The 55,844-nt window shown below is 72.2% G+C and carries 54 protein-coding genes; 28 read left to right on the top strand and 26 right to left on the bottom strand.

The window, feature by feature from the left end; genetic code table 11:
* Positions 1-77: 77 nt before the first annotated feature.
* A complete protein-coding gene (locus ACZ404_RS22510) occupies positions 78-872 on the bottom strand; it encodes an enoyl-CoA hydratase/isomerase family protein (RefSeq protein WP_468442538.1) in 795 nt (264 codons plus the stop codon).
* A 747-nt stretch (positions 873-1,619) separates the two neighbouring features.
* Here ACZ404_RS22510 and ACZ404_RS22505 point away from each other — a divergent pair.
* Positions 1,620-2,108 (top strand): hypothetical protein, encoded by a 489-nt coding sequence (locus tag ACZ404_RS22505; RefSeq protein ID WP_468442536.1) that lies wholly within the window; start codon positions 1,620-1,622, stop codon positions 2,106-2,108.
* Between the two features lie 9 nt (positions 2,109-2,117).
* Here the strand turns inward: ACZ404_RS22505 and ACZ404_RS22500 are convergent, their stop codons facing one another.
* Together ACZ404_RS22500 and ACZ404_RS22495 are read right to left on the bottom strand one after the other, a co-directional pair.
* A complete protein-coding gene (locus tag ACZ404_RS22500) occupies positions 2,118-3,236 on the bottom strand; it encodes an adenylate/guanylate cyclase domain-containing protein (protein ID WP_468442533.1) in 1,119 nt (372 codons plus the stop codon).
* A gap of 489 nt (positions 3,237-3,725) precedes the next feature.
* Positions 3,726-4,586: a biotin--[acetyl-CoA-carboxylase] ligase gene (locus ACZ404_RS22495; RefSeq protein ID WP_468442531.1), complete on the bottom strand. Its 861-nt coding sequence runs from the start codon at positions 4,584-4,586 to the stop codon at positions 3,726-3,728.
* A 111-nt stretch (positions 4,587-4,697) separates the two neighbouring features.
* On the opposite strand from ACZ404_RS22495, the gene ACZ404_RS22490 reads away from it, so the two are divergent.
* The 4 genes from ACZ404_RS22490 (at position 4,698) to ACZ404_RS22475 (ending at position 7,393) form a co-directional block, all read left to right on the top strand.
* Positions 4,698-6,302 (top strand): acyl-CoA carboxylase subunit beta, encoded by a 1,605-nt coding sequence (locus ACZ404_RS22490; RefSeq protein ID WP_468442529.1) that lies wholly within the window; start codon positions 4,698-4,700, stop codon positions 6,300-6,302.
* A gap of 24 nt (positions 6,303-6,326) precedes the next feature.
* The gene (locus ACZ404_RS22485) at positions 6,327-6,536 is read left to right on the top strand and encodes an acyl-CoA carboxylase epsilon subunit (RefSeq protein WP_468442527.1); all 210 of its coding nucleotides are present in this window, start codon (positions 6,327-6,329) and stop codon (positions 6,534-6,536) included.
* A 72-nt stretch (positions 6,537-6,608) separates the two neighbouring features.
* A complete protein-coding gene (gene mmpB, locus ACZ404_RS22480) occupies positions 6,609-6,737 on the top strand; it encodes a morphogenic membrane protein MmpB (RefSeq protein ID WP_468442525.1) in 129 nt (42 codons plus the stop codon).
* A 38-nt stretch (positions 6,738-6,775) separates the two neighbouring features.
* The gene (locus tag ACZ404_RS22475; RefSeq protein WP_468442523.1) at positions 6,776-7,393 is read left to right on the top strand and encodes a Maf family protein; all 618 of its coding nucleotides are present in this window, start codon (positions 6,776-6,778) and stop codon (positions 7,391-7,393) included.
* On the opposite strand, the gene ACZ404_RS22470 is transcribed toward ACZ404_RS22475, so the two are convergent.
* On the bottom strand, positions 7,365-7,961 hold the full coding sequence (locus tag ACZ404_RS22470; RefSeq protein ID WP_468442521.1) for a hypothetical protein: 597 nt from the start codon (positions 7,959-7,961) through the stop codon (positions 7,365-7,367). The genes ACZ404_RS22475 and ACZ404_RS22470 overlap by 29 nt on opposite strands.
* 374 nt (positions 7,962-8,335) lie before the next feature.
* On the opposite strand from ACZ404_RS22470, the gene ACZ404_RS22465 reads away from it, so the two are divergent.
* A complete protein-coding gene (locus ACZ404_RS22465; protein ID WP_468442519.1) occupies positions 8,336-10,108 on the top strand; it encodes an acetyl/propionyl/methylcrotonyl-CoA carboxylase subunit alpha in 1,773 nt (590 codons plus the stop codon).
* A gap of 214 nt (positions 10,109-10,322) precedes the next feature.
* On the opposite strand, the gene ACZ404_RS22460 is transcribed toward ACZ404_RS22465, so the two are convergent.
* Both ACZ404_RS22460 and ACZ404_RS22455 read right to left on the bottom strand, forming a co-directional pair.
* Entirely contained in the window at positions 10,323-11,255 is a 933-nt protein-coding gene (locus ACZ404_RS22460; RefSeq protein WP_468442517.1) for a DeoR/GlpR family DNA-binding transcription regulator, read from the bottom strand.
* 166 nt (positions 11,256-11,421) lie between these two features.
* Positions 11,422-12,870: an NAD(P)H-quinone dehydrogenase gene (locus tag ACZ404_RS22455; protein ID WP_468442515.1), complete on the bottom strand. Its 1,449-nt coding sequence runs from the start codon at positions 12,868-12,870 to the stop codon at positions 11,422-11,424.
* 96 nt (positions 12,871-12,966) lie between these two features.
* Here ACZ404_RS22455 and ACZ404_RS22450 point away from each other — a divergent pair, with 96 nt between their 5' ends.
* The 4 genes from ACZ404_RS22450 to ACZ404_RS22435 all read left to right on the top strand — a co-directional run bounded on the left by ACZ404_RS22450 (position 12,967) and on the right by ACZ404_RS22435 (position 16,448).
* On the top strand, positions 12,967-13,404 hold the full coding sequence (locus ACZ404_RS22450; RefSeq protein WP_468442514.1) for a gamma-glutamylcyclotransferase family protein: 438 nt from the start codon (positions 12,967-12,969) through the stop codon (positions 13,402-13,404).
* 51 nt (positions 13,405-13,455) lie between these two features.
* Entirely contained in the window at positions 13,456-13,734 is a 279-nt protein-coding gene (locus ACZ404_RS22445) for a type II toxin-antitoxin system RelE family toxin (RefSeq protein WP_468442512.1), read from the top strand.
* 98 nt (positions 13,735-13,832) lie between these two features.
* Positions 13,833-14,657: a purine-nucleoside phosphorylase gene (locus ACZ404_RS22440; protein ID WP_468442510.1), complete on the top strand. Its 825-nt coding sequence runs from the start codon at positions 13,833-13,835 to the stop codon at positions 14,655-14,657.
* A gap of 144 nt (positions 14,658-14,801) precedes the next feature.
* Positions 14,802-16,448 carry a phospho-sugar mutase gene (locus ACZ404_RS22435; protein WP_468442508.1) on the top strand — a complete coding sequence of 549 codons (1,647 nt, stop codon included), beginning with the start codon at positions 14,802-14,804 and terminating at the stop codon, positions 16,446-16,448.
* A gap of 165 nt (positions 16,449-16,613) precedes the next feature.
* Here ACZ404_RS22435 and ACZ404_RS22430 read toward each other — a convergent pair whose 3' ends face one another.
* Positions 16,614-17,312, bottom strand: coding sequence for a PH domain-containing protein (locus ACZ404_RS22430; protein WP_468442506.1), 699 nt, complete (start codon positions 17,310-17,312; stop codon positions 16,614-16,616).
* 148 nt (positions 17,313-17,460) lie between these two features.
* Here ACZ404_RS22430 and deoC point away from each other — a divergent pair, with 148 nt between their 5' ends.
* Genes deoC through ACZ404_RS22415 form a run of 3 tightly spaced genes read left to right on the top strand, consistent with a single transcriptional unit; the run spans position 17,461 to position 20,748 of the window.
* Entirely contained in the window at positions 17,461-18,426 is a 966-nt protein-coding gene (deoC, locus tag ACZ404_RS22425) for a deoxyribose-phosphate aldolase (protein WP_468442504.1), read from the top strand.
* A 5-nt stretch (positions 18,427-18,431) separates the two neighbouring features.
* Positions 18,432-19,868, top strand: a complete 1,437-nt coding sequence (locus tag ACZ404_RS22420; RefSeq protein ID WP_468442502.1) for an aldehyde dehydrogenase family protein — start codon at positions 18,432-18,434, stop codon at positions 19,866-19,868.
* Positions 19,861-20,748 (top strand): aldehyde dehydrogenase family protein, encoded by an 888-nt coding sequence (locus ACZ404_RS22415; protein ID WP_468442500.1) that lies wholly within the window; start codon positions 19,861-19,863, stop codon positions 20,746-20,748. Before ACZ404_RS22420 ends, ACZ404_RS22415 begins: the two co-directional genes overlap by 8 nt.
* Positions 20,749-20,847: 99 nt before the next feature.
* Here the strand turns inward: ACZ404_RS22415 and ACZ404_RS22410 are convergent, their stop codons facing one another.
* Complete coding sequence (locus ACZ404_RS22410) at positions 20,848-21,132, bottom strand: hypothetical protein (protein WP_468442498.1); 285 nt, start codon at positions 21,130-21,132, stop codon at positions 20,848-20,850.
* A gap of 174 nt (positions 21,133-21,306) precedes the next feature.
* Here ACZ404_RS22410 and ACZ404_RS22405 point away from each other — a divergent pair, with 174 nt between their 5' ends.
* Positions 21,307-21,909 carry a uridine kinase family protein gene (locus tag ACZ404_RS22405; RefSeq protein WP_468442655.1) on the top strand — a complete coding sequence of 201 codons (603 nt, stop codon included), beginning with the start codon at positions 21,307-21,309 and terminating at the stop codon, positions 21,907-21,909.
* Positions 21,910-22,116: 207 nt separating this feature from the next.
* On the opposite strand, the gene ACZ404_RS22400 is transcribed toward ACZ404_RS22405, so the two are convergent.
* Positions 22,117-22,890 (bottom strand): SigE family RNA polymerase sigma factor, encoded by a 774-nt coding sequence (locus tag ACZ404_RS22400; RefSeq protein WP_468442496.1) that lies wholly within the window; start codon positions 22,888-22,890, stop codon positions 22,117-22,119.
* A gap of 252 nt (positions 22,891-23,142) precedes the next feature.
* Here ACZ404_RS22400 and afsQ1 point away from each other — a divergent pair, with 252 nt between their 5' ends.
* From afsQ1 to ACZ404_RS22375, 5 genes are all read left to right on the top strand, one after another.
* Positions 23,143-23,820, top strand: a complete 678-nt coding sequence (gene afsQ1, locus ACZ404_RS22395; RefSeq protein ID WP_031024517.1) for a two-component system response regulator AfsQ1 — start codon at positions 23,143-23,145, stop codon at positions 23,818-23,820.
* Positions 23,817-25,478: an ATP-binding protein gene (locus tag ACZ404_RS22390; RefSeq protein ID WP_468442493.1), complete on the top strand. Its 1,662-nt coding sequence runs from the start codon at positions 23,817-23,819 to the stop codon at positions 25,476-25,478. Before afsQ1 ends, ACZ404_RS22390 begins: the two co-directional genes overlap by 4 nt.
* On the top strand, positions 25,475-26,083 hold the full coding sequence (locus ACZ404_RS22385) for a hypothetical protein (RefSeq protein ID WP_468442491.1): 609 nt from the start codon (positions 25,475-25,477) through the stop codon (positions 26,081-26,083). The genes ACZ404_RS22390 and ACZ404_RS22385 overlap by 4 nt, the downstream gene beginning before the upstream one ends.
* A 699-nt stretch (positions 26,084-26,782) precedes the next feature.
* On the top strand, positions 26,783-27,343 hold the full coding sequence (locus ACZ404_RS22380) for a VanZ family protein (RefSeq protein ID WP_468442489.1): 561 nt from the start codon (positions 26,783-26,785) through the stop codon (positions 27,341-27,343).
* Between the two features lie 110 nt (positions 27,344-27,453).
* The gene (locus ACZ404_RS22375) at positions 27,454-27,654 is read left to right on the top strand and encodes a PspC domain-containing protein (protein WP_468442487.1); all 201 of its coding nucleotides are present in this window, start codon (positions 27,454-27,456) and stop codon (positions 27,652-27,654) included.
* 80 nt (positions 27,655-27,734) lie between these two features.
* On the opposite strand, the gene ACZ404_RS22370 is transcribed toward ACZ404_RS22375, so the two are convergent.
* The gene (locus ACZ404_RS22370; protein ID WP_468442485.1) at positions 27,735-28,085 is read right to left on the bottom strand and encodes an ATP-binding protein; all 351 of its coding nucleotides are present in this window, start codon (positions 28,083-28,085) and stop codon (positions 27,735-27,737) included.
* A gap of 147 nt (positions 28,086-28,232) precedes the next feature.
* A complete protein-coding gene (locus ACZ404_RS22365) occupies positions 28,233-29,396 on the bottom strand; it encodes an adenosine deaminase (RefSeq protein ID WP_468442483.1) in 1,164 nt (387 codons plus the stop codon).
* Between the two features lie 141 nt (positions 29,397-29,537).
* Here ACZ404_RS22365 and ACZ404_RS22360 point away from each other — a divergent pair, with 141 nt between their 5' ends.
* Positions 29,538-30,296, top strand: coding sequence for a dienelactone hydrolase family protein (locus tag ACZ404_RS22360; protein WP_468442481.1), 759 nt, complete (start codon positions 29,538-29,540; stop codon positions 30,294-30,296).
* 43 nt (positions 30,297-30,339) lie between these two features.
* On the opposite strand, the gene ACZ404_RS22355 is transcribed toward ACZ404_RS22360, so the two are convergent.
* Positions 30,340-31,302 carry a LysR family transcriptional regulator gene (locus tag ACZ404_RS22355; protein WP_468442479.1) on the bottom strand — a complete coding sequence of 321 codons (963 nt, stop codon included), beginning with the start codon at positions 31,300-31,302 and terminating at the stop codon, positions 30,340-30,342.
* Positions 31,303-31,365: 63 nt separating this feature from the next.
* On the opposite strand from ACZ404_RS22355, the gene ACZ404_RS22350 reads away from it, so the two are divergent.
* Together ACZ404_RS22350 and ACZ404_RS22345 are read left to right on the top strand one after the other, a co-directional pair.
* A complete protein-coding gene (locus ACZ404_RS22350; protein WP_468442477.1) occupies positions 31,366-32,655 on the top strand; it encodes an MFS transporter in 1,290 nt (429 codons plus the stop codon).
* A 184-nt stretch (positions 32,656-32,839) separates the two neighbouring features.
* Positions 32,840-33,853: a sigma-70 family RNA polymerase sigma factor gene (locus ACZ404_RS22345; protein WP_468442475.1), complete on the top strand. Its 1,014-nt coding sequence runs from the start codon at positions 32,840-32,842 to the stop codon at positions 33,851-33,853.
* On the opposite strand, the gene ACZ404_RS22340 is transcribed toward ACZ404_RS22345, so the two are convergent.
* Positions 33,737-34,126 carry an STAS domain-containing protein gene (locus ACZ404_RS22340; RefSeq protein ID WP_468442473.1) on the bottom strand — a complete coding sequence of 130 codons (390 nt, stop codon included), beginning with the start codon at positions 34,124-34,126 and terminating at the stop codon, positions 33,737-33,739. The genes ACZ404_RS22345 and ACZ404_RS22340 overlap by 117 nt on opposite strands.
* A 101-nt stretch (positions 34,127-34,227) precedes the next feature.
* Between ACZ404_RS22340 and ACZ404_RS22335 the strand changes: the two genes are divergently transcribed.
* Positions 34,228-35,148, top strand: a complete 921-nt coding sequence (locus ACZ404_RS22335) for an AEC family transporter (protein WP_468442471.1) — start codon at positions 34,228-34,230, stop codon at positions 35,146-35,148.
* A 3-nt stretch (positions 35,149-35,151) separates the two neighbouring features.
* On the opposite strand, the gene ACZ404_RS22330 is transcribed toward ACZ404_RS22335, so the two are convergent.
* The 8 genes from ACZ404_RS22330 to ACZ404_RS22295 all read right to left on the bottom strand — a co-directional run bounded on the left by ACZ404_RS22330 (position 35,152) and on the right by ACZ404_RS22295 (position 44,363).
* Positions 35,152-35,736, bottom strand: coding sequence for a Uma2 family endonuclease (locus ACZ404_RS22330; RefSeq protein ID WP_468442469.1), 585 nt, complete (start codon positions 35,734-35,736; stop codon positions 35,152-35,154).
* Between the two features lie 95 nt (positions 35,737-35,831).
* On the bottom strand, positions 35,832-37,109 hold the full coding sequence (locus ACZ404_RS22325; protein ID WP_468442653.1) for a thymidine phosphorylase: 1,278 nt from the start codon (positions 37,107-37,109) through the stop codon (positions 35,832-35,834).
* 84 nt (positions 37,110-37,193) lie between these two features.
* A complete protein-coding gene (locus ACZ404_RS22320; RefSeq protein ID WP_468442467.1) occupies positions 37,194-37,598 on the bottom strand; it encodes a cytidine deaminase in 405 nt (134 codons plus the stop codon).
* Entirely contained in the window at positions 37,595-38,881 is a 1,287-nt protein-coding gene (locus ACZ404_RS22315) for an ABC transporter permease (RefSeq protein ID WP_468442465.1), read from the bottom strand. The genes ACZ404_RS22320 and ACZ404_RS22315 overlap by 4 nt, the downstream gene beginning before the upstream one ends.
* Positions 38,881-40,008: an ABC transporter permease gene (locus ACZ404_RS22310; RefSeq protein ID WP_468442463.1), complete on the bottom strand. Its 1,128-nt coding sequence runs from the start codon at positions 40,006-40,008 to the stop codon at positions 38,881-38,883. Before ACZ404_RS22310 ends, ACZ404_RS22315 begins: the two co-directional genes overlap by 1 nt.
* Positions 40,005-41,531, bottom strand: coding sequence for an ABC transporter ATP-binding protein (locus ACZ404_RS22305; RefSeq protein WP_468442651.1), 1,527 nt, complete (start codon positions 41,529-41,531; stop codon positions 40,005-40,007). Before ACZ404_RS22305 ends, ACZ404_RS22310 begins: the two co-directional genes overlap by 4 nt.
* 240 nt (positions 41,532-41,771) lie before the next feature.
* The gene (locus ACZ404_RS22300; RefSeq protein WP_468442461.1) at positions 41,772-42,827 is read right to left on the bottom strand and encodes a BMP family lipoprotein; all 1,056 of its coding nucleotides are present in this window, start codon (positions 42,825-42,827) and stop codon (positions 41,772-41,774) included.
* Between the two features lie 300 nt (positions 42,828-43,127).
* Positions 43,128-44,363, bottom strand: coding sequence for an amidohydrolase (locus ACZ404_RS22295; RefSeq protein WP_468442649.1), 1,236 nt, complete (start codon positions 44,361-44,363; stop codon positions 43,128-43,130).
* 225 nt (positions 44,364-44,588) lie between these two features.
* On the opposite strand from ACZ404_RS22295, the gene ACZ404_RS22290 reads away from it, so the two are divergent.
* Entirely contained in the window at positions 44,589-45,254 is a 666-nt protein-coding gene (locus ACZ404_RS22290; protein ID WP_468442459.1) for a class I SAM-dependent DNA methyltransferase, read from the top strand.
* A 153-nt stretch (positions 45,255-45,407) separates the two neighbouring features.
* Here the strand turns inward: ACZ404_RS22290 and ACZ404_RS22285 are convergent, their stop codons facing one another.
* The 4 genes from ACZ404_RS22285 to ACZ404_RS22270 are packed head-to-tail and all read right to left on the bottom strand — an operon-like array spanning position 45,408 to position 50,323.
* A complete protein-coding gene (locus ACZ404_RS22285; protein ID WP_468442457.1) occupies positions 45,408-46,646 on the bottom strand; it encodes a hypothetical protein in 1,239 nt (412 codons plus the stop codon).
* 44 nt (positions 46,647-46,690) lie between these two features.
* Entirely contained in the window at positions 46,691-47,629 is a 939-nt protein-coding gene (locus ACZ404_RS22280) for an N-acetylneuraminate synthase family protein (RefSeq protein WP_468442455.1), read from the bottom strand.
* 13 nt (positions 47,630-47,642) lie between these two features.
* Positions 47,643-48,962 carry a cytidylyltransferase domain-containing protein gene (locus tag ACZ404_RS22275; RefSeq protein WP_468442453.1) on the bottom strand — a complete coding sequence of 440 codons (1,320 nt, stop codon included), beginning with the start codon at positions 48,960-48,962 and terminating at the stop codon, positions 47,643-47,645.
* A gap of 23 nt (positions 48,963-48,985) precedes the next feature.
* A complete protein-coding gene (locus tag ACZ404_RS22270) occupies positions 48,986-50,323 on the bottom strand; it encodes a DUF6716 putative glycosyltransferase (RefSeq protein ID WP_468442451.1) in 1,338 nt (445 codons plus the stop codon).
* Positions 50,324-50,521: 198 nt separating this feature from the next.
* Here ACZ404_RS22270 and ACZ404_RS22265 point away from each other — a divergent pair, with 198 nt between their 5' ends.
* The 3 genes from ACZ404_RS22265 to ACZ404_RS22255 all read left to right on the top strand — a co-directional run bounded on the left by ACZ404_RS22265 (position 50,522) and on the right by ACZ404_RS22255 (position 53,156).
* On the top strand, positions 50,522-51,499 hold the full coding sequence (locus ACZ404_RS22265) for a glycosyltransferase family 2 protein (protein WP_468442449.1): 978 nt from the start codon (positions 50,522-50,524) through the stop codon (positions 51,497-51,499).
* A complete protein-coding gene (locus ACZ404_RS22260; protein WP_468442447.1) occupies positions 51,496-52,830 on the top strand; it encodes an alpha-2,8-polysialyltransferase family protein in 1,335 nt (444 codons plus the stop codon). The genes ACZ404_RS22265 and ACZ404_RS22260 overlap by 4 nt, the downstream gene beginning before the upstream one ends.
* Before the next feature lie 116 nt (positions 52,831-52,946).
* Entirely contained in the window at positions 52,947-53,156 is a 210-nt protein-coding gene (locus tag ACZ404_RS22255; RefSeq protein WP_468442445.1) for a hypothetical protein, read from the top strand.
* A gap of 12 nt (positions 53,157-53,168) precedes the next feature.
* On the opposite strand, the gene ACZ404_RS22250 is transcribed toward ACZ404_RS22255, so the two are convergent.
* Positions 53,169-54,749 carry an acyl-CoA mutase large subunit family protein gene (locus ACZ404_RS22250; protein ID WP_468442443.1) on the bottom strand — a complete coding sequence of 527 codons (1,581 nt, stop codon included), beginning with the start codon at positions 54,747-54,749 and terminating at the stop codon, positions 53,169-53,171.
* A gap of 80 nt (positions 54,750-54,829) precedes the next feature.
* Here ACZ404_RS22250 and ACZ404_RS22245 point away from each other — a divergent pair, with 80 nt between their 5' ends.
* A complete protein-coding gene (locus tag ACZ404_RS22245) occupies positions 54,830-55,678 on the top strand; it encodes a L,D-transpeptidase family protein (RefSeq protein ID WP_468442441.1) in 849 nt (282 codons plus the stop codon).
* The last annotated feature ends 166 nt before the right edge of the window (positions 55,679-55,844 follow it).

Genomic DNA, 55,844 nt, shown 5'->3' with positions numbered 1-55,844 from the left:
ACCCCGGCGGGATACGCACGGTCAGCGGCCGGCCGTCGGCCCGGTGGCCTGTCCGCGTGGTGGCCGGCCGGGGGAGGTCACTCTCCCGGCCAGTCCGGCTTGCGCTTCTCGTTGAAGGCCGCGACGCCCTCCGCCCGGTCCGCCGAGAACGCCACCGACCTCCAGGCCGCGTCCTCGACCTCCAGGCCGGCCCGCAGGTCCAGCCCGTGCCCCAGCCGCAGCGCCCGCTTGGCGGCGCGCAGCCCCACGGGTGAGTTCCCGGCGATCCGGGCAGCGAGCGCCAGCGCCTCCTCGCGGTCCCGCCCCTCCTCCACCAGCAGATCGACGAGGCCCAGCTCAGCGGCCTCCGGGCCCTCCACCCGGCGAGCCGAGAAGATCAGCTCGGCGGCCCGCGCCGCCCCGACCCGCCGCGGCAGCAGCTGCGTACCGCCACCGCCCGGGATCACGCCCACGGACACCTCCGGCAGCCCCACCACCGCCGTACGGTCCGCCACGATCAGGTCGCAGGACAGCGCCAGCTCGAACCCACCGCCCAGCGCGAAGCCGTGCACCGCCGCGACGGTCGGCATCGGCAGCTCCAGCACACCCGTGTACGCCGCGCGCGCCACCGGCCGCTGCCGTACCAAATCGGCGTCGCTGAAGGAGTTCCGCTCCTTCAGGTCGGCGCCGACACAGAACGCCCTCTCATGGGAGGAGGTCAGCACGACCACGCGCGCTTCCCGGTCGGCGGCGAGCGCGGCGCAGGCCCCCGCGAGGGAGCGGGCCATCTCCGTCGAGACGGCGTTCATGGCCTTGGGCCGGTCCAGCACCAGCTCCGCCACATGCCCGTGCCGCCGCACCAGCACGAACTCCCCGAACCGCTCCTCACTCATGACACCCTCCGGTTAACGCGGGTTAACTACTGCCGCCCCGATCATCGCAGCCGTACCCCGCCCCGGGAAAGAGCCGCCACCGCCGCCTGTTCTACCCCCGTTCGAGTGACATCCCGACCGTCCCGACCCACACCCCCCACAGCACCGCATACCGTGCGCGCGACGGGAGGGGACCCGATGACACCGATACGTGGAGAGTCCGGTACGGCAGGGGCGGAGGGGGAAGTTGCGGCGGTGCGTGACGCTGCGGGAGAAGGCGGCTCCGCGGCGCAGCCGGAAGCGGCGGAGGCCGCCCCCGGCGCGGACGGGGCGGAAGAAGCCGGTGACGCCGAAGCACGAGGAGCCGGTGACGCCGAAGCACGAGGAGCCGGGGAGGCCGAAGCGGGAGAAGCCGGGGAGGCCGAAGCGGGAGAAGCCGGGGAGGCGGAGGCGGACGACGATCCCTCCGGTGCTGCCGACGCTCGGCAAACCGCCCGGGACACAGACGACGACGCCGGCGCGGAGAAAGGCGCGGAGGAAGCGGCCCAGGCCAGGGACGCCTGTGACGCGAGCGCCACGAAAGCCGTTGCAGAGCCGGGCCATGCCGCCGGCGCGGCCGGACCGGTGGCACCGCTCGCCGCGCGCAGCGCCGGGCAACCCGCCCCGCCTCCGGCACACTCCGAGCCGGAAACGGAAGCCTGCACCCCCGCCCCCGAAGCCCCCGCCCTCCGCCGGGGCAGGCACCGTAAGCCGCGGCACCGGAAGGTGATGCTCGCCGCCGGAGGGCTGGCCCTGGCGGCCGGAGTGCTCAGCCTGGTCCGGGTGGCGCCGGAGTCCGGGCTGGGCAGCCCCGGAACGGCGGAGGCCGAGCCCCGGCAGGACCTGGGCGGCGCCCCGAGCGGGCGGTCGGCCGACGTGTCCGCGAGCCGCGCCGCCGACCCGACCGCGCTGCCCTCCGCCACCTCCGTCATGGGCGCGGTGAGCACCGCGCCGACGACGGCCGGGGGAACGACGCCCCCCTCGGCGCCACCCACCCGGCATCCCGGCAGCCCCGACACCCCGACCACCGTCCCGGCCGGAGCGCCGCAGCAGCCGACGAGCACCGCGTCCCGTCCCGCACCGACGCCCACGAAAACGGCACCCGCACCGGCGCCGAGCCCGAGCCACAGCGCGACGGCGCCCGCGCCGGGCCGCGGTCTGTGCCTGCCGGTGATCAGCCTCTGCGTGGGCGACCTGCTGGGCGGCGGACGGACCTAGCCACCGGGCTCAGGACTGGCCCTGGCGGTGGCTGAGCAGCCACGGCTCGACCACGCCGAGCCCGCGAACCGGCCGCTGCCACATCGGCTGGAGCGCGAAGCGGTACGTCGGCGGCTCCTCGCCCTCCTTCTCCGCCGCGGCAGCCGCCTCGGCGGCCTCCGCCTCCGAGGCCGGCGCCTCCCCGGTACGGATCAGCTCCTCGGCGAAGGCGCTGTCCACCAGCACGGCGTCACGCGGAGCTATCGACGTCAGCCGGGAGGCGAGGTTGACGGTCGTACCGAAGACATCACCCATCCGCGTGGTCACCGTGCCGAACGCCATGCCGACGCGCAGCTCGGGCATCGTCTCGTCGTTCGCCATCGTCTCGACCAGGCGCAGGGCGATGTCCGCGGCCGTACCGCCGTCGTCGGCGACGTACAGCACCTCGTCCCCGAGGGTCTTGATGAGCCGGCCGCCCCGGGCGGCCACCAGGTCGGCGGCGGTCGTCTCGAACGCCTCGACCAGCTCGCCCAGCTCCTCCTCCTCCATCCGGCGGGTCAGCCGCGTGAACCCCACGAGGTCGGCGAAGCCGACGGCGAGCCGCCGGTCGACCATCTCCTCGTCGTCGGCGGTCTGCACGACCCGCCCGGCCGAGGCGGCGAGCTGGCGGCGCCAGACGTAGACGAGGAACTCCTCCAGCTCGGGCAGGAGCAGCTCGACGATCGGGTACGTCACCTCGGTCCGGGTCATGCCCGGCTCGGGGGGCTCGGTCAGCCCCTCCAGGAAGGAATCGATCTGCCATTCGGCCAAACGGGCGGTCGTCTGCCCCGTCGACCGGGCCACCTGCACCGCCATGGCCTCGCTCAGCAGCCCCGCCTCCACCAGACCGGCGAGGCGGCGCAGCGCCAGTACGTCGGCCTCGGTGAGCGCCTTGGCCTGCCCGATGTCGGCGAAGCCCATCGCCCGCCAGAACCGCGAGGCCAGCTCCATGGAGACACCGGCGCTGCGGGCCGCCTGGAACGGGGTGTAGCGCCGCTCGGCGCCCAGGATGAGCTGTTCGAGACGCAGCGCGAGCGGGTCCTCGCCGGAGTCGGCGGCCTGCGGGTCCACCCGGTCGTGCGCACCGGAGCCCGTGTCGTCGACGGTCACGCCTGCTGCCCTTCCGATCTGCCACGGTCAGGTATCGACCGGCCTCAACTCTACGGCAGGTGTGCGCCAGCTCACTCCGTCGGGTTCAGCCGAGGCCACGCACCACTCACGTGCCACCGTGCCCCTCCGCGAACCCTCGCGCCTCCGGGGAGGCACGCCCCCGTCGGCCGTCGTGCGGACGTGCCCGCGGGCGCCCGCGGCGGGAAGGGGACGTGCCGGGGGGTGTCCGCCCGCAGCGGTCGGCGCGTCGACACCAGCACCTGGACGACCGACCGATTCCGCGCCGTTCCGGGGACGGACACCCCCCGTCGCGGCCCCGACCCACACTGCGCGACGGGCGCTACGCGCACCTCCACGCCCCGCACGGGCGCCGCAGGCATCGCACCCCCCCAACCCGCAGGTGGACCCGCCGCCACAGCCCCGAGCCGCAGCCGGAGGACGCCACGCACTCCCGTAAGAACACCCACCCCCAAGGCGCCGCAGGCACCCTCACGCGGGGCGCAGGTGCACGATGTCCCCCGCCCCCACAGGCTCCCGCACGCCCTCCTCCGTGGCGATGACGAGCCGCCCGTCCCCGTCGACGGCCACCGCCTCCCCCACCACCGACCGCTCCCCCGGCAACTCCGCCCGCACCAGGCGCCCCAACGTCGCGCACCCCGCCGCATACGTCTCCTGCAGCCCGCTGACGCCCGGATCGCCCCCCGCCGCCCGCCACCGCCCGTACCAGTCCTCCAGCGACCGCAGCACCGCCCGCAGCAGCGGGTCCCGGTCCGTGCTCACGGCGCCGGCCAGCGCCAGCGACCCCGCCTGGGGCACCGGCAGCTCCTCCGCCCGCAGCGTGACGTTGATCCCGACGCCGACGACGACGCCCCCCTCGCCCGCCCGCTCCGCGAGGATGCCCCCGGCCTTGCGCTCCTCACCCCCGACACGCACGAGCAGGTCGTTGGGCCACTTGAGCGCCGTGTCCACGCCGGCGGCCCGGGACAGCCCGGTGGCCACGGCCACCCCGGTGAGCAGCGGCAGCCACCCCCAGCGGGCGATGGGCACCTCGGTGGGCCGCAGCAGCACGGAGAAGAACAGCCCGGACCGCGCCGGAGCACTCCACTGCCGCTCCAGCCGCCCCCGCCCGGCCGTCTGCTCCTCGGCGACGAGCACCGCGCCCTCGCCCGCCGTACCGGCCACGGCCTGCTCCACCAGGTCGGAGTTGGTCGAGCCGGTGCGCCGGACCAGCTCCACCCGCGACCACAGGCCACCCTCGCGCACCAACCCGCGCCGCAGCGCCGCCGCGTTCAGAGGCGGACGGTCGAGATCGGACCAACGGCTGTCGTCTGATGCATTGTGCGGTGTCATGCAAGTCACCCTAGGTGTGGGAAACGCCGCACTGCCGACCCGGAGGCCCGCCACTACTCTACGGATGAGTAACCGTCCCCCCTTTTGAGCAGGCAGGGAGCCGCGATCCCGATGTCCGAGCCGGAAGAGCGCCACGAGATCGACATCCACACGACCGCGGGCAAACTCGCGGATCTGCAGCGCCGCATCCACGAGGCGACGCATGCCGGCTCGGAGCGCGCCGTCGAGAAGCAGCACGCCAAGGGCAAGCTGACGGCCCGTGAGCGAATCGAACTCCTCCTCGACGAGGGGTCCTTCGTCGAGCTGGACGAGTTCGCCCGCCACCGCTCCACCAACTTCGGCCTGGAGAAGAACCGCCCGTACGGCGACGGCGTGGTCACCGGCTACGGCACGGTCGACGGCCGCCCCGTAGCGGTCTTCTCCCAGGACTTCACCGTCTTCGGCGGCGCCCTCGGCGAGGTCTACGGCCAGAAGATCGTCAAGGTGATGGACTTCGCGCTCAAGACCGGCTGCCCGGTCATCGGCATCAACGACTCCGGCGGCGCCCGCATCCAGGAAGGCGTCGCCTCCCTCGGCGCATACGGCGAGATCTTCCGCCGCAACACCCACGCCTCCGGCGTCATCCCGCAGATCAGCCTGATCGTCGGCCCCTGCGCGGGCGGCGCGGTCTACTCCCCGGCGATCACCGACTTCACGGTCATGGTCGACCAGACCTCGCACATGTTCATCACCGGCCCCGACGTCATCAAGACGGTCACCGGCGAGGACGTCGGCTTCGAGGAGCTGGGCGGCGCCCGCACCCACAACTCCACCTCGGGCGTGGCGCACCACATGGCCGGGGACGAGAAGGACGCCATCGAGTACGTCAAGCAGCTGCTGTCGTACCTGCCGTCGAACAACCTCAGCGAGCCGCCGGTCTTCCCGGAGGAGGCGGACCTCACCGTCACCGACGAGGACCGGGAGCTGGACACCCTGGTCCCGGACAGCGCGAACCAGCCGTACGACATCCGCACGGTGATCGAGCACGTCCTGGACGACGCGGAGTTCTTCGAGACGCAGGCGCTGTTCGCGCCGAACATCGTCACGGGCTTCGGCCGGGTCGAGGGCCACCCGGTGGGCATCGTCGCCAACCAGCCGATGCAGTTCGCCGGCTGCCTCGACATCACGGCGAGCGAGAAGGCCGCCCGCTTCGTGCGCACCTGCGACGCCTTCAACGTCCCGGTCATCACGTTCGTCGACGTGCCGGGCTTCCTGCCGGGCGTCGACCAGGAGCACGACGGCATCATCCGCCGCGGTGCCAAGCTGATCTTCGCCTACGCCGAGGCCACGGTCCCGCTCATCACGGTGATCACCCGCAAGGCGTTCGGCGGTGCCTACGACGTCATGGGCTCCAAGCACCTGGGCGCCGACCTCAACCTCGCCTGGCCGACGGCGCAGATCGCCGTGATGGGCGCCCAGGGGGCCGTCAACATCCTGCACCGCCGCACGATCGCCGAGGCGGCGGCGAACGGCGAGGACGTCGAGGCCACGCGCGCGCGGCTCATCCAGGAGTACGAGGACACCCTCCTCAACCCCTACGTCGCGGCCGAGCGCGGCTACATCGACGCGGTGATCATGCCGTCCGACACCCGCCGCCACATCGTCCGGGGCCTGCGTCAACTGCGTACGAAGCGGGAATCCCTGCCTCCGAAGAAGCACGGCAACATCCCCCTCTAGGCCCCGCCGACCCTGGGAGCGGTCATGAACATCAAGGTCGTACGAGGCAATCCGACCCCGGAGGAGCTGGCCGCCGCCCTGGCGGTGGTCCGAGCCCGCGCCGCGGCGGCAGCGTCCCTGCCGCCCGGCGCCCCGGCCACCCCCGACGCGTGGTCCGACCCGTCCCGCATCGCCACGACGCACCTGCCCAAGCCGGGTCCGGCGTCCTGGACCCGCACGTACTGGCCGAGCTGAGGCGCACTCCGGGCGCCGATCTGAGTAGCGGTACTCAGGCGCCCGGAACGGCCAGGCCCCACGCTGGGGGGCATGCTGTGGTCAGACCCCGAGAACGAGCCCCCCAAGGAACTCCGCGACATGCAGGAGATGCTCCGCCGGCTCGGTCTCGTCCTGGCCCTGTCCATGCTCCTCGGAATGATCGTCATCGGCCTGAGATAGCCCGGCGCCGCGCACGCCGCCCCCGCTAACCTGGCCGCATGACCGCTACCCCGCGCAGACGACTCGTCCTGGCCTCCCAGTCCCCGGCCCGGCTGGGCCTGCTCCGGCAGGCCGGCCTCGCACCGGAGGTGATCGTGAGCGGGGTCGACGAGGACGCCGTCACCGCGCCCACCCCGGCCGAGCTGGCGCTCGCCCTCGCGGAGGCCAAGGCCTCGGTGGTGGCGGCCAGGCCGGAGGTGCAGGGCGCCCTGGTGATCGGCTGCGACTCGGTGCTGGAGCTGGACGGGCAGGCGCTCGGCAAGCCGGCCGACGCCGAGGAGGCCGCGGCCCGCTGGAAGTCGATGCGCGGCCGCGCCGGGATCCTCCAGACGGGCCATTGCGTGTGGGACACGGCGGCCAAGCGGTACGTCTCCGCGACGGCGTCCACCGTCGTCCGTTTCGGTGAGCCCACCGACGAGGAGATCGCCGCGTACGTCGCCTCCGGCGAGCCCCTCTACGTCGCCGGGGCTTTCACCCTGGACGGCCGGTCGGCGCCGTTCATCGAGGGCATCGACGGCGACCACGGCAACGTGATCGGCATCAGCCTGCCCCTCGTCCGGCGGCTGCTGGCCGAGCTGGGCGTCGGGATCACCGACCTGTGGGCACCGGCTGAGTGATCTGGGCGGGGACGGAGTCCTGCGGCTCCTCGTCCCCGTCCTGCGGCTCACCCGTACGGCCGTGCGGCTCCTTCGCAAGGTCCACCGGCGGCTCGGCCGGCGCGGCCGGCTCGCTCTCGGCGTCCGGGTGGCCGCCCTCGTCCGGGTCGCCGGCCGCGGGGTCCTGCCCGGGGCCGGGCTCACGGTCGTACGTCACCAGGAGCAGCACGATCAGGGCGAGCATCACCACCATGAACACGAACGCGGGCCAGCCCACGATGCTCAGCGTGAACGCGCCCAGCAGGCCGTGCACCACCGCGACGCTGACCAGCAGGACGCGGCCGAGGCCGGCGGGGGCGCGGTCGCGGATCGCGACGAGCAGGGCCACCACGGCGCACAGGACGAAGTAGAGCCCGAAGACGACGCCGCCCACCTTCGAGGACGTCGACATCACGTGCGAGTCGAGACCGGCCAGGGACATCCTCTGGCGGTCGACGACGATGCCGAGGAACCAGTTCAGTGCCCCGATGACGAACGCCTCACCCAGGAGGACGAACGCCACGATCCACGCCACCGGTCTGCGTACCACCGGTCCCCACCCACTTTCGACCTCAGTCCGAGCAGGACTGCTGCTACCTGAAGTACGTTCGAGTCCCCGCGAGGCTACTAACGGGTAAACCCGGGGACAAGGGTTCGGCCACCGGCAAAGAATCATTGGGCCATTCGTAGGGACTCGACAAAGAAACGAAGTGGGCCGCAGCACGCGCCCACAGAGACCTTGACCACATGACGGGGCTAGGGTTTTCCGGTGGAGTCCTGCGTACCACGGTGCGACAAGGGCTTTCGCGGGTCGAGCGAGCCTCGAATCACGCTCCGTGTGGGCAAGCTCACCATTGGGGACGGGTCGAAGTGCCTCGTCGGCAGTCCCTAAACTCGGCTTGTTTCAAGGAGGGAGCCTCAATCGTGCGCAAGGTGCTCATCGCCAACCGTGGCGAAATCGCTGTCCGCGTGGCCCGGGCCTGCCGGGACGCCGGGATCGCGAGCGTGGCCGTCTACGCCGACCCGGACCGGGACGCTCTGCATGTCCGCGCCGCGGATGAGGCGTTCGCCCTGGGCGGTGACACCCCGGCCACCAGCTATCTGGTCATCGAAAAAATTCTGAACGCCGCACGCGAGTCCGGTGCGGACGCCGTCCATCCGGGCTACGGCTTCCTGTCGGAGAACGCCGACTTCGCGCAGGCCGTGCTGGACGCGGGTCTGATCTGGATCGGCCCGCCCCCGCAGGCCATCCGCGACCTGGGTGACAAGGTCGCCGCCCGGCACATCGCCCAGCGTGCCGGCGCCCCCCTGGTGGCCGGCACGCCGGACCCGGTGTCCGGCGCCGACGAGGTCGTCGCCTTCGCCGAGCAGCACGGCCTGCCGATCGCCATCAAGGCGGCCTTCGGCGGCGGCGGGCGCGGCCTGAAGGTCGCGCGCACCCTCGAAGAGGTCCCGGAGCTGTACGACTCCGCCGTCCGCGAGGCCGTGGCCGCCTTCGGCCGCGGCGAGTGCTTCGTGGAGCGCTACCTGGACCGCCCCCGGCACGTGGAGACCCAGTGCCTGGCGGACAAGCACGGCAACGTGGTCGTCGTCTCCACCCGTGACTGCTCGCTGCAGCGCCGCCACCAGAAGCTGGTCGAGGAGGCTCCGGCGCCGTTCCTCTCCGAGGAGCAGGTCGCCGAGCTGTACCGCGCCTCCAAGGCCATCCTGAAGGAGGCCGGCTACGAGGGCGCCGGCACCTGCGAGTTCCTGGTCGGTCAGGACGGCACGATCTCCTTCCTCGAGGTGAACACCCGCCTCCAGGTGGAGCACCCGGTGACCGAGGAGGTCGCCGGCATCGACCTGGTCCGCGAGATGTTCCGCATCGCCGACGGCGAGGAACTGGGCTACGGCGACCCCGCCCTGCGCGGTCACTCGTTCGAGTTCCGCATCAACGGTGAGGACCCGGGCCGCAACTTCCTCCCGGCCCCCGGCACGGTCACCCGGTTCGACGCCCCCTCGGGCCCCGGTGTCCGTCTGGACGCGGGCGTGGAGTCCGGCTCGGTCATCGGCCCGGCCTGGGACTCGCTGCTCGCCAAGCTGATCATCACCGGCCGTACCCGCAAGGAGGCCCTGGAGCGGGCCGCCCGCGCCCTGGAGGAGTTCCAGGTCGAGGGCATGGCTACGGCCATCCCGTTCCACCGCGCGGTCGTGCGGGACCCGGCGTTCGCCCCCGAGCTGACCGGCTCGGACGAGCCCTTCACGGTGCACACCCGCTGGATCGAGACCGAGTTCGTCAACGAGATCAAGCCGTTCGCCGCTGCCGCCGACACCGAGGCGGAGGAGGACGCGGGCCGCGAGACGGTGGTCGTCGAGGTCGGCGGCAAGCGCCTGGAGGTCTCCCTCCCGGCCTCGCTCGGCATGTCCCTGGCCCGCACCGGCCTCGCGGCCGGCGCGAAGCCGAAGCGCCGGGCGGCCAAGAAGTCCGGGCCCGTCGCCTCCGGCGACACCCTCGCCTCCCCGATGCAGGGCACGATCGTCAAGGTCGCCGTGGAGGAGGGCCAGGAGGTCAAGGAGGGCGACCTGGTCGTCGTCCTGGAGGCCATGAAGATGGAGCAGCCCCTCAACGCCCACAAGGCAGGCACCATCAAGGGCCTCAACTTCGAGGTCGGCGCCTCGGTCACGTCCGGCGCGGCCATCTGCGAGATCAAGGACTGACACCAGCAACCCGAGCGACGCCCGGTAGCCCCACTGACGGCGGCCTACCGGGCGTCCTCTTGTCGGTCGTCTTGTCAGTCGTCGGAGGGGGATGGCACCTCACGGGGCGCGGGATTGTCGCTCCTGCGACTGCGCCGCATGGGGGCGACAGCCCCACGAACGGGGTCACCCGCGCGACGGGCCTGGAGCACCGCGGCAGGACGGCACAGCCCCCTCACCGCCGCCGAAGATCAGCCACCCGCCCCCGCTCGGCCCCCGCCGACGGCTCGCCCAGCACCCCCCGCAACCCGCCACCGGGCGCCGGCGCCCCCCGCCGGGGTCCCGGCAGGGGAGCCCGCTGGCGCGCCGCGGGCATCTCATTTCCCCCGGCCCCCGCGACAGCGATCTGCACCCCCTGATCCGCGAGTGCCTGCAGCTCCGTGGCCGCACGATCGTCGTGTGCCGGCGGTTCGTCGGTCACGAGTCGCGTGATGACGTCCGTGGGCACCGTCTGGAACATGGTGTCCGTCCCGAGCTTGGTGTGGTCCGCGAGGACCACCACCTCCGCGGCGGCCTGCACCAGCGCCCGGTCGACGGAGGCCGACAGCATGTTCGACGTGGACAGCCCCCGCTCGGCGGTGAGCCCGCTCCCGGACAGGAACGCCTTGGAGACCCGCAGCCCCTGCAGGGACTGCTCCGCCCCGGAGCCGACGAGGGCGTAGTTGGAGCCGCGCAGGGTGCCGCCGGTCATCACGACCTCCACCCGGTTGGCGTGGGCCAGCGCCTGGGCCACCAGCAGGGAGTTGGTGACGACGGTCAGCCCGGGCACCCGAGCGAGCCGGCGGGCCAGCTCCTGGGTGGTCGTACCGGCGCCGACCACGATGGCCTCGCCCTCTTCGACGAGGCCCGCGGCGAGGTCGGCGATGGCCGTCTTCTCGGCGGTCGCGAGATGGGACTTCTGCGGAAAGCCGGACTCCCGCGTGAACCCGCCCGGCAGTACCGCACCGCCGTGCCGGCGGTCGAGGAGTCCTTCGGCCTCCAGTGCGCGCACGTCCCGCCGTACGGTCACTTCGGAGGTCTGGACGACGCGGGCGAGTTCACGGAGCGACACGGCCCCGTTCGCTCGCACCATTTCGAGGATCAATTGGCGACGTTCTGCAGCGAACACGAAACTGACAGTAACCCCAACGACCGTCTGCTTTCAGCAGTTTGCGCCGAATAACAGAAGTTGTTCGCACGGCAGGGCGGGGAGTGGTATAGGGCCTAGTCTCCCCGCCTATGCCGCACGCATGCTCGACAACTCCCCGTGACCAGCGGGAAGTCGGAGCCGGCCGTCAGATCTCGCCGCCCGCCTTGCGCGTGTGCAGCTGGCGTGCCACCTCCGCGATCGACCCCGAAAGGGAGGGGTACACGGTGAAGGCGTTCGCGATCTGTTCGACCGTCAGATTGTTGTCGACGGCGATCGAGATGGGGTGGATGAGTTCCGAGGCGCGCGGCGCCACGACCACACCGCCGACGACGATGCCCGTGCCCGGCCGGCAGAAGATCTTCACGAAGCCGTCCCGGATGCCCTGCATCTTGGCGCGCGGGTTGCGCAGCAGGGGCAGCTTGACCACGCGCGCGTCGATCTTGCCCGCGTCCACGTCCGCCTGGCTGTAGCCGACGGTGGCGATCTCGGGGTCGGTGAAGACGTTCGAGGAGACGGTCTTGAGGTTGAGCGGGGCCACCGCGTCGCCGAGGAAGTGGTACATGGCGATACGTCCCTGCATGGCGGCGACGGACGCGAGGGCGAACACTCCGGTCACGTCACCGGCCGCGTACACACCCGGAGCGGTCGTCCGGGACACCTTGTCGGTCCAGATGTGCCCCGAGTCGCGCATCCTGACGCCGGCCTCCTCCAGGCCGAGCCCCGCGCTGTTGGGGATGGCACCGACGGCCATGAGGCAGTGCGAGCCGCTGATGACACGCCCGTCGGCGAGCGTCACCTCCACCCGGTCGCCGACGCGCTTGGCGGACTGCGCGCGGGAGCGGGCCATGACGTTCATGCCGCGGCGGCGGAAGACGTCCTCGAGGACGGCGGCGGCGTCGGGGTCCTCACCGGGCAGCACGCGGTCCCGGGACGACACGAGGGTGACCTTGGAGCCGAGGGCCTGGTAGGCGCCGGCGAACTCGGCACCGGTGACACCGGACCCGACGACGATCAGTTCCTCGGGCAGCTCGGTGAGGTCGTAGACCTGGGTCCAGTTGAGGATGCGCTCGCCGTCGGGCTGGGCGTCGGGCAGCTCGCGCGGGTGACCGCCGGTGGCGATGAGGACGGCGTCGGCGGTGAGGGTCTCCTCGGTGCCGTCGGCGGCGGTGACGACGACCTTGCGGGACCCGTCCAGCGCCTGCATGCCGTCCAGCCGGCCGCGGCCGCGCATGACCCGGGCGCCGGCGCGGGTGACGGAGGCGGTGATGTCGTGGGACTGGGCGAGGGCCAGCCGCTTCACACGGCGGTTGACCTTCCCCAGGTCGACCCCGACCACCCGGGCCGCCTGCTCCAGCGGCGGGGTGTCGTCGGCGACGATGATGCCCAGTTCCTCGTACGACGAGTCGAAGGTGGTCATCACCTCTGCCGTGGCGATGAGCGTCTTCGACGGCACGCAGTCGGTCAGCACCGACGCTCCGCCCAGACCGTCGCAGTCGACGACGGTCACCTCCGCACCGAGCTGGGCGGCCACCAGGGCCGCCTCGTATCCGCCGGGTCCGCCACCGATGATCACGATCCGAGTCACGTACCCCATTGTCCCGCACGCCTCAAGGTGCCACTGCCCGGGGGCGGCAGGAGCTCACTCCTGGGACCCCGGAGACACGCGGGACGGCTGCCGTACCCTCTCCCCATGTCGCTCTACGCCGCGTACGCCGGCAACCTCGACGCGCGGCTGATGTCCCGCCGCGCCCCGCACTCCCCGCTGCGCGCCGTCGGCTGGCTGAACGGCTGGCGGCTGACCTTCGGCGGTGAGCAGCTGGGCTGGGAGGGCGCGCTGGCGACGATCGTCGAGGAGCCCGGGGCGCAGGTCTTCGTCGGCCTGTACGACATCGCGCCCATGGACGAGGAGTCCCTGGACCGCTGGGAGGGCGTCGGCCTCGGCATCTACCGCCGCGTCCGGATCCGGGTGCACACGCTCGACGGCGAGGAGCCGTCCTGGGCGTACGTCCTCAACGCCTACGAGGGCGGCCTGCCCTCGGCACGCTACCTGGGCGAGGTGGCGGACGCGGCGGAGTCGGCCGGCGCACCACACGATTACGTGATGGAGCTGCGCAAGCGGCCCTGCTGAGCGGTGGCGGCCATAAAATTGGACGGATCGACGCCCGGACGGGAGAGCGCCATGGCCCCCATCACGTATGACGTCTACTACACCGAGCAGGCCGCCGCGGCGCGCGACCGGCTCGACGACCAGCAGCGCATCGCGTTCGACAAGGGCATCGCCCTCCTGGCCCGCGACCCCTTCCTCTCGGTCTCCCGCCCCATAAGCGCCACCGGCGACGACCGCACGATCCGGCTCACCCAGAACATCCTGGTGGAGTACACCGTCAGCCGCGGTCGGCTGCTGATCTTCATCGTCGAGGTCTTCAACGACAAGGACGTCCTGATCACGGACGCGTGACCTCCACCGGGCGTCGTCGAAAACAACAAGACAACGATCCCAATCCCGTGGCCTCTGTCATCTACGCGCGTAGGCGAAGACCGGCTACCCTCATCGGCGTGAACGCATCTCTTCTTCCGGACGACATCCAGGGCGACCCCCACGCCGCCGCCGACGCCGCCGCCGCGCGCCTGCGCGAACTCACCGGCGCCGAGACCCACGACGTCGCCCTCGTGATGGGCTCCGGCTGGGCTCCGGCCGTCGACGCCCTGGGCGCCCCCGAGGCCGAGTTCCAGGTCACCGAGCTGCCCGGCTTCCCGCCGCCGGCCGTCGAGGGGCACGGCGGCACGATCCGCTCGTACTCCTTCGGTGACAAGCGCGCCCTGGTCTTCCTGGGCCGCACGCACTACTACGAGGGCCGTGGCGTCGCCGCCGTCGCCCACGGCGTGCGCACCGCCGTCGCCGCCGGCTGCAAGACCATCGTGCTGACCAACGGCTGCGGCGGCCTGCGCGAGGGCATGCGCCCCGGCCAGCCGGTCCTCATCAGCGACCACATCAACCTCACGGCCACCTCCCCGATCGTCGGCGCCAACTTCGTCGACCTGACGGACCTGTACTCGCCGCGCCTGCGCGCACTGTGCAAGGAGATCGACCCGAGCCTGGAGGAGGGCGTCTACGCGCAGTTCCCCGGCCCGCACTACGAGACCCCGGCCGAGATCCGCATGGCCCGCGTCATCGGCGCGGACCTCGTCGGCATGTCCACGGTCCTCGAGGCGATCGCCGCCCGCGAGGCCGGCGCCGAGGTGCTGGGCATCTCCCTGGTCACCAACCTGGCGGCGGGCATGACGGGCGAGCCGCTGAACCACGAGGAGGTCCTGCAGGCGGGCCGCGACTCGGCATCCCGGATGGGTCAGCTGCTGGCGCAGGTGCTGGGCAGGCTGTAAGCGGAGACAGGCGCCGCGGCGCCGGTGACGGACTCCCGTACGTTCACTTCTCGACCGGCGATCTCGCGTGGGCGGGTGGAAACGGGGGTCCGGGGGGCAGAGCCCCCGGTGGAGCAGGCACACACAGGAGAGGCTGAACCCAAGGTGCACGACGATCTCATCGCCCGGGCCAAGGCATGGCTCGCCGAGGACCCCGACCAGGAGACGCGCGACGAGCTGGCCAAGCTGATCGAGGCCGGGGACACGGCGGAGCTGTCGGCGCGCTTCAGCGGCACGCTCCAGTTCGGCACCGCCGGCCTGCGCGGCGAGCTCGGCGCCGGCCCGATGCGCATGAACCGCAGCGTCGTGATCCGCGCCGCGGCGGGCCTCGCCGCGTACCTGAAGAAGCACGGGACCCCCCACGGGGACGAGACCGCCGGCCTGGTCGTGATCGGCTACGACGCCCGTCACAAGTCCGCCGACTTCGCCCGGGACACCGCCGCCGTGATGACCGGCGCCGGTCTGCGCGCCGCGGTGCTCCCCCGCCCCCTGCCCACGCCCGTCCTGGCCTTCGCCATCCGCCACCTGGGCGCGGTCGCCGGCGTCGAGGTGACCGCCAGCCACAACCCGCCGCGGGACAACGGCTACAAGGTGTACCTCGGCGACGGCTCCCAGATCGTCCCGCCCGCGGACGCGGAGATCGCCGCCGAGATCGACGCGATCGCCTCGCTGAACGACGTACCGCGCCCGGAGGCCGGCTGGGACACCCTGGACGACGCGGTCCTGGACGCGTACCTCGCCCGTACGGACGCCGTCCTCGCCGCCGGCTCCGCCCGCACCGCCCGTACGGTCTACACGGCGATGCACGGCGTCGGCCGTGACGTGCTGCTGGCCGCGTTCGCCCGGGCCGGCTTCCCGGAGCCGGTGCTGGTCGCCGAGCAGGCGGAGCCCGACCCGGACTTCCCGACGGTCGCCTTCCCCAACCCGGAGGAGCCGGGCGCGATGGACCTGGCGTTCGCCCGGGCCCGTGCCACCGCCCCCGACCTGGTCATCGCCAACGACCCGGACGCCGACCGCTGCGCCGTGGCCGTCAAGGACGGCGGCGACTGGCGCATGCTGCGCGGCGACGAGGTCGGCGCCCTGCTCGCCGCCCATCTGGTGCGCCGGGGCGCGACCGGCGTGTTCGCCGAGTCGATCGTCTCCTCCTCCCTCCTCGGCCGGATCGCCGGGAAGGCGGGCCTGCCGTACGAGGAGACGCTCACCGGCTTCAAGTGGATCGCCCGCGTGGACGGCCTGCGCTACGGCTACGAGGAGGCCCTCGGCTACTGCGTGGACCCCGAGGGCGTACGCGACAAGGACGGCATCACGGCCGCCCTCCTGATCACGGAGCTCGCCTCGCAGCTCAAGGAGGAGGGCCGTACGCTCCTGGACCTGCTGGACGACCTCGCCGTGGAGCACGGCCTGCACGCCACCGACCAGCTCTCGGTCCGGGTGCAGGACCTGTCCCTGATCGCGGACGCGATGCGCCGCCTGCGCGAGCAGCCGCCGACGGAACTGGCCGGCCTGCCCATCACCCGCACCGAGGACCTGACCCGCGGCACGGACACGCTCCCGCCCACCGACGGCCTGCGCTACACGCTCGACGGCGCCCGCGTCATCGTCCGCCCCAGCGGCACCGAGCCCAAGCTGAAGTGCTACCTGGAGGTCGTCGTCCCGGTCCCGACCGCCGCCGGCCTCCCGGCGGCCCGGGCCCGCGCGAGCGAACTCCTCACGGCCATCAAGCGCGACCTGTCGGCAGCCGCCGGCATCTGACCCGCCCCGCGCCGGGGCGCCCCGCCCAGAGGGCCCCCGGCACGCCCGGCCCTTCGAAGAACTCCCTGACGTCGTCCCACAGCAGTTCCGGCGTCCCGCCATGCCGGCCGCCCGTGCGGGCCGGCCGCAGCCCGGTTTTCCTGCTCGCGCCGCCGGGGCGCCCGCTCAGCCCGTGGCCAGCAGGATCGCGAGCAGGATCGCGCCGGCCGCCGCCGGAGCGAGCACCTCGTAGGACCAGCGGACGGTCACCTCGCCCTGCGCCGACCGGTCCTTGCCGCGGCGCTCCAGGGTCTCCCGGAGGTCGGCCATGATCTTGTCGGTCTCCGCGCGGGTCGGTCCGTCCTCCGCGCCGGCGGCGCCGCCGCCGAACGCGCCGAAGGTGCCGAAACCGCCGAGGCCCGGGCCGCCGGGCCGGCTGCCCCGCTGGGCCGCGCCCGCCGCGCGGGCCTGGCTGCGGGCCGCCTTCTTGCGGGCGCGCAGCGAGACGGGGACGGCCCACAGCTGGTACTTGTCGCCGGAGTTGGCGATGACCTCGTTGGTGTATCCGGAGCGCAGGGAGGCGATCTCGCCCCAGGGCAGAGTGATCACCCGGAACGGGTTGCGGACCCGCAGCCGGTCCTCGCCCGCGAAGACCGCCGGGCGCAGGGTGAAGGCGATCACCAGAGGGACGACGAGGATGAGCGCCGCCAGCGCCAGCCAGGGCGTGCGGCCGTGCCCGCGGACGAGCGCGTCGAAACCCAGCCAGCCGGCGAGGGCGAGCAGCAGCACACCGCCCACGAGCGCCAGGGGCGAGCGGTAGGCCAGGTCCTTGGCGGTGGACGCCGGGGGCTTCGGCGCGGGTGACTGGGGGTCCGGGGTCGTCATGCCCCCGATTCTGCATGATGCCCGCGGTGACCGGACGAGCCGCCCGGGCGCCGTGCGGCATCCGTCGTCGCGCGGGTGCGGGCGGTGCGCGGTGGCTCGCGAGCTTCCGGGGCTGTACAGCTGCTACGCGCGTAGATATGCTCGTCTGGTGACCATGCCCACCACTGCACCCACCGCACACCGGCTCTCAGACGTCACCGCGTCCGACAGCACGCTGCGCCGCTTCCTCCACGGGCTGCCCGGCGTCGACGCGGTCGGCCTGGAGGCGCGCGCCGCGTCTCTCGGCACCCGTTCCATCAAGACCACCGCGAAGGCGTACGCCATCGACCTCGCCATCTCGATGGTCGACCTGACGACGCTGGAAGGCGCGGACACCCCGGGCAAGGTCCGGGCGCTCGGCGCCAAGGCGGTCCGCCCCGACCCGACGGACCGTACGGCCCCCGCCACGGCCGCGGTCTGCGTCTACCCCGACATGGTGGCCGTCGCCAAGGAGGCCGTCGCCGGCTCCGGCGTCAAGGTCGCGTCCGTCGCCACCGCCTTCCCGGCCGGACGTGCCGCGCTGGAGGTGAAGCTGGCCGACGTCCGGGACGCCGTCGCCGCGGGCGCCGACGAGATCGACATGGTCATCGACCGGGGCGCGTTCCTCGCGGGCAAGTACCTGAAGGTGTACGAGGAGATCGTCGCCGTCAGGGAGGCCTGCGGTGCGAACGCCCGGCTGAAGGTCATCTTCGAGACCGGCGAGCTGTCGACGTACGACAACATCCGCCGGGCGAGCTGGCTGGGCATGCTGGCGGGGGCCGACTTCATCAAGACGTCGACCGGCAAGGTGGCGGTGAACGCCACGCCCGCCAACACCCTGCTCATGCTGGAGGCGGTGCGCGACTTCCGCGCCCAGACCGGTGTCCAGGTCGGCGTGAAGCCCGCGGGCGGCATCCGCACCAGCAAGGACGCGGTCAAGTTCCTGGTCCTGGTCAACGAGACCGCGGGCGAGGACTGGCTGGACAACCACTGGTTCCGCTTCGGCGCCTCCTCGCTGCTGAACGACCTGCTGATGCAGCGGCAGAAGCTGGCCACCGGCCGTTACTCCGGCCCCGACTACGTGACGGTGGACTGATCCCCATGGCATCCGCATTCGAGTACGCACCCGCCCCCGAGTCGCGCGCGATCGCCGACATCGCGCCCTCGTACGGCCTCTTCATCGACGGCGAGTTCACCGAGGCCGCCGACGGCAAGGTCTTCAAGACGGTCAGCCCGTCCACCGAGGAGGTCCTCTCCGAAGTCGCGCAGGCCGGCGCCGAGGACGTCGACCGCGCCGTCAAGGCCGCCCGCAAGGCGTTCGAGAAGTGGTCGGCGCTGCCCGGCTCCGAGCGCGCGAAGTACCTGTTCCGCATCGCCCGGATCGTCCAGGAGCGCAGCCGCGAGCTGGCCGTCCTGGAGACGCTGGACAACGGCAAGCCGATCAAGGAGACCCGCGACGCCGACCTGCCCCTGGTCGCCGCGCACTTCTTCTACTACGCGGGCTGGGCCGACAAGCTCGACCACGCGGGCTTCGGGCCGAACCCCCAGCCGCTCGGCGTCGCCGGCCAGGTCATCCCCTGGAACTTCCCGCTGCTCATGCTGGCGTGGAAGATCGCCCCGGCGCTCGCCACCGGCAACACGGTCGTCCTGAAGCCCGCCGAGACCACTCCCCTGTCGGCCCTGTTCTTCGCGGACATCTGCCGCCAGGCGGGCCTGCCCAAGGGTGTCGTCAACATCCTCCCGGGCTACGGCGACGCGGGTGCCGCGCTCGTCGCGCACCCGGACGTGAACAAGGTCGCCTTCACCGGCTCCACGGCCGTCGGCAAGGAGATCGCCCGCACGGTCGCCGGGACGAGGAAGAAGCTCACCCTCGAACTGGGCGGCAAGGGCGCCAACATCGTCTTCGACGACGCCCCCCTCGACCAGGCCGTCGAGGGCATCGTGAACGGCATCTTCTTCAACCAGGGCCAGGTCTGCTGCGCGGGCTCCCGCCTGCTGGTCCAGGAGTCGATCCAGGACGAGCTGCTGGACTCCCTCAAGCGCCGTCTGTCCACGCTGCGCCTCGGCGACCCGCTGGACAAGAACACCGACATCGGCGCGATCAACTCCGCCGAGCAGCTCGCCCGGATCACCACGCTCGCCGAGCAGGGCGAGGCGGAGGGCGCCGAGCGCTGGTCCCCGGCCTGCGAACTGCCCTCGGCCGGCTACTGGTTCGCGCCGACGCTGTTCACCGGCGTCACCCAGGCGCACACCATCGCCCGTGACGAGATCTTCGGTCCGGTGCTGTCGGTCCTCACCTTCCGCACGCCCGACGAGGCGGTCGCCAAGGCGAACAACACGCCGTACGGCCTGTCGGCGGGCATCTGGACCGAGAAGGGCTCCCGGATCCTGGCCGTCGCGAACAAGCTGCGCGCCGGTGTCGTCTGGTCCAACACGTTCAACAAGTTCGACCCGACCTCGCCGTTCGGCGGTTACAAGGAGTCGGGCTTCGGCCGCGAGGGCGGCCGCCACGGCCTGGAGGCGTACCTCGATGTCTGACGCGCGACTGAGTGTCCTCAAGACCTACAAGCTGTACGTGGGCGGCAAGTTCCCGCGTTCCGAGAGCGGCCGGGTGTACGAGGTGACCGACGCAAAGGGCAAGTGGCTGGCCAACGCCCCCCAGTCCTCCCGCAAGGACGCCCGTGACGCGGTGGTCGCCGCGCGCAAGGCGTTCGGCGGCTGGTCCGGCGCGACCGCCTACAACCGCGGCCAGGTCCTGTACCGCGTCGCGGAGATGCTGGAGGGCCGGCGCGACCAGTTCACGCGGGAGGTCGCCGACGCGGAGGGCCTGTCGAAGTCGAAGGCGGCGGCGGTCGTGGACGCGACGGTCGACCGCTGGGTCTGGTACGCGGGCTGGACCGACAAGATCGCCCAGGTGATCGGCGGCGCCAACCCGGTCGCGGGCCCGTACTTCAACCTCTCCTCCCCGGAGCCGACCGGCGTGGTCGCCGTACTCGCGCCGCAGGAGTCGTCCTTCCTCGGCCTGGTCTCGGTCCTGGCCCCCGTGATCGCCACCGGCAACACGGCGGTCGTGGTCGCCTCCGAGAAGGCCCCGCTGCCCGCCCTCTCCCTGGGCGAGGTGCTGGCCACCTCCGACGTCCCCGGCGGAGTCGTCAACGTGCTCTCCGGCCGTACGGCGGAGATCGCGGCGCCGCTGGCCGCGCACCAGGACGTCAACGCGATCGACCTCGCGGGCGCCGACGAGGCGCTGGCCAAGGAGCTGGAGATCGCGGCGGCGGACAACCTCAAGCGCGTACTGCGTCCACAGCCTGTGGATTACTTCGAGACACCCGGGACCGACCGCCTGACGGCCTTCCTGGAGACGAAGACCGTCTGGCACCCGACGGGCTCCCTGGGCGCCTCCGGCTCCTCCTACTGAGAGCCGCCGAGGGCTCCCGGGGCCGCCGAGGGGTCCTCCACCTGCCGAGCCGCGCCGTCCCTCCGTCCGGGGGCGGCGCGGCTCTCCCGGTCGCGCCCCTCAGGCCGCCGCGCCGCCACCGCCGCCCAGCAGGGCCCCGAGCTGCTCCAGCGTCGGGACGGCGCCGAGGGAGCCCGTCTGGGTGAGCGGACCGGTCAGGCCGGAGAGCGGGACGTCGTTGTCGACCGGGAGGGCGACGGGGCTGGTCCTGATGGACCGCAGGTCCACGGCGGCGTTGTCGGCGGACGCCGTCGCCGCGCCCACGGCCAGCGCCACCGAGGCGGTGGCGAGGGCGAGCACGGTGAGCTGTGCGGTGCGGTGGGCGGAGGGCAGGGGTCGTGCCATGGCGGGAGCCACCTTCGGTCGAACGGGCGCTGTCACGTTGAGTGAGACTTATAACACGAAGGGTAATTGACGTGTGATCCGTGCTCAAAAGCCGACCCACGGGGTCGGCAGGTGGCGCGCCATACGTCAAACTGGTGTTCCGTGAGCATTCATCCCCCGCCCCCCGCCCGCGTCGTGCTGCTCTGCGGCCCCTCGGGCTCGGGCAAGTCCCTCGTCGCCGCCCGTTCCGGGCTTCCCGTGCTGCGCCTCGACGACTTCTACAAGGAGGGCGACGACCCGACGCTGCCGCTGGTGGACGGGAGTTCGGACATCGACTGGGACCATCCGCTGTCGTGGGACGCGGACGTCGCCGTCGAGGCCATCACCCGCCTGTGCAGGACCGGGGCGACACCCGTACCGGTGTACGACATCGCGCGGAGCGCCCGGACCGGCGAGGAGACGCTGCACATCGGGCGCACCCCGCTGTTCATCGCGGAGGGCATCTTCGCCGCCGAGATCGTGGAGCGCTGCCGCGAACGGGGTGTGCTCGCCGACGCGCTGTGCCTGACCCGGGGTCCGGTCACCACCTTCCGGCGCCGCTTTCTGCGCGACCTGAAGGAGGGCCGCAAGTCGGTGCCGTTCCTGCTGCGCCGCGGCTGGCGGCTGATGCGCGCCGAGCGGTCCATCGTCACCCGCCAGGTGTCCCTGGGCGCGCATCCCTGCGACCGCGACGAGGCACTGGGGCGGCTGGCGGCAGCGGCAGCGGGACGGCAGGGGCACCGCCAGACGGTGGCGTGACGCTCGTACCCGGCATGCCCCGCACGGCAGCCTCGGCGTGCGAGAGCACGGACACACAGAAGCGGGACTGGATGGGCCCCCCAGCCCACCAGTCCCGCTCTGCCGTGCTCCCCCGTGTTCCCCCGTGTCCCCCCGTTGGGATTCCACCCCCCAGTGGTCCCCCGTTTCCCCGTGCTCCCGGGGCCACCCCCCAGTGACCCCCGACCTTCAGGCGACCAGTTCGCCGAAGGCGTTCTCCTCGTCACGGCCGAAGCTGAGGACCTCGTCCTCGCGCAGCCGGCGGAGCGACCGCCAGATGCTGGACTTCACCGTGCCGACACTGATGCCGAGGATCTCCGCGATCTCCGGGTCCGTGCGGCCCTCGTAGTAGCGCAGGACCAGCATGGTGCGCTGGAGTTCGGGCAGCCGCGCCAGCGCCTGCCACAGGACCGCGCGCAGCTCGGTGCCGCGCATCGCGTCCGTCTCGCCGGGCGTCTCCGGCAGTTCCTCGGTCGGGTACTCGTTGAGCTTGCGGCGCCGCCAGGCGCTGATGTGCAGGTTCGTCATGGTGCGGCGCAGGTAGCCGCCGACCGCAGCCTTGTCGCTGATCCGCTCCCACGCCCGGTACGTCGAGAACAGCGCGCTCTGCAGCAGGTCCTCGGCCTCGTAGCGGTCGCCGGTCAGGTGGTAGGCGGTGGCGTACAGGGAGGCGCGGCGCTCCTGGACGTAGGCGGTGAACTCCGCCTCGGTCAGCGAACGGCGCTCCCCCGAGTCCTCCCTGTACGCGGATCCCCCGTGCGATTCCCCCGTGTACGCGTCAACCACCGTCATGTACCCGGTGTGCTGACGCCCGGCGCCGCGAGCGCACCCCCGGCCTCCCCCACGCTCGAATGCGCTCGTGCGGGAGGTACCCCCATCAGCACCGGACTTCTCCGAACCCCGGTGCACGTCGTGCAGACGCGTGACCACTGCGCTGGTGCTGATGCTGTGCAGCGTGTTCATCTCGCGCTCCCCGTCGTGGACTTCCGGTGTTCGCCTTGCTCGGTGTCTTGCTCGGCGTTGCTTCCTTGCCTGTGCCGAGTAGCTTGCCGAGCGACCTTCATGGCCGTGTCAGCCGACTGTCACAGACCTGTCACAGGGGTCCGGCCCAGTCCCGTCACAGAGCGCGCACAGGTGGTGGCGGTAGGGAGGACCGGACGCGGGCGTGGTGCCGACAGGTCGTACGAGACCCCGTCCATGGGCCAGAATGTGCCCGTGCCTTCCCTGTTGCTGATCGAGGACGACGACGCCATCCGCACGGCCCTGGAGCTCTCCCTGACGCGCCAGGGTCACCGGGTGGCCACCGCTGCCAGCGGTGAGGACGGTCTGAAGCTGCTGCGCGAGCAGCGGCCGGATCTGATCGTGCTGGACGTGATGCTGCCCGGCATCGACGGGTTCGAGGTGTGCCGGCGCATCCGGCGCACGGACCAGTTGCCGATCATCCTGCTGACCGCCCGCAGCGATGACATCGACGTGGTCGTCGGGCTGGAGTCCGGCGCCGACGACTACGTCGTCAAGCCGGTGCAGGGGCGGGTGCTGGACGCCCGGATCCGGGCCGTGCTGCGGCGCGGGGAGCGCGAGTCCAGCGACTCGGCGACCTTCGGCAGCCTCGTCATCGACCGGTCCGCGATGACCGTGACGAAGAACGGCGAGGATCTGCAGCTGACCCCGACCGAGCTGCGGCTGCTGCTGGAGCTGAGCCGGCGGCCCGGTCAGGCGCTGTCCCGCCAGCAGTTGCTGCGGCTGGTGTGGGAGCACGACTACCTGGGCGACTCGCGCCTGGTGGACGCGTGTGTGCAGCGGCTGCGCGCCAAGGTGGAGGACGTGCCCTCGTCCCCGACCCTGATCCGTACCGTCCGTGGTGTCGGCTACCGCCTGGACGCTCCTCAGTGACCGAGACGCAAGGGGGGCTGCGCGGCTGGGCCGCGGGGCGCAAGGGAAGTCTGTCACGGCTCAGGTTCACCAGCCTCAGGCTGCGCCTGGTCGTCGTCTTCGGTCTGGTCGCGCTCACCGCGGCGGTGTCGGCGTCGGGCATCGCCTACTGGCTGAACCGGGAGGCGGTGCTCACCCGCGCGCAGGACGCGGTGCTGCGCGACTTCAAGCAGGAGATGCAGACCCGGACGGGCGCCCTGCCGCCGCACCCGACGCAGGACGAACTGCAGCACGCGGCGGGTCAGATGGCGGCGAGCAGCCAGCGCTTCAGCGTGCTGCTGGTCGGCCAGGACCCGAACGGCAAGACGGTGTACGGCACGTCCGGCGGACTGAACGGGTTCTCGCTGCAGGACGTGCCCGCGTCGCTGCGCGCCGCCGTGAACAAGCGGCAGAAGGTGGGCGACGGCAACTCCTCGGAGTACCACCTGTACTGGCAGCGGGTCGACGAGCACGGCACCCCGTACCTGGTGGCCGGCACCCGGCTGGCCGGCGGCGGGCCGACGGGCTACATGGCCAAGTCGCTGGAGCCGGAGGCCAAGGACCTCAACTCGCTGGCCTGGTCGCTGGGCATCGCGACGGGTTTGGCGCTGATCGGCTCGGCGCTGCTCGCGCAGGCCGCCGCCACGACCGTACTGAAGCCGGTGCACCGGCTCGGGGTGGCCGCCCGGCGGCTCGGCGAGGGCCGCCTCGACACCCGGCTCAGGGTGTCGGGCACCGACGAACTCGCCGACCTGTCACGGACGTTCAACAACGCGGCCGAGGCGCTGGAGAAACGGGTCGCCGACATGGCCGCCCGGGACGAGGCCTCGCGCCGCTTCGTGGCCGACATGAGCCATGAGCTGCGGACGCCGCTGACCGCCATCACCGCCGTCACGGAGGTGCTGGAGGAGGAGCTGGACTCCGAGAGCGGCGGCATCGACCCGATGATCGAGCCGGCCGTACGGCTGGTGGTCAGCGAGACCCGGCGCCTGAACGACCTGGTCGAGAACCTGATGGAGGTCACCCGCTTCGACGCGGGCACCGCCCGGCTCGTCCTGGACGACGTCGACATCGCCGACCAGATCACCGCCTGCATCGACGCCCGCGCCTGGCTGGACGCCGTCGAGCTGGACGCCGAGCGCGGCATCCACGCCCGGCTGGACCCGCGGCGCCTGGACGTCATCCTCGCCAACCTGATCGGCAACGCCCTCAAGCACGGCGGGTCGCCGGTCCGGGTGTCGGTGCGGATCGCCTCCGGCGACGGGGGCGACGACCTCGTCATCGCCGTGCGCGACCACGGGCCCGGCATCCCCGAGGACGTCCTGCCGCACGTCTTCGACCGCTTCTACAAGGCGAGCGCCTCCCGCCCGCGCTCCGAGGGCAGCGGGCTGGGCCTGTCCATCGCGCTGGAGAACGCCCACATCCACGGCGGCGAGATCACCGCGGCCAACTCCCCCGACGGCGGCGCGGTGTTCACGCTGCGACTGCCTCGGGACGCGGCCCGGCTGACGGACGGGGACGGCGAGGACGGCAAGGCCGGCAGGCCCACGGACTCCGACTCCGGCACCGGCGGCGACCCCGCGGCGAACTGGCACCCGGACGCGGCCCCGGATCCGGCTGCGGGGAGGGAGGAAACATGACCGCGGCGACGGTACGGCACCTGCTGGCGGCCTCCCTCCTCGCCGCGCTGCTCACCGGGTGCGGGATCCGCACCACCGAGGTGCCGACGGACTTCGGCGCGGCGCCCTCCCGGGTGCCGTGCTCGCTGCCCGGACCCGACGTGTCGACGCAGACCGCGCACGGGGTGCCCGTCCAGGTCTTCCTGCTGTGCGGCTCGTCCCTGGTGACCGTCGACCGGACGGTGCGGGTGCCGGCCGGCACCCCGGACGCGCGGCGCCGGGTCATCGTCGCGCAGGGCCTGCTGGACGAACTCGCGGCGTCCCCGTCGGCCGCCGAACGGGCGGCGCGCTACACGACGTACGTGCCGGGCGGCCTCAGCGTGTCCGGACCCCGCCCCAAGGACCCGGAGGACGCGCTGCGGCTGAACGCCGCCCCCTCCCGGCTCACCCACTACGCCCTGGCCCAGCTGGTGTGCACCCTCTCCGACTCGACGGCCACCGAGGGCGACGGCTCGGTCGTCCTGGGCGGGCGCACGGGCCCCCTGCGCCGCTACGAGTGCACCGACGACGTCCGCAACCACCCGGGCAACACCACACCACCGTCCACCGAGGCAAGCACGGGCTGAGAGGCCTCCGCTGCACGGCTGAGGGGCGGTGAACGGTCGGGTCGTCGCCGACCGGCTCGCCACCCGTCAGAGGGTCGGGGCCGACGTCCCTGAGGCCGCGCCGACCTGCTCCGTCAGGCCCGCATCGAGCCACCGCCGGAGCGCGAGCCGAGCAGCCGTTCACGATACGAGCCGGCCGCCACCGCCCAGTCGGCCGAGCCGGTACCGGGCCCCGGAACGGCCGTCCCAGGGCCCCGGCCGAGCCGTCACCGCCCTGCACGCGAGCCGCCGTCGCACCAGCGGGACGGCCCGCCGCCGGATCCCCGGACCAACCACCGCAGGACCCCGGCCGAGCCGTCACCGCCCTACACGCGAGCCGCCGTCGCACCAGCGGGACGGACCGCCGCCGGATCCCCGGACCAGCCACCGCAGGACCCCGGCCGAGCCGTCACCGGGCGTCAGGTCATCCACCACCAAGCCCGAGCGCCCCCCAACCGACCCCCCAATGAGCCACCACCGGGGCCCGCACCAGCCCGCCGACCCCCCGCGGGGCCGCTGCTCGGTGCCACGCGAGCCTCTGCGCAGCCGCCGTCCGGGCCGTGGCGGTCGTCGGGTGGCGTCGGCCGAGCCGGTCGCCGGGGTGTGGTGTGGGCGATGCCTCAGGGGGCTCTGCGTGGCCGATGCGGAACCGATCGTGCACACGGGTGCGTCTAGGGGGGCGTGCAGCGTCAAGGCTCCATCGGCGGCAGCGCCGCGATCCGCATCCGGGTGACAGGGGGTGTCCTCCTCGTCGCCCACCTCGCGCTCGTCGCCTGGCTGATGCTGCGGCCCCTGGACGTCCCCTGGGTGATGCCCGCCAACCTGCGCCCGCTGGCCGGTATCCGGGCCGACCTGGCGCTGGGCCCGGCCGAGGCGGCCAGACGCATCGGTGAGGGGCTGGCGCTGCTCGCGCCGCTGGGCGTGCTGCTGCCGATGACGCACGGCCGGCTCACCGTCTCCCCGCTGGCCTCCCTGATCCGTACGGCGGCCACGGCCGCCCTGCTCTCCCTCGGCATCGCCCTGCTGCAGACCGGCGTGCCCGGCAGGGTCGTCGACGTCGACTCGCTGCTGCTGAACACCGTCGGCGTGGCCCTGGCGCACCTGGCCGTGGTGCCGGCGGGCCGGGCCTGGCTGCGCCGCCGGGAGCAGCACGGACCGCGTCCGGCCGGGCGGACCGGCGTACCGGAGGAGATCCCCCAGGGGCGGACCCCGACGATTCCCAGGGTCGGTATCGCCCCTTAGAGTGACGCTTCGTCCCGTTCGTCTCCGTACCGTGGAGACCAGTTGAGGCCGCCACCCGGGCGGCCCGGCAGACGGCTCGGGAGCGAGCCGACGACCACGGAGGAGCCGACATGACCGCCCTTGCCCGCCCCACCCACGGCCGCATGATCGGCGGAGTGTGCGCCGCACTGGCACGGCGCTTCGGCACGTCCGCGACGACGATGCGGGTGATCTTCCTGCTGTCGTGCCTGCTGCCCGGCCCCCAGTTCCTGCTCTACATAGCGCTGTGGATCCTGCTGCCGTCCGAGGACAGGGCCCGCACGGCCTGGTGACCGGCCCGCACCGGAAAACGCCGCTGGGGCGCTCCCGGTCGGCTCCGGGGCGTCCCAGCGGCGTGACTCGAGGACCGGCCTCAGCCCAGCGGGATCCCGCCCAGGCTGGTGGACACCGGCAGGCCGCCGATCCGGTTCTTGACCGGCCCGGCCGGGTTGTCGGCCAGCGCCCGGCCGACGGCCGTCTGCCCGGTGGCGACGCCGGAGGCGAGGGCGCCCTGCCCCCGGGCGATGCCCTCACCGGCCCGCGCCGGCAGCGCGCCGGAGACGTTCTCGGCCGGCAGCGTCCTGGTGACGGAGTCCAGGGCCGGGCCCGCCGGGGCGGCGGTCGGGCCGGTGGCCGGGGCCGCGGCGGCCGCGCCCGCGCCGACGGCGGCGAAGGCGGCACCGAGGGCGGCGACGGAGAGGGTCCTTGCAGCAGAGTGCTTCATGGAACGCGTCCTTGAAATGCGGAGACGGAGAGCAAAAGACGATGAACGTTTCTGGACCGTAAACAGCCCGGCTCCCCCGCCGCAAACACCGAAATGCGGACGGGTTGTGAACGCCCGTCCACATTCCCCGGAGGACGGCGCCCGCCCCTACCCCTCCGTCGCCACAGAACCGCTGGTGGGGACGGCCTGCCGGAACAGCCATTCGGATTTCAGCAGGGCATATCCGGGCTTGACCACGTCATTGATCATCGCAAGCCGTTCATCGAAAGGAATGAACGCGGATTTCATGGAATTGACGGTGAACCACTGCAGATCGTCGAGGGTGTAGCCGAACGCCTCGACGAGGTGCTCGAATTCCTGGCTCATGCTCGTGTGCGACATCAGCCGGTTGTCGGTGTTCACGGTGGCCCGGAAGTGCAGCCGGCGCAGCAGCCCGATGGGGTGCTCGGCATAGGAGGGCGCGGCCCCGGTCTGCAGGTTGGAGCTGGGGCACAGCTCCAGCGGGATCCGCTTGTCCCGGACGTACGACGCGAGCCGCCCGAGCCGTACGGAGCCGTCCTCGCGGACCTCGATGTCGTCGATGATCCGCACCCCGTGCCCGAGCCGGTCCGCTCCGCACCACTGCAGTGCCTGCCAGATGGACGGCAGCCCGAAGGCCTCCCCGGCGTGGATGGTGAAGTGGTTGTTCTCCCGCTTCAGGTACTCGAAGGCGTCCAGGTGCCGGGTGGGCGGATGGCCGGCCTCGGCGCCGGCGATGTCGAAGCCGACGACGCCCAGGTCGCGGTAGCGGTTGGCGAGTTCGGCGATCTCCAGGGAGCGGGCCGCGTGCCGCATCGCGGTCAGCAGCGCGCCGACCCGGATGCGGTGCCCGTTCTCGCGGGCGAGCCGCTCTCCCCGGCGGAAGCCCTCGTTGACCGCTTCGACGACCTCCTCCAGGCTCAGCCCGCCCTCCAGGTGCTGCTCGGGGGCGTAGCGCACCTCGGCGTAGACGACGCCGTCCTCGGCGAGGTCCTCGGCGCACTCGCGGGCGACCCGGACGAGGGCCTCCCGGGTCTGCATCACGCCGACGGTGTGCCGGAAGGTCTCCAGATACCGTTCCAGCGAGCCGGAGTCGGCGGCCTCCTGGAACCAGATGCCCAGCTTGTCGGGGTCGCTCTCCGGAAGGTGGGAGTAGCCGGACTCCTGGGCGAGTTCGACGACGGTTCCGGGGCGGAGCCCGCCGTCGAGATGATCGTGCAGCAGAACCTTGGGCGCCCGCCGGATCTGGTCCGGCGTGGGAACGGTCCCGATCGGTGCAGTCTGGCTCGTCATTGCCGCACTCTACCGCCTACGCGCGTAGAGCACCTGGAGAAACCCGCGAAACCCGCAGGCCGGCCTTTACGGTTCCGCCGATATGTAACGGTGACCGCCCGGACGGGTTTCGTACACGGTCGCTTCTGACACTGTTCTGCCATGGGACAGCAAGCGACGCCGGTCCGAACGGCCCGGCTGGGTAAGGGAGTCGGTCCGGAGCCGACGGCGGTGAGCGGGGCGGTGCTGCTGCTGCCCGGCGGGCAGGAGGTGTCCGCCCGCCGGCCGTCGCCGCTCCTGGCGGCGGCCTTCGTCCGTTCCCTGGGCCGCCGGTTCGCCCGCGCGGGCCGCGCGGAGGGCCTGGCCGTCCACACCGTCCACTACCGCTATCGCGGCTGGAACGGCAGCCAGGCGCACCTCGCGGGCGACGCCGAGTGGGCCGCCGACGAGGTCGTACGACGGTACGGGGACGTGCCCGTGTGCCTGGTGGGCGTGGACATGGGCGGGCGGGCCGCGCTGCGGGCCGGCGGGCACGAGGCCGTGAACTCCGTGGTCGCCCTTGCCCCGTGGCTCCCGGAGGAGGACGTGGCCGCGCCCGCCGAACCGGTGAAGCAGCTCGTCGGCCGCCGGGTCCTGATCGTCCACGGCACCAACGACGAACGCACCGACCCCGAGCTGTCCTTCCGCCTCGCCTCCCGCGCCAAGAAGGCCAACCGCGACGTGTGCCGGTTCGAGGTCCACTCCGACGGCCACGCCCTGCACCAGCACCGCGACGAGGTCCTCTCCCTCGCCGTCGACTTCACGATGGGCGCCCTCTTCGGCCACCACCTCTCCCGCCCGGTGGAGGACGCCCTGGCCGCGCCGCCCCCGATCGGCCTGCGGATGCCGCTGGCGGCGGGGTTCGGCAAGTCGAGACGGTAGGGCCGGCCGACCCGCGAGCCCGGCATGATCCGCCCGAGAGGCCCTAGGCCGGCAGCAGATTCCCCCTCCTCGACAGGAGGAACTTCTTGAAGGCCGCCACCGGTGGGGTGTCCGGGCGGTCCGCCAGCCAGGCGACACCGATTTCGCGGGCCGCTCGGGGCGCCGTGACCGTCAGTTCGACCACGCCCGGCCGGGGGACGGTCGGCGGCGGAAGGAGCGCGACGCCCAGGCCGGCCGCGACCAGGCCGCGCAGCGTCTCCGCCTCCTCGCCCTCGAAGGCCACGCGGGGCTTGAATCCGGCCTCGCGGCACAGGGCGTCGGTGATGCGGCGCAGGCCGTAGCCGGGCTCGAGGGTGACGAACGTTTCGTCGGCGGCCTCGGCGAGGCGGATGCGGCGGCGGGCGGCCAGGCGGTGGTCGGCGGGGACGACCAGGCGGAGTTTCTGTTCGTCCAGGCGGCGCGCCACCAGGTCGGGGGCGTCCGGCACCGGGGAGGTCAGGCACAGGTCCAGTTCGCCGGCGCGCAGCCGCTCCAGCATGGCCTCGCCGTAGTTCTGGACGAGGCTGAAGCGGATGCGCGGGTGGTCGGCGCGGAAGGCGTGCAGCAGGCCGGGGACCGTCTCGGCGCCCATGGTGTGCAGGAAGCCGAAGGCGACCTTGCCGGTGGCCGGGTCGGCGTCCGCGCGGACCTCCTCGGCGGCGCGCTCGATCTCGGCCAGGGCACGCTCGACGGAGGCGAGGAAGGTGCGCCCGGCGGTGGTGAGGGAGACCGTGCGGCCGTGCCGGGCGAACAGGTCGACGCCCAGGTCCTGCTCCAGGCGGGCCATCGCGCGGGACAGGGTCGACTGGGGGACGTTCATCTCCAGGGCGGCCCGGGTGACGTGCTCGGTGCGGGCCACGCCGGCGAAGTGGGCGAGACGCGGGGCGAGCAGCCGCGACATCTCCATCATGTCTTCTGTGTCACTGGACGGTGACAGGCGAGGCTGTGAGCTGTGCTGATGCGCCATGGGAACGATTATGGCCGTTCCGTGCATTGGACGGATGAGAGAGGTGATCCTTACGGTCGTGGCATGTCTCCCGCCAGTACCGGGGCGTCCGCCACCGTGGACGCCGTCCCGCACTCCCCCGTCCCCGCCGCCGACCCCGACACCCGTATGACTCCGGGTGGCCCCGGCTACCGCCGGATGAGCCTCGCCCTCTTCCTCGCCGGAGTCGCGACCTTCGCGCTGCTGTACTCCACGCAGGCCCTGCTGCCGCTGATCTCCGGCGAGTTCGGGGTGGCGGCGAGCGAGGCGAGCTGGACCGTGGCGGCCGCGACCGGTGGGCTGGCCCTGTTCGTGCTGCCCATGAGCGCCCTGTCGGAGCGCTTCGGCCGCCGTACCGTGATGACGGGTTCGCTGGCGGTCGCGGTGACCGTCGGGGTGCTGGTGCCGTTCGCGCCGTCCCTCGGCACGCTGGTGGTGCTGCGGGCGGTGCAGGGCGCGGCGCTGGCCGGGCTGCCGGCCTCGGCGCAGGCGTATCTGGCCGAGGAGGTGCGGCCGAAGGCACTGGTGACGGCGATCGGCCTGTTCGTCGCGGGGAACAGCGTCGGCGGCATGAGCGGCCGGGTGATCACCGGCTGGGTGGCACAGGAGTGGGGCTGGCGCGTCTCGGTGGGCGTGATCGGCGTGATCGCGGTCGTGTGCGCGGTGGCGTTCCGGCTGCTGCTGCCGGCTCCGCGGCACTTCGCTCCGGGCTCGCTGCGCCCCCGCGTGCTGCTCGGCACGGTCCGCGGTCATCTCTCCGACCCGCTGCTGCGCCGCCTGTACGCGATCGGCGCGCTGTTCATGACGGTGTTCGGCGGCGTGTACACGGTGATCGGCTACCGCCTGACCGAGGCGCCGTTCGGGCTGCCGCAGGGCATCATCGGCTCGGTCTTCCTGGTCTACCTGGTGGGCACGGTGTCCGCGTCGACGGCGGGCCGCCTGGTGGGCCGGCTCGGCCGCCGGGGCGCGCTGTACCTGGCGGGCGGTACCACGGCGGCGGGCCTGCTGCTCTCCCTGGCGCCCTCGCTCCCGCTGGTCCTGCTGGGGCTGGTGCTGATCACGGCGGGCTTCTTCGCGGGGCACGCGGTCGCTTCCTCTGCGGTCAGCAAGACGGCCACCCGGGGCCGCGCCCAGGCCTCCGCGCTCTACCAGTCCGCGTACTACGTCGGCTCCAGCGTCGGCAGCACGATCGGCGCGACGGCCTTTCACGCGAGCGGCTGGGCGGGCACGGTCGGCGTCGGCATCCTCGCCGTCCTCGGCGTCGTCGCGATCACCGTCCTCGGGACCCGCGCGGCCCGGACGGCGGCCCGCAGGACGCCGGTGGCGGCACACTGAGGCTCCGGCCGAGACCCGCACCCCCTGCTCGCCGGGCGGGGGGTGTCGTGACTGCGCCTCGCGCGGCGGCTCGCCCGAACTGCGGTTTCGTTCGCTCGGGGGGCCGTTGTCAGTGGGCTGCGGTAGCTTCCGAAGTGCTGGGCGCGAAGGCGCGGACAGGACGGCCACAGGGGTGGGTGGACCAATGGACAACGGCACGGCGACGGCGGACCTCGACGTCGCGCTGGAGAAGCACCGGACCGAGCTGACCGGGTACTGCTACCGGATGCTGGGCTCGTCCTTCGAGGCCGAGGACGCGGTGCAGGACACCCTGGTGCGGGCCTGGCGGAGCTACGACAAGTTCGAGGGCCGGTCCTCGCTGCGCTCGTGGCTGTACCGGATCGCGACGAACGTGTGCCTGGACATGCTGTCGGCCGGCAACAAGCGGGCCCGCCCGATGGACCTCAGCGAGTCGACCCCGCTCGCGCAGGCGGCCCTCGCACCCCGCCCGGACAACACCTGGCTGGAGCCGATGCCGGACGCGCGGGTGCTGCCGGCGCTGGGTGACCCGGCGGAGGCGGCCGTCGCCAAGGAGTCGGTCCGGCTGGCCTTCATGGCGGCCCTGCAGCAGCTGCCGCCCAAGCAGCGGGCGGTGCTGATCCTGCGCGAGGTGCTGGCCTGGAAGGCGAGCGAGGTCGCCGAGCTGCTGGGGACGACGGTGGCGTCGGTCAACAGCGCGCTGCAGCGGGCGCGGGCGACGCTCGCCGAGCGCGGGGACAGCGGGCCCGCGGGGGACGTCTCCGACCCGCTGGACGAGGAGCAGCAGAAGCTGCTGGAGCGCTACGTCAAGGCCTTCGAGGGCTACGACATGACGGCACTGACGGCGCTGCTGCACGAGGACGCGGTCATGACGATGCCGCCGTTCGACCTGTGGCTGCGGGGCACGGCGGACATCACCGGCTTCATGACCACCCTCGGCGCCGCCTGCGCCGGCTCCCGTCTGCGGCCGGTCCGGGCGAACGGTCTGCCGGGCTTCGCGCACTACAAGCCGGACCCGGATGCGGGCGGGTTCACCGCCTGGGCGGTGCAGGTGCTGGAGCTGTCAGAGGGCCGGATCACCGGTTTCCACTGCTTCCTCGACACCAAGCGGTGGTTCCCTCTGTTCGGGCTGCCGCTCCATCTGGAAGCGGAGGCCGACGAGGTCGAGCAGGGCGGGTAGCGCCGGGTCGGGGTCCCGCAGCCGGATCCGCCCGCCGGCCCGGCGCGCGGCCAGCTCCAGCCGCGCGAGCAGGTCGACGGTCCCGAGGCCCGGCGGTCCGAGCCCGCCCACGTCACAGACGACGACCCCGTTGGCGCCGCCCTCCTCCAGCAGCGCGCGCACGGTCTCGCACAGCCCCGGCACCTCGTCCCGGGTGACGGGGCCGGTCAGCACGAGCACGGCCGGTGTCCTGGCATCCACGTACGGTAGACCGGCGGACCGGACGGAACTCATCGGGCGGGGGCACCGAGGCGACTCCACGGCTGCCCCGACCCGACGGGCACCCAGGCAGGATCACATTGACCCGGCCGGGTGTCGCGCCCGAGGGTGGGGGCGTGCAGGGGGTGCTGAGCGGGTTTGCGGTGATCGCGGTCGTCATCGGGGTGGGGTATGTGCTCGGGCGGCGCGGGACGCTCGGCGAGCGGGGCGGTGAGGTGCTGACGAGGCTGGCCTTCACGGTGGCCGGCCCCGCGCTCCTCTTCACGACTCTGGCCAGGGCCGACCTGGCGCTGCTCTTCTCCAGCCGCCTCCTCGTGACCGCGCTGAGCACGGCGGCGGTCGCGGGCGTCTTCGTGGCGGTCGGTGCGGTACGGCGCTGGGGCGTGGGCCGGACCACGATCGGCGCCCTGTGCGCCGGTTACGTCAACTCGGGCAACCTCGGCATCCCGATCGCGGCGTACGTCCTGGGCGACGCGTCCCTGGTGGCACCGGTGCTGCTGTTCCAGGTCGTGCTGGTGACGCCGGTCGCGCTCACGGTCCTCGACCTGTCCGACATGGGTGAGAAGGGCACGGTGTGGCAGCGCCTGCTGACGCCGCTGCGCAACCCGATCGCCGTCGGCTCGCTGTCGGGTGTGGTGGTGTCGGCAGCAGGGTGGCGGATCCCCGGCCCGGTCCTGCAGCCCCTCACCCTGATCGGCAACATGTCCGTTCCGGCGGCCCTGCTCGTCTTCGGGATGTCCCTGCACGGCGCCGCCGCCCCCGGCCGGGGGCGGGACCGGCAGCCGGTGCTGCTGTCCGTGGCACTGAAGTCCGTGGGCCAGCCGCTGGTGGCCTGGACCCTGGCCCGGTCCGTCTTCGCCCTGCACGGCGCGCCGCTTCTGGACGTGGTGGTCACCTCCGCCCTCCCGGCGGCCCAGAACCTCTTCACCTACGCCGGACGCTACCGCGTGGCCGAGTCGCTGGCCCGTGAGTCGATCCTGCTGTCGACGGTGGTGTCCGTCCCGGTGCTGGTCGGGGTGGCGGCGGTACTGGGGTGACGGTCAGTCGTCGGGGAACTCGCCGGTGTCGATCGTCACGTCGAACGGCTCCGGCAGCCTGATGGGATCGCCGAACTTCACCGCGCTGAGGACCCGGTAGACCTCGCCCTTGGGCTCCCCGTACAGCGTGGCCGTGGGGCCTCCTGGCGCCCAGCGGTCGACGAGCAGGTAGAACGGAACACCCGCGGTGGCGTAGGCGGCGGGCTTGCCGACGCGGTCCTGGCGGGCGTTGGACTTGGAGGTCACCTCGACGACGAGTTCGGCGAGGGCGGCGGGAATGTGGGAGTCCGCCTCGGGGCGCTCCTGCCTGGGAGCCACCACCAGGTCCGGGATGAGCATGCCCAGACGCGATGGCACGGCGATGGCCAGCGTCTGGAAGATCCCCCAGTTGTCGGGGATCACTGAGTAGAGGCGACGCTGGATGCCTTCAGCAATCAGGTTGTGGCGGTATGCGGGAGCAGGTGACACGGTGATGATCCCCTCGATGATCTCCACCTTGCTGCCCTCGGGCCATTCCATCTCCTCCCAGTACCGGACGAGGTCGTCCCAGTTCTGGTCGGCGTCCTGGCTCACGGTGAGTGCGCTCATGGCGGTCTCCTATCGGTGCGTCACCGATCCCAGCATGCCGAACGGGACCGGTGGAGGTCCACCGGTCCCGTTCACCCGAACGAGGAATCCCCAGGTCAGGCGATACGTTCCAGCACCACGGGGGTGGCGGTGAAGGACGTGCCGGGGGCCGCGACGTCGTAGGAACCCTGCACCGCCTCCAGGGCGTAGGCGAAGCGCTCCGGGGTGTCCGTGTGGAGGGTCAGCAGGGGCTGGCCCTCGGTCACCGTGTCGCCCGGCTTGGCGTGCAGTTCGACGCCCGCCGCCGCCTGCACCGGGTCCTCCTTGCGGGCGCGGCCGGCGCCGAGGCGCCAGGCGGCGATGCCGATGTCGTAGGCGTCGAGGCGGGTGAGGACGCCGGACGAGGGTGCCTTGACGACGTGCTGTTCGCGGGACGTGGGCAGCGGGGCGTCCGGGTCGCCGCCCTGGGCCGCGATCATCCGGCGCCAGACGTCCATGGCGGAGCCGTCGGCCAGGGCCTTCGCCGGGTCGGCGTCCTTGACGCCCGCCGCGTCCAGCATCTCCCGTGCCAGGGCCAGCGTCAGTTCCACCACGTCCGCCGGGCCGCCGCCCGCCAGCACCTCGACCGACTCACGGACCTCGAGGGCGTTGCCGGCGGTCAGGCCGAGCGGGGTCGACATGTCCGTCAGCAGCGCGACCGTCTTCACGCCGTGGTCGGTGCCGAGTCCGACCATCGTGGAGGCCAGCTCACGGGCGTCCTCCAGCGTCTTCATGAAGGCGCCGGTGCCGACCTTGACGTCCAGGACCAGGGAGCCCGTGCCCTCCGCGATCTTCTTCGACATGATCGAGGAGGCGATCAGCGGGATCGCCTCGACCGTGCCGGTCACGTCGCGCAGCGCGTACAGCTTCTTGTCCGCCGGGGCCAGGCCGTCGCCCGCCGCGCAGATCACCGCGCCGGTGCCGTCGAGCACCGACAGCATCTCCTCGTTGGAGAGCAGCGCCCGCCAGCCGGGGATCGACTCCAGCTTGTCCAGGGTGCCGCCGGTGTGGCCGAGGCCCCGGCCCGAGAGCTGCGGCACGGCCGCGCCGCAGGCCGCCACCAGCGGGGCCAGGGGCAGCGTGATCTTGTCGCCGACGCCGCCCGTGGAGTGCTTGTCGGCGGTGGGGCGGGACAGGGACGAGAAGTCCATGCGCTCGCCGGAGGCGATCATCGCCGCGGTCCAGCGGGCGATCTCGCGCCGGTTCATGCCGTTGAGCAGGATCGCCATGGCGAGCGCGGACATCTGCTCGTCGGCGACCTCGCCGCGGGTGTAGGCGTCGATGACCCAGTCGATCTGCTCGTCGGTCAGTTCGCCGCGGTCCCGCTTGGTGCGGATGACGGAGATGGCGTCCATGGCCATGGCGATGGCTTCCTTCCGGGAGGTGCGAAGTGCACGGCCCCCCTGAGCGCGTCGGCGGTCAGGGGGGCCGTACCGGAGTTACTTGGTGAGATGGCCGGGGCCGAAGGCCTGCGGCAGCATCTCGGAGAGCGGCAGGACGCCCTCGGGAGTGTCCAGGAGCAGGTCGGGCCCGCCGAACTCCCACAGCAGCTGGCGGCAGCGGCCGCACGGCACGAGCAGGGCGCCCTCGCCGTCCACGCAGGTGAAGTGGGTGAGGCGACCGCCGCCGGTGCGCTGGAGCTGGGAGACGAGCCCGCACTCGGCGCACAGGCCGAGGCCGTAGGAGGCGTTCTCGACGTTGCAGCCGCTGACCGTGCGCCCGTCGTCGACCAGGGCGGCCACGCCGACCGGGTAGTTCGAGTAGGGGACGTAGGCGTGGGTCATGGCCTCCCGCGCCTCGGTGCGCAGGGCCTCCCAGTCGAACGCGGCGGTGTCCCGGCTCACTTGCCCTGGCCCTTCCGGTAGCGCATGCCGTCCGCCTTGGGCATCCGCAGGCGCTGCGCCGACAGGGACAGCACGAGCAGTGTGACGACGTAGGGGGTGGCGCCCACGAAGTCACTCGGGACCTCGTCGGTGAGCAGGTACCAGACCAGCACCAGAGCGGCCATGACGGCGCTGAGCACGCCCTGCCACAGGGCCTTGCGGTACAGCTTCCAGCCGGCCAGGACCACGAGCAGGACGACCAGCAGGAGCAGCAGGGCGTGGACGGTCACGCCGCCGTTGCGCAGCTGGAGCGCATCGGAGTAGCCGAACAGGCCCGCGCCCATGGCGAGGCCGCCGGGACGCCAGTTGCCGAAGATCATCGCCGCGAGGCCGATGTAACCGCGGCCGCCGGTCTGGCCCTCGAGGTAGGTGTGCGAGGTGACCAGCGCGAGGAAGGCGCCGCCGAGTCCGGCGAGGCCGCCGGAGACGGCCACGGCCGCGTACTTGTACGTGTAGACGTTGACGCCGAGGGACTCCGCGGCGGTCGGGTTCTCGCCGCAGGAGCGCAGCCGCAGGCCGAACGGGGTGCGCCACAGGATCCACCAGCTGGCGGCGAACAGCACCGCGACGAGGATGGTGATCACGGACAGGTTGGTGACCAGGCCGCCGAGGATGCCGGCGATGTCGGAGATCAGGAACCAGTGGTGCTTCTCGAGCGAGGCGAGGCCGTCGGACAGGCCGGGCACGGTGACGTCGGGCAGCGAGTCCACGGGCGGGGACTGCTTGGGGTTGCCGCCCGCGTCGGCCGCCTTGCCGCCGGCGAAGAACAGCTTGGCCAGGTACTGGGTGATGCCGAGCGCGAGCAGGTTGATCGCGACACCGGAGACGATGTGGTCGACACCGAAGGTGACGGTCGCGACGGCGTGCACGAGGCCGCCGAGCACACCGAAGCCGATGCCGCACAGCAGGCCGAGCCAGGGGCTGGACTGCCAGCCGATCCAGCCGGCGCCGAAGGTGCCGAGGATCATCATGCCCTCGAGGCCGATGTTGACCACGCCGGAGCGCTCGGACCACAGGCCCGCGAGGCCGGCGAGGCCGATCGGCACGGCGAGGCCGAGGGCGGCGCTGACCTGGCCGGCGGAGTCGAGCTGGTTGGAGCCGGTGATCACGCGGACCGCGGCGACGAGCAGCAGGGCGCCTGCGACGATCATGAGGATCTGGCCGGTCGAGCGCCCCTGGCGCTTGGCCGCGGTGGCCGCCTTGGGCGCCGCGGGCGGCGGCGCGTCGGTCATCGTGGCAGTCATCACGCCACCTCCTGCTTCTTCGTCGGGGCGGCGGCCTGGGCGGCGAGCTCGGCGCCGACCCGCTGCTGCTGGCGCTTGAGGCCGTAGCGGCGCACGACCTCGTAGGCGATCACGACGCACAGGACGATGACGCCCTGGATCACGCCGAGGATCTCCTTGTCGTAGCCCTGGAACTCCAGGTGGTTGGTGGTGCGCTCCAGGAAGCCCCACAGGAGGGCGCCGAGCGCTATGCCGATCGGGTGGTTGCGGCCGAGCAGCGCGATGGCGATGCCGGTGAAGCCGATGCCGACCGGGAAGTCGTTGCTGAACGCGTGGCTGTCGTTGAGCAGGGTCGGCATGCCGATGAGACCGGCCACCGCACCCGAGATGATCATGCTGGTGGCGACCATCTTCTTCACCGACACACCGCTCGCGGAGGCGGCGCTCTCGGACTGGCCGACAGTGCGCAGGTCGAAGCCGAACCGGGTGCGGCCGAGCACGAACCAGTACGCGACACCGACGATCACGGCGAGGAAGATGAAGCCCCACAGCTCACCGGCCGGACCGGTGTTGATGGAGAAGAAGTACGAGGACGACGGCAGCGGCTTGGTGGAGACCACGGTGCCGCCCTGTTCGAGCTGGGCCAGCTTCCCGGGCTGCAGCAGGTAGGCGATGATCGCGGTGGCGATGGAGTTCAGCATGATGGTCGAGATGACCTCGCTGACGCCCCGCGTGACCTTGAGGATGCCGGCGATGGCCGCCCACAGGGCACCGGTCGCCATGGCGCAGACGATGATCAGCGGGATGGCGATCCAGCCGGGCACGGTCAGTGCCCCGCCGAGGACGGCGGCGATGAACGCGGCGAGCCGGTACTGGCCGTCGACGCCGATGTTGAACAGGTTCATCCGGAAGCCGATGGCCACCGAGACACCCGCGAGGTAGTACGTCGTCGCCTTGTTGAGGATGTAGACCTGGCTGTCGCTGGCGAAGCCGTAGGTCACCATGTCGGAGAAGGCGCCGCCGGGGTTCTTGCCGGTCGCGAGGATCACCAGGGTGGTGACGACGAGGGCGGCGACGATCGCGAGCAGCGGTGCCGCGATCCCGAGGAGCAGCCGCTCCTTGTCGATGCGTGAGGTCAGCTTGTTCATCGCGCGTCGTCCTCTGCGTGCTCCAGGTGGCCGGTGGCCGCACCCGTCATGGCGGAGCCCAGCTCTTCGGGGGTGATGGTGGCGGGGTCGGCGTCGGCGACCAGGCGGCCGCGGTACATCACCCGCAGGGTGTCGGAGAGGCCGATCAGCTCGTCCAGGTCGGCGGAGATCAGCAGCACGGCCAGGCCCTTGCGACGGGCCTCGCGGATGTGGTCCCAGATGGCCGCCTGGGCGCCGACGTCCACGCCTCGGGTGGGGTGGGCGGCGATGAGCAGCTTGGGGGCGTGGCTCATCTCGCGGCCGACGATCAGCTTCTGCTGGTTGCCGCCGGACAGCGAGGCCGCGGTGACCTCGATGCCGGGGGTGCGTACGTCGTAGGCGCGGACGATCCGCTCGGTGTCGGTGCGGGCGGCCTTGATGTCGAGCAGGCCGCCGCGGGAGTTGGGCTTCTCGGTGACGTGGCCGAGGATGCGGTTCTCCCACAGCGGGGCCTCGAGGAGCAGGCCGTGGCGGTGGCGGTCCTCGGGGATGTAGCCGATGCCCGACTCGCGGCGGTCGCGGGTGGGGATCCGGGAGATGTCGGTGCCGTCGAGGGTGACGACGCCGGCGTCCGGGTGGCGCATGCCCATGATCGCCTCGACCAGCTCGGACTGGCCGTTGCCCTCCACGCCGGCGATGCCGAGGACCTCGCCCTTGTGGATGGTGAAGCCGACCTCGTCCAGGATGATCCGCTCGATGCCGTCGAGGTCGGTCTGGGTGAGGTGCAGGCCGTCCACCGTGAGCATGGGGACGTCCGTGACGGTGGACTCCTCGGTCTCCGGGGTGGGCAGCTCGCTGCCGACCATCAGCTCGGCGAGCTGCTTGGGCGTGGTGCCGCCCGGCTCGACGGTACCGACCGTCGTGCCGCGGCGGATGACGGTGATCTCGTCGGCGACGGAGAGCACCTCGCCCAGCTTGTGGGAGATGAAGATGACGGTGAGGCCCTCGGCCTTGAGCTCGCGCAGGTTGGCGAAGAGCGCGTCGACCTCCTGGGGCACGAGCACGGCGGTCGGCTCGTCCAGGATGAGGGTCTTGGCGCCGCGGTAGAGGACCTTGAGGATCTCCACGCGCTGGCGGTCGGCGACGCCCAGCTCCTCCACGAGGACGTCGGGGCGGACGTTCAGCCCGTAGGCGTCGGAGATCTCCTTGATCTTCGCCCGCGCCTTGCCCCCGATGCCGTACAGCTTCTCCGCACCGAGGACGACGTTCTCCAGCACGGTGAGGTTGTCGGCGAGCATGAAGTGCTGGTGCACCATGCCGATGCCGCGGGCGATGGCGTCGCCGGGGTTGTGCAGGACGACCTGTTCGCCGCCGACCGTGATGGTGCCCTCGTCCGGCTGCTGCATGCCGTAGAGGATCTTCATCAGGGTGGACTTGCCGGCGCCGTTCTCGCCGCACAGGGCGTGGACGGTGCCCGTGCGGACCGTGATGTCGATGTCGCGGTTGGCGACGACGCCGGGGAAGCGCTTGGTGATGCCGCGCAGTTCGACGGCAGCGGGAGGGCTGGACGCGTTGATGGCGCACTCTCCTCGGGGAAAGGGGCTGCGTAGGGGAGGGCAGGCGTCGGCGACGCTAGCGCGGCAACTCCGCGCTACACGCGTAGAGTTGACACATTGTTATGGCTCGGCGAGGGGGTACCGAACGGCGCCCCCGCGCCGAGCCCAGGTCCGGCGAAACCAGCGGGTCCGTCAGGATCGATCAGGATCCATCAGGCCCGTGATGGGTCACGGAGTGGTCTTGACCTTGATCTGACCGTCCACAATCTTCTTCTTCGCCGCGTCCAGCTTGGACTGGATGTCGTCGATGAAGCCACCACTCGTGGCCAACGACACACCGTTCTTGGCGAGCGAGTAGGTGTTGGTGCCGGCCAGCGGCTTGCCGTCGTGGACGGACTTGATGAAGTCGTAGACGCCGACGTCGACGTTCTTGACCATCGAGGTCAGGATCGAGCTCTTGTACTTGGCCAGACCCGGGATGTTGTACTGGTCGGAGTCCACGCCGATCGCCCACGCGCCCTTGACGCCGTTGATGGCCTCGATCGCGCCGTTGCCGGACGAGCCGGCCGCCGAGTAGATCACGTCCGCGCCGTTGTCGAGCATGCCCTGCGCGGCTTCCTTGCCCTTGTCGGGGCTGGCGAAGCCGGAGAAGTCGGAGCCGTGGCTCAGGTACTGGGTGGCGACCTTGATCTTCGGGTTGGTGTCGTGGACACCCTGGACGTAACCCGCCTCGAACTTCTTGATCAGCGGGACGTCGACACCGCCGATGAAGCCGACGTGGTCCTTCTTGGTCTTCAGCGCGGCGGCGACACCGGCCAGGTAGGAGCCCTGCTCCTCGGTGAACGTGATGCTGTCGACGTTCTTGGCGTTCACGACCGAGTCGACGAGGCCGAAGTTGGTCTTCGGGTACTTCGCGGCGATCTTGGTCACGGCGGAGGCGTAGGAGAAACCGACGGCGACGATCGGGTTGTAACCGGCGTCGGCCAGGTCCGACAGCCGCTGCTCGCGGTCGGCCTCGGTGTCGGAGGTCTTGGCGGTCAGCTCCTTGATGGAGCCGCCGAACTCCTTCTTGGCCTGGTCGGCACCGCGCGCGGCGGAGTCGTTGAAGGAGCGGTCACCACGGCCGCCGACGTCGTAGGCGAGGCCGATCTTGACGCCCTTGCCGCCGCCCGAGGACGACGACGAGCTGTTGTTGTCGGAGGAGGTGCTGCCACAGGCTGTGGCAGTCACGGCGAGAGCTGCGGTGGCGATGCACGCAGCGGAAAGCTTGGCTACCCGGCGCACGGGAAGGCTCCTTCACCTGACCTGAGCGCCATTTCCGGCGCTTGATGTGAGCACCATGCCGGTGCTCGGGCCGAGACGCCCCGGCGGCGTCGGCTTCGCGGCATCGTAACGCGCGTAGATGTCAGAAAAACACCCCTCTCGAAGCCGTTATCGATTCGAGGCAAACACCGTCTGAACTCACGGTCTGAGCCCTCTCACGGCTGTGTTGCGGACCGTGCACGATTGGCTTGCGAGCGTGTTGCGCCGCACGCGGGGAGCTGCCCCGGGACGGGAAACGGCCCCCCGACAGGGGGCCGCACCTCACCTCTGCACGCCGTTGGGCTCCAGGAAGGCGGCGGCGGTGAACATCTCCACACCCACCGTGATCGCGTGCTCGTCCGCGTCGAAGTCGCCCTGGTGCAGGTCGCGCACGGTCCGCTCGCCGGGCCTGCGCACGCCGAGGCGGGCCATGGCGCCGGGCACGTGCTCCAGGTACCAGGAGAAGTCCTCGCCGCCCAGGCTCTGCTCGGTGCTCTCCACGGAGTCCCGGCCGCGGCGGGCGGCCATGGCCCGGCGCAGCAGCTCGGTGGACTCCCGGTCGTTGACGACCGGCGGCACCCCGCGCACGTAGTTGATCTCGGACTTGGCCCGGTGGAGCGTGGCGACCTCGTCGATCGCCGCGTGCACGATGTCGGGCGCCTCCCGCCAGGCCTCCAGGTCCAGGCAGCGCACCGTCCCGGACAGCTCGGCGTGCTGCGGGACCACGTTCGGCGCGTGGCCGGACTCGATCCGGCCCCAGGTCAGCGCGAGCCCGGCGCGGGTGTCGACCCGGCGGGCGATCAGCGCGGGCACGTCGACGGCGACGCGGGCGGCGGCGGTGACCAGGTCGGTGGTCAGATGCGGCCGGGCGGTGTGGCCGCCGGGCCCGTCGAGGGCGATCTCCAGCCGGTCGCAGGCACTGGTGATCGGCCCGTGGCGCAGCCCGATCCTCCCGGCGTCCACCCGGGGGTCGCAGTGCACGGCGAGGATCCGTCCGACCCCGGTCAGCACCCCGTCCTCGATGGCGTCGAGGGCGCCGCCGGGCAGCACCTCCTCGGCGGGCTGGAAGATCAGCCGCACCGGCCGGGGCAGCAGCCCCTTGGCCTGCAGATCGGCGAGCACGAGCCCGGTGCCGAGCACGACGGTCGTATGCACATCGTGGCCGCACGCATGCGCCCGATCGGGCACCGTCGACCGGTACGAGCAGTCGGCCTTCGTGTCCGGAATCGGCAGGGCGTCGATGTCGGCGCGCAGGGCCAGCACCGGCACGGCCGACCGCTCGCCCTCCCGCAGCCCGATGTCACACACGAGTCCCGTTCCGGAGGCCAGCACGCGGGGGCGCAGCCCGGCCTTCTCGAGCCGCTCCTTGATCGCGGCGGTCGTACGGAACTCCTGGTTGCCCAGCTCGGGATGCATGTGCAAGTCGCGCCGGAAGGCGACGAGTTCGGCGTGCAGGGACTCGCTCAGCACGCCGGGGAGCACATCCCCCGGGAGGCCGGCCTCGGACTCTAGGGACATCAACTGTTTCACCCTCTGAAGGGTAGGACGCCCGGCTGGTCGATCACCCCTCGATCAACAAAAGTTCAACCCGTTAGGGGAAGAAAATCTGACCGGCGGACGCATGGCGGTGGACTGTGCTGGGTAAAACCCTTGTTTCCACCTCCACGCATACCATGCCTCACCGTGATCGCGCGCGCCCAGTCCACGCAGCGGACCCGCCCGCCGCCGGTAGGCTCCGCCGTCGTGAGCGACTCGAGCGCGGACTTCCTGCAGACCACCAGCTCCTCCTACGACGCGATCGCGAAGGACTACGCGTCCCGCTTCCCGGACGGCCTGTCCCACTCTCTGGACCGCGTGCTGATCACGGCCTTCGCCGAACTGGTGACCGCGAACGGCCCGGCCCCCGTGGCCGACCTCGGCAGCGGCCCCGGACACGTCGCCGCCCGCCTGCACGACCTGGGCGTCCCGGTCTTCGGTGTCGACGTCTCCCCCACCATGGTGACCCTGGCCCGCGAGGCCCACCCCCGGCTCCGCTTCCATGTCGGCTCGATGACGTCGCTGGACCTCCCGGACGCCACACTGGGCGGCATCCTCGCCCTCTACTCGACGATCCACGTGCCCGACAGCCACCTCCCGACGGCCTTCGCCGAGTTCCACCGCACCCTCACCCCGGGCGCCCCGGTCCTCCTCGCCTTCCAGTCGGGCCCGGAATCCGGCCACCTCCACCTCACGGAGCGCTTCGACCACGAGATCGACCTGCACTACTACTGGCGTACCGCCGATCAGGTGGCGACGCTCCTCACCGAGGCCGGCCTGACCCTCACGGCGACGGTGACCCGCGAGCCCGACGGAGAGGAGCAGCGCCCCCGGACCTTCCTCCTGGCCCGCAAGCCCGGCCCGAGCCGCTGAGCCCGGTCCCGTCGCGTCCGGGCGGGGGAGGTGCGACGCAGGAGGCCGCGAGCCGCCGCTCGCCGGTACCGCGTCGCGCCGGACGGTGATGTCGAGGGTGACGCAGCGGCCGGTCCCGGCGCTGGGCGACCGGTCCGCGAACGTCACGTGGAGCTAGACCACCGCCACGGCCACCGCCGCCAGCCGGTGCACGTCCCGTGCCGTCCCCGTCACTCCCGAGAGGAACCCCTGGGCCCGGGGTGAGGCGTGCTCCGTCAGCCAGGCGGGGTCGATGTCGCAGACCGCCACGCGGACGCCCGTGCCGGTGAGGGCCAGGGGGAGCGTGTGGACGACCGTGGAGGGGAAGCTGAGGATGGTGCGGCCGATGGGACCCCGGCGGGCGATCAGTTCCAGGGGCAGGTCGGGACGGACTATCTCCAGTCCCGTCTCGGCCGCCAGGCGGTGCAGTTTGTCGGCGCTCTCGCGACGGTGGGCGAAGTAGCGCGTGGCGCCGTGCGTCTTGGCCAGGTTGCGCACCGCCTCAAGGTACCGCTCGCCGTCCACCACCCCCGTCTCCACCAGGGACGTGCCGACCATGTCGGCGCTCTTGGTGATGCGCGGCGGTCCGAAGCGGGCCCGGGTCCAGGCGAAGTCGTTCGCGGTGACCGTGACACCGGCCGGCGTCTCGGTGACCGGCATGGAGGAGAAGACCTCCACCCTGCGCCGGTCGCTCGGGGTGAGCCGGCGGCGGGCCGAGGAGGAGACCGGCGCGAAGAGCAGGTCGCGGGGGCCGGGGCGGCCGCCCTTGCGGTGCCAGCGGACCAGCCGCTCCCCGCGGGCCAGTTGGGCGACGAACTCCATCGTCGCCGTGCCGTCGTCCACGACGACCAGGTCACGCGCGCGGGTGATCGTCAGCAGGAGCTGGACGTAGCGGGAGAAGGGGTCCCCCATGACGATCCGGTCGGCGCGGCGCAGCGAACCCGCCAGCCCGCCGATGGTGTGGAAGGGGGCCGTGGTGCCGCCCCGGGCCTCCTCCCAGCGCACCCGGTACCCCTCGTCCCGGGCCAGGTCCGCCATGCGGCGCAGCTGGCCCCGGGTCATGGGATCGGTCGGCGAGAGCACGACGACGGTGAGCTCCGACCCGGCCGGCGCCGCCGCCGAGGCGGGTCCCGGCACCGGTCCCGACGCCGACGCCGGTCCTGACTCCGACTCGGGCACTGCCCCCGCGCCCGCCGGGGCACCCCCCGCCGCTCGCCGTACCTGCGCGGGCACAACCGGCCGCCACGCCGGTTCCGGCGCGCCGCGCAGGCCGTGCAGGTGGGCCCACTCCAGTACGTTCAGCAGCTGTACCGGGCTCTCCACGAAGGCGAGGGTGTGGGCGCGGTGGCCGGCGTGACCGGCGCGGGGGCTCATCGGCGTACGACCGTCCCGTCGTCAGGGAATCAGGAGAGCCGGGCTCAGACGGCGACCGGCTCGCCCGCCGCCGCCGCGATCTCCGCCTCGGCGATGACGCCGGAGACACGGCGCAGCTTCTTCATCGGGCCGAGCTCGGAGTCGTAGACCCGCTTGACGCCGTCACCGAGGGACGCCTCGATGGTGCGGATGTCGCGGACCAGGCGCTGCAGGCCCTGCGGTTCGACGGAGGCGGCCTGGTCGGAACCCCACATCGCGCGGTCCAGGGTGATGTGGCGCTCGACGAAGGTGGCGCCGAGGGCGACCGCGGCGAGCGTGGTCTGCAGGCCGGTCTCGTGGCCGGAGTAGCCGATCGGGACGTTCGGGTACTCCTTCTCCAGCGTGTTGATCACGCGGAGGTTCAGCTCCTCGGCCTTCGCCGGGTAGGTGGACGTGGCGTGGCAGAGCAGGATGTTGTCGGAGCCGAGGACCTCGACGGCGTGGCGGATCTGGCGCGGGGTCGACATGCCGGTGGACAGGATGACCGTGCGGCCGGTGGTGCGCAGGGCGCGCAGGAGTTCGTCGTCCGTGAGGGAGGCGGAGGCCACCTTGTGGGCAGGCACGTCGAACTTCTCCAGGAAGGCGACGGCCTCGGTGTCCCACGGGGAGGCGAACCAGTCGATGCCCTTGGTCCTGCAGTACGCGTCGATCTGGCGGTACTCGTCCTCGCCGAACTCCACGCGGTGGCGGTAGTCGATGTAGGTCATCCGGCCCCAGGGGGTGTCACGCTCGATGTCCCACTGGTCGCGGGGGGTGCAGATCTCGGGGGTGCGCTTCTGGAACTTCACGGCGTCGCAGCCGGCCTCGGCGGCCACGTCGATCAGCTTGAAGGCGTTCTCCAGCTCACCGTTGTGGTTGATGCCGATCTCGCCGCAGATGTAGACCGGGCGGCCGGGGCCGGCCTCGCGCGAACCGAAGGTACGGATGCGGGAGTTGGTGCTCATGGCTGAGATGTCCTTACTTGGGGAGGGAATCGAGAGAGGGGCCGAGGATCCAGCTGGCGATCTCCCGGATCGCGCCGTCACCCCCGGGGACGGTGGTGACCGCGCGTGCGGCGCCGCGTACGACGTCGTGGGCGCTCGCGACCGCCACGGGCCAGCCGACGAGGGCGAAGCAGGGGAGGTCGTTGACGTCGTTGCCGACGTAGAGCACGCGCTCCGGCGCGATGCCCTGTTCCTCGCACCACTGTTTGAGGGCTAGGTCCTTGCGGTCGATGCCGTGCAGCACGGGGAGCCTGAGCTTCCGGGCGCGGGCGGCGACCACCGGGTTCTGTTCCGTGGACAGGATGAGCATCTTCAGGCCGCTCCGGCGCAGGGCGGCGATGCCGAGTCCGTCGCCGCGGTGCACGGAGACGAACTCCCGTCCGTCGGAGTCGATCAGCACCCGGTCGTCGGTCTGGGTGCCGTCGAAGTCGAGGACCACGGCGTCGATGTCGTCGTAGGCGGGCAGCGAGCCGGGGCGGTCCGCGTCGAACAGCGGGGCGAGGGCCCGGGCGCGGGCCAGGTCGTGCGGGTCGTCGATCTCCAGCACCCGGGCCGGATCGGTGCGGACCAGCTCGGTACGGCCGAAGAAGCGGTGCCGGTGCGTGCGGAAGCCGGCGGCGTCCATCGCGTAGGCGGCGCCGGTCTCCAGGAAGTCCTGCGGGCGGTCCTGACGGCGCGGGCGGGAGGACTTGTCGTGGTTGACGCCACGGCCTCCGCCTCCGGGGGCCGGCGCGGGAACGGTCCGGCCGCCCGCGGCCGTGTCGGGCCCGGCCGGCGCGCCGGTGACCAACGGCTCGCCGTGCGCGACGAGTTCGTCGGACTCCTCCCGCCAGACGAAACCGTGGAACGGCGCGACGGTCAGCGCGGTGTCCGCTCCGCCGTCGATCACCGCCGACGCGACACCGTCGACGTCCTCGCGGACGATGAAGGGGCTGGTGCACTGCACCAGCAGCACCACGTCGACCGGGGCGCCGTGCAGGGCCTCGTGGGCGTCCATCGCGTGCAGGACGGCCGCCTCCGAGGTGGCCGTGTCGCCGGCGATGGCGGCCGGGCGCAGGACGACCTCGGCGCCGGCCTGGCGGGCGGCGGCGGCGATGGCCTGGTCGTCGGTGGAGACGACCACGTCGGTCACCAGCCGGGTCGCCCGGCACTCGCGCACCGCGCGCGCCACCAGCGGGACGCCGCCGACGGGCGCGAGGTTCTTCGCGGGCACCCCCTTGGAGCCGCCCCGCGCGGGGATCACCGCGAGCACCCGGCGCACCCTCGCGCCTCGGCCCGCTTCCGAGTGGGACATGGCATCTACTCCTTGCGATGAGGTCACAGCTCACCCATCCGCCGGATCACCGGGGCGACCCGCTGGACCCCGTGCCGGTAGGCGCCGCGCGCGGCCCGGCGCACGATCTGGCGGACGGGTCCGGGCGCCTTGTCGGCGGCGGGCGCGCCGGGCAGCGGGGCGCCGTCGGGGCCGAGGTGATGGCGGGCGAGGATGCCGGGCAGGTAGCCGGGCGCGGTCTCGGGTGTGTAGTAGGGGTTGAGGGGCGGCAGGCCGCCGGGGCGGTCCAGCAGTTTGGTGATGCGCTCGCGGGCGGTGTCGAAGGCGGCGGCGTAGGAGCCTTCCCCGGTGGGAGCGCCCCCGGCCGCGACGCCCTGCCGGGACACCCACTCCTCGTCCGGCACCGGCCGGTGCCCGGCGTCGAGCTGGTCCCAGGAGGCGAGGCATCCGGAGCCGAGGAAGTGGTGGTTGCCGAGCACCTCGCGCACCCCGAGGTCGGTCAGGACGGCCGTGGGGACACGCCGGTGCAGGGCCTCCAGGGCGGCGGTGGAGCTGACGGTGACCAGCAGGTCGGTGCGGTCCAGCACCTCGCCCATGTGGCCGTAGACCAGGCGCAGGTTGGCGGGCAGGTCACGGCCCTGGACCAGCTTCTGGTACGGCAACTCCTCGAGGTGGGTGGTGTGTTCACCGGGCTTGGAGCGCAGCTTGAGCAGCACCTCGCGCTCGGGGTGCCTACGGGCGTGCTCGATCAGCCGGTCGAGCAGGTACGTGCGGTCCTTGCGGCTGTCCGGCACGGAGGGCTGGGCGGCGAACACCACGGTGAACGGGTCGTGTTCGCCGGTGTAGGGGGTGCCGCCGAGGAACGGCAGCGCGACCTCGGTCACCGCGGAGGCGTCGGCGCCGACCCCCTCGTACACGGCGCGGAACCGGTCCGCGTCGTGGCGGGAGTTGGCAAGGACGAGGTCCGCGCCGTGCCGCAGCAGCAGGCCGTCGGCGAGCTTCTCGTAGACGACACCGACGTAACCGGTGACGACGACGGGACGCCTGCCGGACGCCCAGGCGGTGCGCAGCCCGTGCAGCATCGCCTGCACCCCGCCGCCGACGAGGGCGAGGACGAGCACGTCGTACTGGTCTTCGGGGCCTTCGCGCATGGCGCGCAGGAACTCGACGGCGGTGACCTCGCGGAGGGAGTCGGCGTGGACCCCGACCTCCTGGAGCTGGCGGGCGGTGGGGGTGGCTCGTCCCCGCAGGAGGTAGCCGTCGAGGCGGATTCCGGCATCGGCGGGGGTGACGCGCTGCGCGGTGAGCGCGCCCCACTTCCACCGGGTGTCGGAATCCGCGAGGACGGCGACCCGCGGGGACTTCGTTGCACTGGCTGGCACGCCGCAGACGCTAGGAAGGCTTTCCGAGGTTCCGCCCAACCCGAATGCAACAAACGGTTAACAGCACACCGCCGAATGGGGAATCGGGCCGCGACACGGCCGGGAAAAAGCCCGGTTCACAGCTTCGCCACGCGTCGTTCACCCAGCATCAAGCAGACGGTCAGGACGAATGACGGGCTTCGCCCTAACGTCCCCTGCGTGGTCAAGCTCTCCGTCATCGTGCCGTTCTACAACGTGCAGCAATACGCGCCCGACACACTGAGGAGCCTCGGCGCGAACGCGCGTGAGGACTTCGAATTCATTCTCGTCGACGACTGTTCCCGGGACGGGACACCGGAGATTCTCGCGCGCGCGGAGCGCGAGCTGCCCGGTGCCGTCCTGGTCCGGCACGAGCAGAACGGCGGGCTGGCGACCGCCCGCAACACCGGTATCGACCGCGCGCGCGGCCAGTACCTGACCTTTCTGGACGGCGACGACTGGCTCGCGCCGGGTTACTACGCGCGGCTGGTCGCCGCCATCGAGGAACTGGGCTGCGACTTCCTGCGCACCGACCATGTGCAGTGCACCGCGCGGGCGCGTGCCGTGCACCGGGTGCCGGTGGGCCGGCGCGGGGTGGTGCTGAACCCGCGGGAGGCGATACTGCCCGCCGACCGCTCCACCTCCGTGGACTACGCCTACGCCTGGGCGGGCGTCTACCACCGGCGGCTGGTGGACAGGGGCCTGCTGCACTTCACCGACGGGCTGCGCACCGCCGAGGACCGGCCGTGGATCTGGAAGCTGCACCGGGAGGCGGAATCGTTCGCCGCGGTGAGCCTGCTCGGGGTGTTCTACCGGCGCGGGGTCGCCTCGTCGCTCACGCAGATCGGTGATGTACGGCAACTCGATTTCATTCGCGCCTTCGACCAGGTGGTCACGGAAACCGCCCGGGATCCGCAGGCCGCCGCGCTGCTTCCGAAGGCCGTCCGCACGTATTGCGCCATCATTTCCCATCATCTGGGATCCATCGAAAGGTTCGAGCCCGCGGTGGCGAAGAAACTGAAATCCGTGAGTGCCGCCGCGCTGCGGCGCATGCCGCAGGACGTCCTGGACGAGGCGCTGGACTCCATGGACCTCCAGCGCGCCACCCGGCTGCGCCGCCTGCGGCGCCGGCCCGCTCCCGCGGGGGCCGCCGCGTGACGACCCAGATCTTCCAGGCGTCGACGCTGTACGGCACGGCCACGCTCGCCGCCGCCCTGGACTCCGGCTGTTTCCGCCCCGCCGACCGGCGGATCCTGCTGGTCTGCAACAACGCGGTCACGCCGGAGACCACGCCCGGCCCGGACGGGATGCCCGGCTTCGAGCGGCTGCGCGACCGCTTCGACGACGTGATCTCGTACAACGAGACGATCTTCCCGTTCCACCCCGGCGGCTGGGCGCCCCGGGTCGACGACCTGCCGTTGTGGGAGAGGTTTCTCCGCCACGAGTGGCAACTGGGCGCCGACGACGTGGAGTTGGCGGTCGAGTCGATACAGGTCAATCCGTCGCTGGCGCTCGCGCAGATCTTCACCGGCGCCCCGGTCACCGTGTACGCCGACGGTCTGATGAGCTACGGCCCCACCCGCAACAAGATCGACCCGCTGGTCGGCACCCGCGTGGACCGGGTGCTCCACCTGGACCTGGTACCGGGTCTGGAGCCGCTGCTGCTCACGGAGTTCGGGGTGCCGGGCGAGATCGTGCCGACGCCGGCCTTCACCAAGGTGCTGGCGGAACTGGCTCCGGAGGGCGAGGGGCTGCCGGAGATCGAGGAACCCGCGCTGCTGCTCGGCCAGTACCTGTCCGCGCTGGACATCCTCACCGCCGAGCAGGAGGAGGACCTGCACGTGCGGATGTTGCGGGGCGCGGTGGACCTCGGGCACACCGAGGTCGTGTTCAAGCCGCACCCCAGCGCCCCGGCCCGCTTCACCCGCACCCTGGAGCAGGAGGCGGAGAAGCTCGGGGTGGACCTCACCGTGCTCTCCACGCCGGTGCTGGCGGAGGTGCTGTACCAGCGGATGCGTCCCGCGCTGGTCGTCGGCTGCTTCTCCACCGCGCTGCTCACGGCGTCCGCGCTGTACGGGCTGCCGGTCGCCCGGGCCGGCACCGAGTTGCTGCTGGAGCGGCTGACGCCGTACGAGAACAGCAACCGGATCCCGGTCACCGTCGTGGACGCGCTGCTGCCCGAGCTGGGCGACCGTGCGGCGGTGACCGGGCAGCGCACGGGCATGGACGTCGAGGCGCTGGGCGCGCTGGTGCGGACGGTGGGCTTCGCGATGCAGCCCAGGATCCTGCCGAGGCTGCGCGCGGATGCCGAGCGGTACCTGGCGAGGAACCTGGACGCGCGCACGCTGCGCTACTTCAAACGCCGCCGCCTGACCTCCCTGGCCCTCCCCGGCGGAGTACCGGCCCAACTGGCCTTCATCCCCCGCAACGCCACGCTCCGCCGAGTGGCCCGCAAGGCCCGGACCCTGCGGAGGCCGGCACGACGCTGAACGGGGTGCTCAGGAGCGGGCACCGGTCCGGCGGGTGTCCGCTCAGCCCCGCTCGCGCAGGTGTCCCGTGCACCCGGGCCGCCCGCCCGCTTGTCGTGTCCTGAGCGGCGGTCGCGGTGGGCTGGACGGGCCGGGCGAACTGGCCCCGGGCGGCCACGGCCGGCGCGCTGACGTACCCGTTCCAGCTGGTTCACGAGCGCCTGGGCCGGTTCGTGGACCGGGTGCTGCACCGGGGCCTCGGCCTGCCTGCCCGGCTGATCCGCCGCTTCGCGGAGAAACCTCTCGGCCCACGCCTGAAGAGGCAACTGAAGCACCGGTGGGAGTGATCCCCCACCGCGTCAGAACGTGTCGCTCGGTACGTACGCGCCCCACACCTCCCGCAGTGCGTTGCAGACCTCGCCGATCGTCGCCCGGGACCGCAGGGCCTCGCGCATCGGGTACAGGACGTTGTCCTCGCCCTCGGCGGCCTTCTTCAGGGCGGCCAGGGCCGAGTCCACCGCGCCCCGGTCGCGCCCGGCGCGCAGCGCGGACAGGCGCTCGGCCTGCCGGGCCTCGATGGCCGGGTCCACCCGCAGCGGCTCGTACGGCTCCTCCTCGTCCAGCTGGAAGCGGTTGACGCCGACGACGACCCGCTCGGCGGAGTCGGTCTCCTGGGCGATGCGGTAGGCGTTGCGTTCGATCTCCTGCTTCTGGAAGCCGCGCTCGATCGCGGCCACTGCGCCGCCGAGGTCCTCGACCCTGCGCATCAGGTCCAGCACGGCCCCCTCGATGTCGTCCGTCATCCGCTCCACCGCGTAACTGCCCGCGAAGGGGTCGACCGTCGCCGTCACGTCCGTCTCGTGCGCCAGCACCTGCTGGGTACGCAGCGCCAGTCGCGCGCTCTTGTCGGTGGGCAGCGCGATCGCCTCGTCGAAGGAGTTGGTGTGCAGGGACTGGGTGCCGCCGAGCACCGCGGCCAGGGCCTGGACCGCCACCCGGACGAGGTTCACCTCCGGCTGCTGGGCCGTCAGCTGGACGCCGGCCGTCTGGGTGTGGAAGCGCAGCATCAGCGACTTGGGGTTCCGCGCTCCGAACTCCTCCTTCATCACCCGCGCCCAGATCCGCCGCGCCGCGCGGAACTTGGCCACCTCCTCCAGCAGCGTCGTACGGGCCACGAAGAAGAAGGACAGGCGGGGCGCGAAGTCGTCCACGTCCATGCCGGCCGCGACCGCCGTACGGACGTACTCGATGCCGTCGGCGAGGGTGAAGGCGATCTCCTGGGCGGGTGAGGCGCCCGCCTCCGCCATGTGGTAGCCGGAGATCGAGATGGTGTTCCACTTCGGGATCTCGGCGGTGCAGTACTTGAAGATGTCGGCGGTCAGCCGCAGGGACGGCTTCGGCGGGAAGATGTACGTCCCGCGCGCGATGTACTCCTTCAGCACGTCGTTCTGGATCGTGCCGGTCAGCCGGTCGGCGCTGACGCCCTGTTCCTCCGCGACGAGCTGGTAGAGCAGGAGCAGCAGGGCCGCCGGGGCGTTGATCGTCATGGAGGTGGAGACCTGGTCCAGCGGGATGCCGTCGAACAGCACCCGCATGTCGTCGACCGAGTCGATCGCGACGCCCACCTTGCCGACCTCGCCGTGCGCGAGGGGCGCGTCGGAGTCGTGGCCCATCTGGGTGGGCAGGTCGAAGGCGACCGACAGGCCGGTGGTGCCATGGGCGATCAGCTGCCGGTAGCGGGCGTTGGACTCGGCGGCCGTGCCGAAACCGGCGTATTGGCGCATGGTCCAGGGGCGGCCGGTGTACATGCTGGGGTACACCCCCCGGGTGTACGGGAACGCGCCGGGCTCGCCCAGTTTCCCGGCCGGGTCCCAGCCGGTCAGGTCGGCCGGCCCGTAGACCGGCTCGATCGGCAGCCCCGACTCCGACTCACGCGCCATCGATGCCTCCGCAGTCCGTTTCGTCCCTCCTCACCATGCCCCGTAGTTCGGCGGCGGTCACGCGGGGAAGCATCCCGGGCATGAGGATCCCGGGGAGATCTGCCGCCGTACCCACCTCTGCACGCGCCCGGGGGGCCTTGCTGGCCGCCGCTCTCGCGGTGCTCTGCGGCTGCACGGTGCAGCCCCCGGGCGACGACGGCAAGCACCGCTCGCCGGTGCACATCGAGCTGCCGGGCGGCGCGTCGGCTCCCGTCCCCTCGCGGACGGGGGAGCGCACGCCCGCACCCGCGCCCGCGGGCCGTGCCCTGTGGTCGCGCGGGGACAGCGGCTCGGGGGTGCGTGAGCTGCAGGCCCGGCTGCGGCAGATCGGCTGGCTCTTCGACGGGCCGACCGGGTCGTACGACGATCTGACCGAGCGGGCCGTCAGCGGCTTCCAGGGCAAGCGCGGGCTGCCCCGGACCGGGCAGGTGGACACCGTCACCTGGCGGCGGCTGCGGGCGATGACCCGCCGGCCGGGGAAGTGGGAGCTGTACCTGATGGGCGGTCAGCCGGCCGCCGCGCCCGATCCGCGCTGTCTGACCGGGCGGGTGCTGTGCATCAGCAAGACCAGCCGGACGCTGCGCTGGATGATCGACGGGCGGACCGTGTCGACGATGTCGGTGCGCTTCGGTTCGCAGTACTCCCCCACCCGTGAGGGTGTGTTCCGCGTCTACTGGAAGTCACGGCACCATGTGTCGACGCTCTACGACTCCCCGATGCCGTACGCGCTGTTCTTCAGCGGGGGTCAGGCGGTGCACTACTCCTACGACTTCGCCGCCCGGGGGTACGCGGGCGGCTCGCACGGCTGCGTCAACGTACGGGACGAGGCGGCGATCGCGGCGCTGTTCGCGCAGGTGAGGGTCGGCGACAAGGTCGTCGTGTACTGGTGAGGCGCCGGAGGGCGCGGAGAGAAGCGGGGCGGGGGGGGGGGGGGGGGGGGGGGGGGGCACCCCCCCCCCCCCCCCCCCCCCCCACCCCTGCCCCCTCTTCCCCCACCACCCCCCAACCCCCCCCGGGCCGGGTTGGTTTTCCTCCTCCCCCCCCGCAACCACACAC

The sequence above is a fragment of the Streptomyces sp. NPDC030798 genome, from assembly GCF_055572275.1.
The sequence above is the reverse complement of the archived record's forward strand: the minus strand, read 5'-3'. Positions and strand labels throughout refer to the sequence as shown.

Bases quoted from the DNA above. Each gene is read 5' to 3' on its own strand.
- ACZ404_RS22350 (WP_468442477.1), top strand. From the start codon at position 31,366: ATGTCTCCCGCCAGTACCGGGGCGTCCGCCACCGTGGACGCCGTCCCG.
- ACZ404_RS22365 (WP_468442483.1), bottom strand. From the start codon at position 29,396: ATGACGAGCCAGACTGCACCGATCGGGACCGTTCCCACGCCGGACCAG.
- ACZ404_RS22275 (WP_468442453.1), bottom strand. From the start codon at position 48,962: ATGTCCCACTCGGAAGCGGGCCGAGGCGCGAGGGTGCGCCGGGTGCTC.
- ACZ404_RS22250 (WP_468442443.1), bottom strand. From the start codon at position 54,749: ATGGCGCGTGAGTCGGAGTCGGGGCTGCCGATCGAGCCGGTCTACGGG.
- ACZ404_RS22505 (WP_468442536.1), top strand. From the start codon at position 1,620: ATGCTCGCCGCCGGAGGGCTGGCCCTGGCGGCCGGAGTGCTCAGCCTG.
- ACZ404_RS22295 (WP_468442649.1), bottom strand. From the start codon at position 44,363: ATGTCCCTAGAGTCCGAGGCCGGCCTCCCGGGGGATGTGCTCCCCGGC.
- ACZ404_RS22475 (WP_468442523.1), top strand. From the start codon at position 6,776: ATGACCGCTACCCCGCGCAGACGACTCGTCCTGGCCTCCCAGTCCCCG.
- ACZ404_RS22420 (WP_468442502.1), top strand. From the start codon at position 18,432: ATGGCATCCGCATTCGAGTACGCACCCGCCCCCGAGTCGCGCGCGATC.
- ACZ404_RS22375 (WP_468442487.1), top strand. From the start codon at position 27,454: ATGACCGCCCTTGCCCGCCCCACCCACGGCCGCATGATCGGCGGAGTG.
- ACZ404_RS22385 (WP_468442491.1), top strand. From the start codon at position 25,475: ATGACCGCGGCGACGGTACGGCACCTGCTGGCGGCCTCCCTCCTCGCC.
- ACZ404_RS22490 (WP_468442529.1), top strand. From the start codon at position 4,698: ATGTCCGAGCCGGAAGAGCGCCACGAGATCGACATCCACACGACCGCG.
- ACZ404_RS22410 (WP_468442498.1), bottom strand. From the start codon at position 21,132: ATGGCACGACCCCTGCCCTCCGCCCACCGCACCGCACAGCTCACCGTG.
- ACZ404_RS22455 (WP_468442515.1), bottom strand. From the start codon at position 12,870: ATGGGGTACGTGACTCGGATCGTGATCATCGGTGGCGGACCCGGCGGA.
- ACZ404_RS22485 (WP_468442527.1), top strand. From the start codon at position 6,327: ATGAACATCAAGGTCGTACGAGGCAATCCGACCCCGGAGGAGCTGGCC.
- ACZ404_RS22510 (WP_468442538.1), bottom strand. From the start codon at position 872: ATGAGTGAGGAGCGGTTCGGGGAGTTCGTGCTGGTGCGGCGGCACGGG.
- ACZ404_RS22400 (WP_468442496.1), bottom strand. From the start codon at position 22,890: ATGAACACGCTGCACAGCATCAGCACCAGCGCAGTGGTCACGCGTCTG.
- ACZ404_RS22245 (WP_468442441.1), top strand. From the start codon at position 54,830: ATGAGGATCCCGGGGAGATCTGCCGCCGTACCCACCTCTGCACGCGCC.
- ACZ404_RS22430 (WP_468442506.1), bottom strand. From the start codon at position 17,312: ATGACGACCCCGGACCCCCAGTCACCCGCGCCGAAGCCCCCGGCGTCC.
- ACZ404_RS22355 (WP_468442479.1), bottom strand. From the start codon at position 31,302: ATGGCGCATCAGCACAGCTCACAGCCTCGCCTGTCACCGTCCAGTGAC.
- ACZ404_RS22360 (WP_468442481.1), top strand. From the start codon at position 29,538: ATGGGACAGCAAGCGACGCCGGTCCGAACGGCCCGGCTGGGTAAGGGA.
- ACZ404_RS22495 (WP_468442531.1), bottom strand. From the start codon at position 4,586: ATGACACCGCACAATGCATCAGACGACAGCCGTTGGTCCGATCTCGAC.
- ACZ404_RS22280 (WP_468442455.1), bottom strand. From the start codon at position 47,629: ATGAGCACCAACTCCCGCATCCGTACCTTCGGTTCGCGCGAGGCCGGC.
- ACZ404_RS22330 (WP_468442469.1), bottom strand. From the start codon at position 35,736: ATGAGCGCACTCACCGTGAGCCAGGACGCCGACCAGAACTGGGACGAC.
- ACZ404_RS22370 (WP_468442485.1), bottom strand. From the start codon at position 28,085: ATGAAGCACTCTGCTGCAAGGACCCTCTCCGTCGCCGCCCTCGGTGCC.
- ACZ404_RS22325 (WP_468442653.1), bottom strand. From the start codon at position 37,109: ATGGACGCCATCTCCGTCATCCGCACCAAGCGGGACCGCGGCGAACTG.
- ACZ404_RS22285 (WP_468442457.1), bottom strand. From the start codon at position 46,646: ATGAGCCCCCGCGCCGGTCACGCCGGCCACCGCGCCCACACCCTCGCC.
- ACZ404_RS22415 (WP_468442500.1), top strand. From the start codon at position 19,861: ATGTCTGACGCGCGACTGAGTGTCCTCAAGACCTACAAGCTGTACGTG.
- ACZ404_RS22345 (WP_468442475.1), top strand. From the start codon at position 32,840: ATGGACAACGGCACGGCGACGGCGGACCTCGACGTCGCGCTGGAGAAG.
- ACZ404_RS22315 (WP_468442465.1), bottom strand. From the start codon at position 38,881: ATGACTGCCACGATGACCGACGCGCCGCCGCCCGCGGCGCCCAAGGCG.
- mmpB (WP_468442525.1), top strand. From the start codon at position 6,609: ATGCTGTGGTCAGACCCCGAGAACGAGCCCCCCAAGGAACTCCGCGAC.
- ACZ404_RS22310 (WP_468442463.1), bottom strand. From the start codon at position 40,008: ATGAACAAGCTGACCTCACGCATCGACAAGGAGCGGCTGCTCCTCGGG.
- ACZ404_RS22340 (WP_468442473.1), bottom strand. From the start codon at position 34,126: ATGAGTTCCGTCCGGTCCGCCGGTCTACCGTACGTGGATGCCAGGACA.
- ACZ404_RS22450 (WP_468442514.1), top strand. From the start codon at position 12,967: ATGTCGCTCTACGCCGCGTACGCCGGCAACCTCGACGCGCGGCTGATG.
- ACZ404_RS22445 (WP_468442512.1), top strand. From the start codon at position 13,456: ATGGCCCCCATCACGTATGACGTCTACTACACCGAGCAGGCCGCCGCG.